Source organism: Streptomyces sp. MI02-7b (genome assembly GCF_033793585.1).
Taxonomy (GTDB): Bacteria; Actinomycetota; Actinomycetes; order Streptomycetales; family Streptomycetaceae; genus Actinacidiphila.
The window spans coordinates 56,410-106,154 of sequence record NZ_JARAWX010000029.1; the positions used below are offsets into that span (position 1 = coordinate 56,410).

41 protein-coding genes, 2 tRNA genes and 2 pseudogenes are annotated in these 49,745 nt (G+C 71.5%); 14 read left to right on the plus strand and 31 right to left on the minus strand.

The genetic code is table 11. The features are described 5' to 3' along the window. Together PV364_RS34435 and PV364_RS34440 are read left to right on the plus strand one after the other, a co-directional pair. On the plus strand, nucleotides 1–2,532 hold a 2,532-nt coding region (locus PV364_RS34435; RefSeq protein WP_319664617.1), incomplete at its 5' end, for an ATP-binding protein. Nucleotides 2,533–2,594: 62 nt separating this feature from the next. Further along, entirely contained in the window at nucleotides 2,595–3,134 is a 540-nt protein-coding gene (locus PV364_RS34440) for a two-component system response regulator (protein ID WP_401976299.1), read from the plus strand. A 23-nt stretch (nucleotides 3,135–3,157) separates the two neighbouring features. On the opposite strand, the gene PV364_RS34445 is transcribed toward PV364_RS34440, so the two are convergent. From PV364_RS34445 to lepA, 3 genes are all read right to left on the minus strand, one after another. Next, on the minus strand, nucleotides 3,158–5,047 hold the full coding sequence (locus PV364_RS34445; RefSeq protein ID WP_319664619.1) for an AMP-dependent synthetase/ligase: 1,890 nt from the start codon (nucleotides 5,045–5,047) through the stop codon (nucleotides 3,158–3,160). 281 nt (nucleotides 5,048–5,328) lie between these two features. After that, entirely contained in the window at nucleotides 5,329–5,589 is a 261-nt protein-coding gene (locus PV364_RS34450) for a hypothetical protein (protein ID WP_319664620.1), read from the minus strand. Between the two features lie 212 nt (nucleotides 5,590–5,801). After that, entirely contained in the window at nucleotides 5,802–7,667 is a 1,866-nt protein-coding gene (gene lepA / locus PV364_RS34455; RefSeq protein WP_319664621.1) for a translation elongation factor 4, read from the minus strand. Nucleotides 7,668–7,914: 247 nt separating this feature from the next. On the opposite strand from lepA, the gene rpsT reads away from it, so the two are divergent. Beyond that, nucleotides 7,915–8,181, plus strand: a complete 267-nt coding sequence (rpsT, locus tag PV364_RS34460; protein ID WP_319664622.1) for a 30S ribosomal protein S20 — start codon at nucleotides 7,915–7,917, stop codon at nucleotides 8,179–8,181. A 209-nt stretch (nucleotides 8,182–8,390) separates the two neighbouring features. Here the strand turns inward: rpsT and holA are convergent, their stop codons facing one another. Next, a complete protein-coding gene (gene holA / locus PV364_RS34465) occupies nucleotides 8,391–9,374 on the minus strand; it encodes a DNA polymerase III subunit delta (protein WP_319664623.1) in 984 nt (327 codons plus the stop codon). Nucleotides 9,375–9,414: 40 nt separating this feature from the next. Between holA and PV364_RS34470 the strand changes: the two genes are divergently transcribed. Then, nucleotides 9,415–9,663 (plus strand): hypothetical protein, encoded by a 249-nt coding sequence (locus tag PV364_RS34470; RefSeq protein ID WP_319664624.1) that lies wholly within the window; start codon nucleotides 9,415–9,417, stop codon nucleotides 9,661–9,663. Nucleotides 9,664–9,709: 46 nt separating this feature from the next. Here PV364_RS34470 and PV364_RS34475 read toward each other — a convergent pair whose 3' ends face one another. Beyond that, on the minus strand, nucleotides 9,710–9,979 hold the full coding sequence (locus PV364_RS34475; protein WP_319664625.1) for a GlsB/YeaQ/YmgE family stress response membrane protein: 270 nt from the start codon (nucleotides 9,977–9,979) through the stop codon (nucleotides 9,710–9,712). Between the two features lie 331 nt (nucleotides 9,980–10,310). Here PV364_RS34475 and PV364_RS34480 point away from each other — a divergent pair, with 331 nt between their 5' ends. Beyond that, on the plus strand, nucleotides 10,311–10,709 hold the full coding sequence (locus PV364_RS34480; RefSeq protein WP_319664626.1) for a RidA family protein: 399 nt from the start codon (nucleotides 10,311–10,313) through the stop codon (nucleotides 10,707–10,709). On the opposite strand, the gene PV364_RS34485 is transcribed toward PV364_RS34480, so the two are convergent. Continuing rightward, nucleotides 10,684–11,496 (minus strand): arylamine N-acetyltransferase, encoded by an 813-nt coding sequence (locus tag PV364_RS34485; RefSeq protein ID WP_319664627.1) that lies wholly within the window; start codon nucleotides 11,494–11,496, stop codon nucleotides 10,684–10,686. The two genes, PV364_RS34480 and PV364_RS34485, sit on opposite strands and share 26 nt — an antisense overlap. A gap of 308 nt (nucleotides 11,497–11,804) precedes the next feature. On the opposite strand from PV364_RS34485, the gene PV364_RS34490 reads away from it, so the two are divergent. After that, nucleotides 11,805–13,226 carry an APC family permease gene (locus PV364_RS34490; protein ID WP_319664628.1) on the plus strand — a complete coding sequence of 474 codons (1,422 nt, stop codon included), beginning with the start codon at nucleotides 11,805–11,807 and terminating at the stop codon, nucleotides 13,224–13,226. Nucleotides 13,227–13,231: 5 nt separating this feature from the next. On the opposite strand, the gene PV364_RS34495 is transcribed toward PV364_RS34490, so the two are convergent. From PV364_RS34495 to PV364_RS34525, 7 genes are all read right to left on the minus strand, one after another. After that, nucleotides 13,232–13,525 (minus strand): hypothetical protein, encoded by a 294-nt coding sequence (locus PV364_RS34495; protein WP_319664629.1) that lies wholly within the window; start codon nucleotides 13,523–13,525, stop codon nucleotides 13,232–13,234. 75 nt (nucleotides 13,526–13,600) lie between these two features. Then, complete coding sequence (locus PV364_RS34500; protein ID WP_319664630.1) at nucleotides 13,601–16,096, minus strand: ComEC/Rec2 family competence protein; 2,496 nt, start codon at nucleotides 16,094–16,096, stop codon at nucleotides 13,601–13,603. Continuing rightward, complete coding sequence (locus PV364_RS34505; RefSeq protein WP_319664632.1) at nucleotides 16,093–17,067, minus strand: ComEA family DNA-binding protein; 975 nt, start codon at nucleotides 17,065–17,067, stop codon at nucleotides 16,093–16,095. Before PV364_RS34505 ends, PV364_RS34500 begins: the two co-directional genes overlap by 4 nt. A 186-nt stretch (nucleotides 17,068–17,253) precedes the next feature. Further along, nucleotides 17,254–18,099 (minus strand): DegV family protein, encoded by an 846-nt coding sequence (locus tag PV364_RS34510; protein ID WP_319664633.1) that lies wholly within the window; start codon nucleotides 18,097–18,099, stop codon nucleotides 17,254–17,256. A 126-nt stretch (nucleotides 18,100–18,225) separates the two neighbouring features. Next, a complete protein-coding gene (locus tag PV364_RS34515) occupies nucleotides 18,226–18,834 on the minus strand; it encodes a hypothetical protein (RefSeq protein ID WP_319664634.1) in 609 nt (202 codons plus the stop codon). A gap of 173 nt (nucleotides 18,835–19,007) precedes the next feature. After that, the gene (leuS, locus tag PV364_RS34520; protein WP_319664636.1) at nucleotides 19,008–21,872 is read right to left on the minus strand and encodes a leucine--tRNA ligase; all 2,865 of its coding nucleotides are present in this window, start codon (nucleotides 21,870–21,872) and stop codon (nucleotides 19,008–19,010) included. Nucleotides 21,873–22,112: 240 nt separating this feature from the next. Beyond that, nucleotides 22,113–24,086, minus strand: coding sequence for a S53 family peptidase (locus PV364_RS34525; protein WP_319664637.1), 1,974 nt, complete (start codon nucleotides 24,084–24,086; stop codon nucleotides 22,113–22,115). A 368-nt stretch (nucleotides 24,087–24,454) separates the two neighbouring features. Between PV364_RS34525 and PV364_RS34530 the strand changes: the two genes are divergently transcribed. Further along, entirely contained in the window at nucleotides 24,455–25,588 is a 1,134-nt protein-coding gene (locus PV364_RS34530) for a cytochrome b/b6 domain-containing protein (RefSeq protein ID WP_319664639.1), read from the plus strand. Continuing rightward, a pseudogene (locus PV364_RS34535) lies at nucleotides 25,585–27,241 on the plus strand (NADH-ubiquinone oxidoreductase-F iron-sulfur binding region domain-containing protein). Before PV364_RS34530 ends, PV364_RS34535 begins: the two are co-directional and overlap by 4 nt. A 23-nt stretch (nucleotides 27,242–27,264) precedes the next feature. On the opposite strand, the gene PV364_RS34540 reads toward PV364_RS34535, so the two are convergent. Continuing rightward, a tRNA-Ala gene (locus PV364_RS34540) sits at nucleotides 27,265–27,337 on the minus strand. Nucleotides 27,338–27,461: 124 nt separating this feature from the next. Here PV364_RS34540 and PV364_RS34545 point away from each other — a divergent pair. After that, nucleotides 27,462–28,691, plus strand: coding sequence for a glycosyltransferase 87 family protein (locus PV364_RS34545; RefSeq protein ID WP_319664640.1), 1,230 nt, complete (start codon nucleotides 27,462–27,464; stop codon nucleotides 28,689–28,691). Here the strand turns inward: PV364_RS34545 and PV364_RS34550 are convergent. Beyond that, a complete protein-coding gene (locus PV364_RS34550) occupies nucleotides 28,688–30,124 on the minus strand; it encodes an MFS transporter (protein WP_319664642.1) in 1,437 nt (478 codons plus the stop codon). The two genes, PV364_RS34545 and PV364_RS34550, sit on opposite strands and share 4 nt — an antisense overlap. A 102-nt stretch (nucleotides 30,125–30,226) precedes the next feature. On the opposite strand from PV364_RS34550, the gene PV364_RS34555 reads away from it, so the two are divergent. Continuing rightward, nucleotides 30,227–31,141: a helix-turn-helix transcriptional regulator gene (locus tag PV364_RS34555; protein WP_415924642.1), complete on the plus strand. Its 915-nt coding sequence runs from the start codon at nucleotides 30,227–30,229 to the stop codon at nucleotides 31,139–31,141. 28 nt (nucleotides 31,142–31,169) lie between these two features. Here PV364_RS34555 and PV364_RS34560 read toward each other — a convergent pair. From PV364_RS34560 to PV364_RS34585, 6 genes are all read right to left on the minus strand, one after another. Then, nucleotides 31,170–31,242, minus strand: a tRNA-Ala gene (locus tag PV364_RS34560). Between the two features lie 95 nt (nucleotides 31,243–31,337). Next, the gene (locus PV364_RS34565; protein WP_319664667.1) at nucleotides 31,338–31,991 is read right to left on the minus strand and encodes a histidine phosphatase family protein; all 654 of its coding nucleotides are present in this window, start codon (nucleotides 31,989–31,991) and stop codon (nucleotides 31,338–31,340) included. Next, the gene (gene rsfS / locus PV364_RS34570; RefSeq protein WP_319664644.1) at nucleotides 31,988–32,425 is read right to left on the minus strand and encodes a ribosome silencing factor; all 438 of its coding nucleotides are present in this window, start codon (nucleotides 32,423–32,425) and stop codon (nucleotides 31,988–31,990) included. Before rsfS ends, PV364_RS34565 begins: the two co-directional genes overlap by 4 nt. 94 nt (nucleotides 32,426–32,519) lie before the next feature. Continuing rightward, a complete protein-coding gene (locus tag PV364_RS34575) occupies nucleotides 32,520–34,313 on the minus strand; it encodes an LCP family protein (RefSeq protein WP_319664645.1) in 1,794 nt (597 codons plus the stop codon). 37 nt (nucleotides 34,314–34,350) lie between these two features. After that, nucleotides 34,351–34,932: a nicotinate-nucleotide adenylyltransferase gene (gene nadD / locus PV364_RS34580; RefSeq protein WP_319664646.1), complete on the minus strand. Its 582-nt coding sequence runs from the start codon at nucleotides 34,930–34,932 to the stop codon at nucleotides 34,351–34,353. A gap of 35 nt (nucleotides 34,933–34,967) precedes the next feature. After that, nucleotides 34,968–35,126 carry a hypothetical protein gene (locus PV364_RS34585; RefSeq protein WP_018556595.1) on the minus strand — a complete coding sequence of 53 codons (159 nt, stop codon included), beginning with the start codon at nucleotides 35,124–35,126 and terminating at the stop codon, nucleotides 34,968–34,970. A 143-nt stretch (nucleotides 35,127–35,269) separates the two neighbouring features. Here PV364_RS34585 and PV364_RS34590 point away from each other — a divergent pair, with 143 nt between their 5' ends. Next, nucleotides 35,270–36,397, plus strand: coding sequence for a M48 family metallopeptidase (locus PV364_RS34590; protein WP_319664647.1), 1,128 nt, complete (start codon nucleotides 35,270–35,272; stop codon nucleotides 36,395–36,397). Here the strand turns inward: PV364_RS34590 and PV364_RS34595 are convergent. The 5 genes from PV364_RS34595 to proB all read right to left on the minus strand — a co-directional run bounded on the left by PV364_RS34595 (nucleotide 36,315) and on the right by proB (nucleotide 41,247). After that, entirely contained in the window at nucleotides 36,315–37,457 is a 1,143-nt protein-coding gene (locus tag PV364_RS34595) for a hypothetical protein (RefSeq protein ID WP_415924643.1), read from the minus strand. The genes PV364_RS34590 and PV364_RS34595 overlap by 83 nt on opposite strands. 65 nt (nucleotides 37,458–37,522) lie before the next feature. Then, entirely contained in the window at nucleotides 37,523–38,011 is a 489-nt protein-coding gene (locus PV364_RS34600; protein ID WP_319664649.1) for a hypothetical protein, read from the minus strand. Nucleotides 38,012–38,096: 85 nt separating this feature from the next. Continuing rightward, a complete protein-coding gene (locus PV364_RS34605) occupies nucleotides 38,097–39,422 on the minus strand; it encodes a glutamate-5-semialdehyde dehydrogenase (protein WP_319664650.1) in 1,326 nt (441 codons plus the stop codon). A 67-nt stretch (nucleotides 39,423–39,489) separates the two neighbouring features. Then, entirely contained in the window at nucleotides 39,490–39,975 is a 486-nt protein-coding gene (locus PV364_RS34610) for a hypothetical protein (protein WP_319664651.1), read from the minus strand. Between the two features lie 165 nt (nucleotides 39,976–40,140). Beyond that, nucleotides 40,141–41,247, minus strand: coding sequence for a glutamate 5-kinase (proB, locus tag PV364_RS34615; RefSeq protein WP_319664668.1), 1,107 nt, complete (start codon nucleotides 41,245–41,247; stop codon nucleotides 40,141–40,143). A gap of 687 nt (nucleotides 41,248–41,934) precedes the next feature. Here proB and PV364_RS34620 point away from each other — a divergent pair. Genes PV364_RS34620 through PV364_RS34630 form a run of 3 tightly spaced genes read left to right on the plus strand, consistent with a single transcriptional unit; the run spans nucleotide 41,935 to nucleotide 45,440 of the window. Then, complete coding sequence (locus PV364_RS34620) at nucleotides 41,935–43,650, plus strand: CDP-glycerol glycerophosphotransferase family protein (RefSeq protein WP_319664652.1); 1,716 nt, start codon at nucleotides 41,935–41,937, stop codon at nucleotides 43,648–43,650. Nucleotides 43,651–43,653: 3 nt separating this feature from the next. Beyond that, complete coding sequence (locus tag PV364_RS34625) at nucleotides 43,654–44,370, plus strand: IspD/TarI family cytidylyltransferase (RefSeq protein ID WP_319664653.1); 717 nt, start codon at nucleotides 43,654–43,656, stop codon at nucleotides 44,368–44,370. Then, on the plus strand, nucleotides 44,367–45,440 hold the full coding sequence (locus PV364_RS34630; protein WP_319664654.1) for an NAD-dependent epimerase/dehydratase family protein: 1,074 nt from the start codon (nucleotides 44,367–44,369) through the stop codon (nucleotides 45,438–45,440). The genes PV364_RS34625 and PV364_RS34630 overlap by 4 nt, the downstream gene beginning before the upstream one ends. A 163-nt stretch (nucleotides 45,441–45,603) precedes the next feature. Here PV364_RS34630 and PV364_RS34635 read toward each other — a convergent pair whose 3' ends face one another. From PV364_RS34635 to PV364_RS34655, 5 genes and pseudogenes are all read right to left on the minus strand, one after another. Beyond that, nucleotides 45,604–46,422 carry an acyltransferase gene (locus PV364_RS34635; protein WP_319664655.1) on the minus strand — a complete coding sequence of 273 codons (819 nt, stop codon included), beginning with the start codon at nucleotides 46,420–46,422 and terminating at the stop codon, nucleotides 45,604–45,606. 465 nt (nucleotides 46,423–46,887) lie between these two features. Then, the gene (gene obgE, locus PV364_RS34640) at nucleotides 46,888–48,321 is read right to left on the minus strand and encodes a GTPase ObgE (RefSeq protein ID WP_319664656.1); all 1,434 of its coding nucleotides are present in this window, start codon (nucleotides 48,319–48,321) and stop codon (nucleotides 46,888–46,890) included. A 123-nt stretch (nucleotides 48,322–48,444) separates the two neighbouring features. After that, entirely contained in the window at nucleotides 48,445–48,699 is a 255-nt protein-coding gene (rpmA, locus tag PV364_RS34645) for a 50S ribosomal protein L27 (protein ID WP_319664657.1), read from the minus strand. A 14-nt stretch (nucleotides 48,700–48,713) separates the two neighbouring features. After that, nucleotides 48,714–49,034 (minus strand): 50S ribosomal protein L21, encoded by a 321-nt coding sequence (gene rplU, locus PV364_RS34650; protein ID WP_319664658.1) that lies wholly within the window; start codon nucleotides 49,032–49,034, stop codon nucleotides 48,714–48,716. 234 nt (nucleotides 49,035–49,268) lie between these two features. Continuing rightward, nucleotides 49,269–49,745, minus strand: a pseudogene (locus PV364_RS34655) (ribonuclease E/G); the annotation flags it as partial.

Here is a 49,745-nt window from a genome sequence, read left to right on the forward strand (position 1 = left end):
GCGTGGAAGGACCTCACCGACAACGTCAACTTCATGGCCGACAACCTCACCAGCCAGGTCCGCAACATCGCCCAGGTCGCCACCGCCGTCGCCCAGGGCGACCTGTCGAAGAAGATCGACGTCGACGCCCGCGGCGAGATCCTGGAGCTCAAGACCACCATCAACACAATGGTGGACACCCTCTCCTCGTTCTCCTCCGAGGTGACCCGGGTGGCCCGGGAGGTCGGCAGCCAGGGCCAGCTGGGCGGTCAGGCCCGCGTCGAGGGCGTGTACGGCACGTGGAAGCGCCTGACGACCAATGTCAACGAGCTCGCCTCCAACCTCACCACGCAGGTCCGCGCCATCGCGGAGGTGGCCTCCGCCGTCGCGCAGGGCGACATGTCCCGCAGTATCGCGGTCGAGGCGCAGGGCGAGGTCGCCGAGCTCAAGAACAACATCAACCTGATGGTGTCCAACCTGCGGGAGACCACCCGCGCCAAGGACTGGCTGGAGTCCAACCTCGCCCGCCTCGCCGGCCTGATGCAGGGGCACCGCGACCTCATGGAGGTCGCCGACCTGATCCTGCGCGAGCTGACGCCGCTGGTGAACGCCCAGTACGGGGCCTTCTTCCTGGCCGAGACCGAGGCCGACGGCTCGGGGTCCACGCGGTTGCGCGCCCCGCGCGGCCTCGCGTTCATCGCGGGCTACGGGTCGGCGCAGGGCGCCACCGTCGACACTCCGGGGATGCCCGGGCACGGGCTGGTGCGGCAGGCGGCGCTGGAGAAGAAGCGCATCCTGGTGGAGGAGGCCCCGCCCGGCTACATCAAGATCAATTCGGGGCTGGGCGAGGCGGCCCCGGCCAGTGTCGTGATCATCCCGATCCTCTTCGAGGACGAACTGCTCGGGGTCATCGAGCTGGCGTCGTTCTCCCGGTTCTCCGACGTCCACCTGGCCTTCTTCGACCAGTTCGTGAGCACCATCGGCGTCGCGATCAACACGATCATCGCCAACTCCCGCACGGAGTCGCTGCTGTCGCAGTCCCAGCGGCTGGCGCAGCAGCTCCAGGAGCGCTCGGACGAGCTCCAGCGGCAGCAGGCGGAGCTGCAGCGCTCCAACGCCGAACTGGAGGAGAAGGCGGCCCTGCTGGCCACCTCCTCGCAGTACAAGTCGGAGTTCCTGGCCAACATGTCGCACGAGCTGCGCACCCCGCTCAACTCGCTGCTCATCCTGGCCCGGCTGCTCGCCGACAACCCCGACGGCCATCTGAACGAGCAGGAGGTGCAGTTCGCCGGCACCATCCACCGTTCCGGCTCGGACCTGCTGCAGCTGATCAACGACATCCTCGACCTGTCGAAGATCGAGGCCGGCCGGATGGACGTGCGCCCCAAGAAACTGCCGCTGATCAAGCTGCTGGACTATGTGCACGCCACGTTCCGCCCGATCACCCTGGACCGCGGGCTGGCCTTCGACGTCACCGTCGGCGAGGACGTGCCGCGCGAGATGTTCTCCGACGAGCAGCGGCTCCAGCAGATCCTGCGCAATCTGCTCTCCAACGCGATCAAGTTCACCTCGCAGGGCCGCGTCGAGCTGCGCGTGGCCCGGTGCGAGGGCAGTGACGACCTGATCGCGTTCGCCGTGCGGGACACCGGCATCGGCATCGCCGGCGAGAAGCTTCCGGTGATCTTCGAGGCCTTCCAGCAGGCCGACGGCACCACCAATCGCAAGTACGGCGGCACCGGCCTCGGCCTGTCCATCAGCCGGGAGATCGCGGGGCTGCTCGGCGGCCGCATCGTCGCCGAGAGCGAGCCCGGCCGCGGCAGCACCTTCACCTTCTACGTGCCGGCCGTGTACGCGGGCCATGCCCCCGGCTCCGGAGAGCCCGAGCCGGAGCACGCCGTCGGCGAAGGGGGCGGCGAGAAGGCTCCGGCGGCGCCCTCTTGGCGCGACGGCGGCCGCCGCCCCCTCGCCGCGCTCGCCACGTACCTCCCCGCGGAGCAGGCCCCGGCCTGGCCCACCTCGACCCGGCTGGAGGAGTGGCGCGACGGTCGCGCGGGCCGTGTGCTGGCCGGCAACCGCGTGCTCATCGTGGACGACGACATCCGCAACGTCTTCGCCCTCACGCATGTGCTGGGCCGGGTCGGCATGCCGGTTCTCTACGCCGAGAACGGCCGGGAGGGCATCGAGACGCTGGAGAAGAACCCCGACGTAGCGCTGGTCCTGATGGACATCATGATGCCCGAGATGGACGGCTACGAGACGATCGCGGCCATCCGCCGCACCCCGCGCTTCGCGGACCTGCCGATCATCGCCCTGACCGCCAAGGTGATGCCCGGCGACCGCGAGCGTTCCATCGCCTGCGGTGCCAACGACTACGTGCCCAAGCCGGTGGACGTCGACCGGCTGCTCAACACCGCCCACCTGCTGCTGGACCCTGAGGCCGCCGAGGGCGCGGCGCGCGGCGACCGCCGCCCGGAGGACACCGGCTCGTACGGCGACCCCGATGACCCGCGCGATCGCGGGGTCCCCGGCGACGCCGGGCGGCCCGGCCGGTGACGCCCGGCGCCGCCGGCACGGTCACCGGCACCGACAGGGCCGGCATTCTCCTGGTCGACGACATGGAGGACAACCTGATGGCCCTGGAGGCCATCCTCGGCTCGCTCAACCGGCCGATGGTCCGGGCCCGTTCCGGGGAGGAGGCGATGAAGGCACTGCTGCGCCAGGAGTTCGCCGTGGTCCTGCTGGACGTCCTCATGCCGGGCATGGACGGCTTCGAGACCGCCGCGAACATCAAGCGCCTCGACCAGACCAAGGAGATCCCGATCATCTTCCTGACCGGGAACGACCTCGACACGACCTTCGCCTTCCGCGGCTACGCCACGGGCGCGGCGGACTACCTGACCAAGCCCTTCGACCCCTGGGTGCTGCGCGCCAAGGTCTCCGTCTTCCTCGAACTCCACCGCACCGCCCGCGAACTGCGCGATCTGCTGACCCTTGACCGGGAGCGGCTGGAGGCCGTCGCGGAACGCCTCACGGCCGTCGAACGGCATCTCGCCGCCGACGGCCGTGCCGACGTGGCCGAACTGGCGCTGCGCGTGGCCGCGCTGGAGCGCGCCGTCCGCGCGGTGGACCCACCGGGCCCGCGCCGGGGCGACTGACCCGGCGCGGGCGGCCGCGGGGCTCAGCCCTCGCGGGTGCCGGAGTACATGTCGTCGATCAGGTCCTTGAACTCCCGCTCCACGACCGGCCGCTTGAGCTTCAGGCTCGGCGTCAGGTCGCCGTGCTCCACGTCGAGGTCGCGGGGCAGCACCCGGAAGGTCTTGATCTGCTGCCAGCGCTGCAGGTCCTCGTTGACGCGCCGCACGTAGCCGTCGATGAGCCGGCGCACCTGGTCCGAGGCGACGACCTCCGCGTACGGCCTGCCCTCCAGGCCGTTCTCCGCGGCCCAGCCGAGGATGGTGGGCTCGTCGAGGGCGATCAGGGCGCTGCAGAAGTTGCGGGCGGCGCCGATCACCAGGACGTTGCTGACGAACGGGCACACGGCCTTGAACTGGCCCTCGACGGCGGCCGGGGCGATGTACTTGCCGTTGGAGTTCTTGATGATGTCCTTTTTGCGGTCGGTGATGGTGAGGAAGCCGTCCGCGGACAGTTCGCCGATGTCACCGGTGTGGAACCAGCCGTCGGGCTCCAGCACCTCGGCGGTCTTCTCCGGCAGCCCGTGGTAGCCCTGCATGATGCCGGGGCTGCGGAGCAGGATCTCGCCGTCCTCGGCGATGCGCACCTCGGTGCCGGGCAGCGGCTTGCCGACGGTGCCGGTGCGGTAGGCCTCGCCCGGGTTGACGAAGCTGGCCGCGCTGGACTCGGTCAGGCCGTAGCCCTCCAGGATGTGGATGCCGGCGCCGGAGAAGAAGTAGCCGATCTCCGGGGCCAGGGCGGCGGAGCCGGAGACGCAGGCGCGCAGCTTGCCGCCGAAGGCCTCGCGGAGCTTGGCGTACACCAGGCGGTCGGCGACGGCGTGCTGCGCGGACAGCGCGAAGGGGGCACTGGGCGTTCCGGTGCGGCGGCGGTTGTCCTGGGTGACCTTGGCGTACTCGCGGGCGACCTCGGCGGCCCACTTGAAGATCTTGTACTTCGCGCCGCCGCCGGCGCGGGCCTTGGCGGCCACACCGTTGTAGACCTTCTCGAAGATCCGGGGGACGGCGGCCATGTAGGTGGGCTGCACCACCGGCAGGTTCTCGATGATCTTGTCCACCCGGCCGTCCACGGCGGTCACGTGGCCGATGGTGATGTGCCCGGCGGTGAGCACCTTGCCGAAGACGTGCGCCAGCGGCAGCCAGAGGTACTGGACGTCCGCCGCTTCCAGTAGGCCGTTGGCCTCGATGGCGCGGGCCATGTACGCCCAGCAGTCGTGCGGCAGGCGGACACCCTTGGGGCGGCCGGTGGTCCCGGAGGTGTAGATGAGGGTCGCCAGTTGGTCCTTGGTGAGCGCGCCCACGGCGTCACGGACCGCCTCGGGGTTCTTCTCCAGGTAGACCGCGCCGCGCTTCTCCAGGTCGGCCAGGGAGAGCACCCACCCGTCGTCGCCGGTGGCGGTGTCGGTTCCCACGCCTTCCGCGTCGATGACCACGACGTGGCTCAGCTCGGGCAGCTCCGCGCGGCGCTCGACGACCTTGGCCAGCTGGGCGGCGTCCTCGGCGATCAGCACGCGGCTGCCGGAGTCGGCCAGGATGAAGGCCGTCTCGTCGGCGTTGGTGCTGGGGTAGACCGTGGTGGTCGCGGCGCCCGCGCACAGCACGCCCAGGTCGGCCAGGATCCACTCCACCCGGGTGGCGGAGGCGATGGCCACCCGCTCCTCGGGGCGTACACCGAGGTCCATCAGACCGGCCGCGATGGCGTAGACCCTGGTCGCGGCCTCCTGCCAGCTGAGTGAACGCCAGGAGTCCGGGCCGCCGCCCGCCGAGAGCACCGGGTAGCGGTACGCCTCGGCGTCGGGCGTGGCCTCGACGCGCTCCAGGAACAGGTTCGCCACCGAGGGCGGCCGGTTCTCGATCAAAGTCTGCGTGTCGGTCACGACAACCTCCGGGGCCCGCCACATTGCTGGGTGACTCGCGAGTAACCCGCGATTGGTGATCAGGGTAGGCAATCCGCGCCCGGTTTGTAAGGGGCCGCGTTCACCGCGTTGCAACCACGAGGGGTGAGACAGGTGACACATACATCTACTCTGCCCACGTGCACGTCCCATGGATCCCGCGTGCCGCAGACGCAAACGGCGGGCTCTCCCGGAATCCGGGGAGCCCGCCTCCCGCCGTCACGCCGGCCACCCTCCGGCGACACCGCGGAGCACAGGGGCGATCAGCCGCCGATGGGCAGGCCGCCGATCATGCCGGTGGTGCCGCCCGACTTGCCGACCCCGCCCAGCAGTTCGCCCGTCTTACCGGTGACCGCCTTCAGGCCGGTCTTGGTGACCTCGTCCTTGGCGTCCAGCAGCTTCATCGGGCCCTTCCCGAGCGGGAGCGAGCCGTCACCGGCGAAGGCGGGGGACGCGGCGGCACCGGCGGCGCCCAGCGCGATCACGGAACCTGCGACGACGGCCGCGGCCTTCGAGTACTTCACGACACATTCCCCTTCCACGGCGACGACTTTCGCCGCCGTCACCATGGGTAACGCCCCCGACCAGCCCCGGAAACCGCACGTGAGCGGCTTTTTCCCCAATCACCCGAATGCCGCACCGCTCATACGAAAGGGCGCCTGTCCGGTCATCGGACAAACGCCCCTCGTACGCGGCGAGTCGGGCGGCCGACCGGCCGTCCCGCCCCCGCCGGCGGTCACTTCTTCTTGGCCGCGCCCTCGTCGCTGGACAGGACCGCGATGAAGGCCTCCTGCGGCACCTCCACGGAACCGACCATCTTCATCCGCTTCTTGCCCTCCTTCTGCTTCTCCAGCAGCTTCCGCTTGCGGGAGATGTCACCGCCGTAGCACTTGGCGAGGACGTCCTTGCGGATGGCGCGGATGGTCTCGCGGGCGATGACGCGGGAGCCGATGGCGGCCTGGATCGGCACCTCGAAGGCCTGCCGCGGGATGAGCTCGCGCAGCTTGGCGACGAGCCGCACGCCGTACGCGTAGGCCGCGTCCTTGTGCGTGATCGCCGAGAAGGCGTCCACCTTGTCGCCGTGCAGCAGGATGTCGACCTTGACCAGGCTGGAGGTCTGCTCGCCGGTGGGCTCGTAGTCGAGCGAGGCGTAGCCGCGGGTCTTGGACTTCAGCTGGTCGAAGAAGTCGAAGACGATCTCGGCGAGCGGCAGGGTGTAGCGGATCTCCACCCGGTCCTCGGAGAGGTAGTCCATGCCCAGCAGCGTGCCGCGCCGGGTCTGGCACAGCTCCATGATCGCGCCGATGAACTCGGTGGGCGCCAGGATCGTGGCGCGCACCACCGGCTCGTACACCTCGCCGATCTTGCCCTCGGGGAACTCGCTGGGGTTGGTGACGATGTGCTCGGCACCGTCCTCCATGACCACGCGGTAGACCACGTTGGGGGCGGTGGCGATCAGGTCGAGGCCGAACTCGCGCTCCAGGCGCTCGCGGATCACGTCCAGGTGGAGCAGGCCGAGGAAGCCGACGCGGAAACCGAAGCCGAGGGCGGCCGAGGTCTCCGGCTCGTAGACCAGGGCGGCGTCGTTGAGCTGGAGCTTGTCCAGCGCGTCGCGCAGTTCCGGGTAGTCCGAGCCGTCCAGCGGGTACAGGCCCGAGAACACCATGGGCTTGGGGTCCTTGTAGCCGCCCAGGGCCTCGGTGGCGCCCTTGGACTGCTGGGTGATCGTGTCACCGACCTTGGACTGGCGGACGTCCTTCACACCGGTGATCAGGTAGCCCACCTCGCCGACGCCGAGGCCGTCGGCCGGCAGCATCTCCGGCGAGTTGGTGCCGATCTCCAGCAACTCGTGGGTGGCGCCGGTGGACATCATCTTGATGCGCTCGCGCTTGCTGAGCTGACCGTCGACGACCCGGACGTAGGTGACGACGCCGCGGTAGGAGTCGTAGACCGAGTCGAAGATCATCGCGCGGGCCGGGGCGTCCGCGACGCCGACCGGGGCCGGGACGGTCTCCACGACCCGGTCGAGCAGCGCCTCGACCCCGAGACCGGTCTTGGCCGAGACCCTCAGCACGTCGGAGGGGTCGCAGCCGATGAGGTTGGCCAGTTCCTCGGAGAACTTCTCGGGCTGCGCGGCCGGCAGGTCGATCTTGTTCAGCACCGGGACGATGGTGAGGTCGTTCTCCATCGCCAGGTAGAGGTTGGCCAGCGTCTGCGCCTCGATGCCCTGGGCGGCGTCGACCAGCAGGATGGTGCCCTCACAGGCCGCGAGCGACCGGGAGACCTCGTAGGTGAAGTCCACGTGCCCCGGGGTGTCGATCATGTTCAGGATGTGGGTCTTCCCCTCATCGGCGCCCGTGGTGGGCGCCCAGGGCAGACGGACCGCCTGGGACTTGATCGTGATGCCGCGCTCGCGCTCGATGTCCATCCGGTCGAGGTATTGGGCGCGCATCTGCCGCTGATCCACCACACCGGTGAGCTGGAGCATCCGGTCGGCAAGGGTCGACTTGCCGTGGTCGATGTGCGCGATGATGCAGAAATTGCGGATCAGCGCCGGGTCGGTACGGCTCGGCTCCGGCACGTTCGAAGGGGTCGCGGGCACGCAGGGTCCTGTCTCTTGAGGCGCCTGTCGCCTCTGGTCGGATCGATACGTATGGCTCCCATAGTCCCATGAGCGGGGCCGGGGACCGTGCCGGGCGGCCCGGAAGCGCCCGCGCGCGGCGCCGGGACCGGGCCCGGGAGCGCCGGTTTGGGCGGCACAGCGGCCGACTGCTAACCTGGGCAGTCGCGCTTCGTGCCCTCTACCCGAGGCGCGAACCCCATCAGATCACACCTGAGAAGGCTCTTTCGTGGCGAACATCAAGTCCCAGATCAAGCGCAACAAGACCAACGAGAAGGCGCGCCTGCGCAACAAGGCCGTCAAGTCCGAGCTCAAGACCGCCATCCGCCGCACCCGTGAGGCCGTGGCCACCGGCGACGTCGAGAAGGCCACCGAGGCCGCGCGCCTCGCCGGCAAGAAGCTCGACAAGGCCGTGAGCAAGGGCGTCATCCACAAGAACCAGGCCGCCAACAAGAAGTCCGCGCTGGCCGTCAAGGTCGCCGCGCTCCAGGCCTGAGCCTTCTCGTCAGTACCCAGCGGTACCCGGCAACACCTCGCCGGTGACGGGCACAGCGGTCCCTCTCACCCGCTCCACCACCGGCAGACATGATCCACCGGCCGCACGCGGCCTGCGTTCGCCACGCGGGTGCGGTCCTCGAAGGGCCTCGTACCTCCCCGGTACGGGGCCCTTCGGCGTGCTCCCGTGAGGGCGGACCACCGCGCAGGTCAGCGGGCGCGGGAGGCGCGCGCGATCGACACGACGGCCTTCTCCAGGGCGTACGCCGGGTCGGCGCCGCCGCCCTTGACCGCCGCGTCGGCCTCCGCGACCGCGCGCAGCGCCGTGGAGACCCCGTCCCCGGACCAGCCGCGCATCTGCTGGCGTACCCGGTCGATCTTCCACGGCGGCATGCCCAGCTCGCGGGCGAGGTCGGCCGGCCGGGCGCCGCGCGGGGCGGAGGCGAGCTTGCCGATGGCCCGTACGCCGGAGGCCAGCGCGAAGGTGATGCCGGGCAGCGGCTGGCCGACGGCGATGGCCCAGCGCAGCCGTTCCAGGGCCTCGGCCGTACGGCCGGTGACCGCCAGGTCCGCGACCTCGAAGCCGGTCGCCTCGGCGCGACCGGTGTAGTAGCGGGCGACGACGGCCACGTCGATCGCGCCCTCCACGTCGGCGGCCAGTTGCGCGCAGGCGCTCGCCAGCTCGCGCAGATCGCTTCCCAGCGCGTCCACGAGAGCCTGGCAGGCCTCGGGGGTCGCCGACCGGCCCAGGGTGCGGAACTCCCCGCGCACGAAGGCCAGCCGGTCCGCCGGCTTGGTCATCTTCGGGCACGCCACCTCGCGCGCCCCCGCCTTGCGGGCCGCGTCCAGCAGGCCCTTGCCCTTGGCACCGCCCGCGTGCAGCAGGACGAGGGTGATCTCCTCCACGGGGGCCGCCAGGTAGGCCTTCACGTCCTTGATCGTGTCCGCGGACAGGTCCTGCGCGTTGCGGACGACCACGACCTTCCGCTCCGCGAACAGCGACGGGCTGGTCAACTCCGCGAGGGTGCCCGGCTGCACCGCTTCGGGAGTGAGATCGCGCACATCGGTGTCGGCGTCGGCCGCCCGCGCGGCGAGCACGACCTCCCGCACGGCGCGGTCGAGAAGCAGGTCCTCCTGCCCCACCGCGATCGTGACGGGGGCGAGCGGACTGTCTGTCGTACTGTTCCTGGGCATCGCCGTCCAGCATCCCACGCGGGTCCGACACAATGTCCCGGTGAATGACGTCAGACATGTCCTCGTACTGCCCGACCGCGACTCCGCGGAGGACGCCGCCGACGAAGCCTCAGAGCGCTTCGACCTCCCTGCCCGCCCCCAGATCGTCCGCGACGCCCTCGCGGGAGAGGACGACGCCGAAGACGCCCAGTGGCTCGTCGTCGTCAACGACGAGGACGGCGAACTGGATCCCGCCGCGCTGAACGCGCTGGCGGAGGAGTTCGAGGGCTGGCTGGAGGAAGAGGACTAGAACCGGGCCCGGGCCTCGGCCCGGAGCGGTGCGCGGCGGCTCCCGTTCAGCGGGAGCGGGAGTCGCCGAACAGGACGCGGTAGACGATCAGCAGCACCAGGGCGCCGCCGATCGCGGCCCCCCAGGTGGGCAGATCGTAGAACTCCTTGGTGATGGGGTGGTGCAGGAACTTCGCCGAGATCCAGCCGCCGACGAGGGCGCCCGCGATCCCGATGAGCGTCGTTCCGACCAGGCCGCCCGGGTCCCTGCCGGGCAGCAGTATCTTGGCGATGGCGCCTGCCAGCAGGCCGAGCACGATCCAGCCGATGATGGTCATGAGGTCAACCTGCCACGGCTCCGGGCCCCTCATGCCTGCTGATACGCACCCATGGGCATCCCGTGACACGGCGGTTGCACTTCTCGGACCGCCCCCGGGTCTGCGCACGGGCGCGGTGGACTCGGCACGGCGCGGCGGCACCGCCGAGATCACGGTTGCCAAACCCCTGAGGCGGCGGTGGTGTTCGCCGTGCCGGCAGGGACCGCTCGCACGGCGCCGACCCGGCGGGCGCGGGCGGGCGGGCGGCGGACGAGCTGGGCGGCGTCCTCGCGGTCCGGCGCACGCCGAAAATCGGGTGACACGTCCCCGGCGCCCGCCGCAGGCTGCCGCAATGACCCGTCACACGATCGTCCCGTCCCTCTTCCCGCCGCCCGGCTACGCGCACGCCGCCGTCGTCGAGACCGGCACCCGCGTCGCCTTCCTGGCCGGCTCCGTCCCCCTCGACGCCGACGGTGAGCTCGTCGGCCCCGGCGACCCCGTGGCCCAGGCCCACCAGGTCGTCGCCAACCTCGACGAGGCCCTCCACGCGATCGGCAGCGGCCTCCCCCACGTCGTCGCCACCACCGTGTACGTGGTCGCCCACGATCCCGCCGACCTCGCCCGGGTCTGGGACGTCGTCCGCACCTGCGGCCTCAGCGAAGGGCCCCACACCTCCACCCTGGTCGGCGTGGCGTGCCTCGGCTACACCGGGCAGTTGGTGGAGATCACGGCGACGGCAGTGGTGCCGTGAGGCCGAGCGGGGCGCGCAGCCGCGGGACACGGTCGAGCGCGAGTCCGAAGCCGTCGCGGTAGGCCTCCAGGACCTCGCTGTCCGTGTCGAGGGGGACTTCGTGGCGGGTGCCGTCGGGCGCGGTCGTGATGAGGGTGCGGCCGGTCAGGGTGAGGCGGCCACCGTCGTCGGTGAGGCGGGAGCAGACCAGGGACGTGGTGAAGTGGGAGCGGGGGGAGGTCTGCTGGTACCAGGAGCCGACCTCGAAGTCGGCGAGCTCGCGGGGGCGCAGGTCGAGACGGTAGACGGGGGTTCCGTCGTGCAGGAGGTCGGGGTCGCCCAGGGGAGCGGGGGTGAAGCGGAAGACGCCGCCGGGGTCGGACTGGTCGGTGTCCGTGGTGAGCGGCAGCGGGTGGTGGGCGTGGCGGCCGAAGCCCACGTCGGCGAGGAGGGTGGCCCCGTCGGCGGTGCGGACACGCAGGGCGAGGTGGTCGTAGGGGATGCCGAGCCCGTCCGGGCTGATGCCGCGGCAGGCCAGGAGGCCGACGTCGTAGCCGAGGGCGGTCAGCAGTGCCGCGAAGGCGCCGTTGAGCTCGTAGCAGTAGCCGCCGCGCCGGGCCCCGACGATCTTGTCGTGGAGGGCGTCGGGAACCAGGGTGACGGGCTCCCCGAGGTGGAGGGAGAGGTTCTCGAACGGGACGGCGACCAGATGGCGCACGTGGAGTTCGCGCAGTGCGTCGGCGTCGGGTCGGGTGGGGCGCGGGGCGCCGATGCGGCGGAGGTAGGCGTCCGCCTGGGATGCGTCCATGGCGTCAGCTTGGCGAGGCACCGTCACGAACGCCAGGGTCCGCGACGCGGGAAGGACCGGGGCCCAACGACAGTCCCGGCGTGGCGATTTCCCACTCCCGGTGCGGATTAGCGCACTCAATCGCCCAGGAGGCAGTGGTTTTACGCTGGACGGACGGCTTCTTGGCTACGGATTTCGTTGTTCAGAGGCTCTTGACGTGGCCTTGACGGCCAGGGTTTCATCCTCGGAACGGAGATGAACATTCCGTTCCGAGTTTCCCTGGACCGGAGGCGGTAGCCCCCTTCAGCCCGACCTGATCGGATGCGCGCATGACCGACATGCTTCACCCGCCGGCGGCCCCGCACTCACCCCTGGCCCCGCCCATCGAGGCGCCGAGGGCACTGAAGCGGTCGATCGGCGTCGTGGGCGGAACGCTGCTGACGCTCTCCTGCCTGACGCCCGCTTCGTCGTTGTTCGTCATCGTGCCGCCGCTCTTCGCCGACCTGGGCACGGGCACCGCGCTGACCATCGTGATCGCGGCCGTGCTGTGCGTCGCGGTGGCGTTCTGCTACTCCGAGCTCGGCACCCTGATCCCCAGCGCGGGCGGCGAGTACGCGATGGTCGGCACGCTGATCGGCCGGCTGGCCGGATGGATCGTGTTCGTGCTGTCCCTGATCGTGGTCATGATCGTGCCGCCGATCATCGCGCTGGGAACGGGTGAGTACCTGGCGCCGCTCGCGCAGATCGACCCCAAGGTCGCGGGCGCCGCGGTGATGCTGCTGGCGACCGTGATGGGCCTGCTGGACCTGCGGGCCAATGCCTGGATCACCGGCATCTTCCTCGTGCTGGAGGTGGTGGCGGCCGGCATGGTGGCCTTCCTGGGCTTCTCGCACCGCGCCCGGCCTGCCTCGGTGCTGGTCCACCCCGTGACCCAGGGCGGGCACGGGCTGGGCACGGCGGTCACGGCCGGGACGATCGTGGCGGGCCTGGCCATCGCACTGTTCGTGCTGCAGGGCTTCAGCACGGCGGTCTACCTGTCGGAGGAGATGGAGAACCCGCGCCGCACCGTCTCGCGCACCGTGCTGTGGACGCTCGGCATCGGCGCCCTGGTGGTGATCGTCCCGACGATCGCCATCACGCTGGGCGCACCCGACATGGACTCCCTGACCGCAGGCGACCTGTCGGCCCTCGTGCAGGGCTGGAGCAATTCCGCGGTCGGCACCTTCATCAGCCTCTGCATCGCACTGGCGATAATCAACGCGGGCATCGTGATGGTGATCCAGAACTCCCGTGTGCTGTACGCGTCGGCGCGCGACCGCGCCTGGCCGACACCGGTCAACAGGGCGTTCGGGACGCTCAGCAAGCGATTCGGGGCGCCGTGGATCGCCACGCTGGCGGTGGGTGTGCCGGGGGCGGTGCTGTGCTTCGTGCCGGTGGAGACGCTGAGCGGGGTGACGGGTGTCGCGGTGGCCGCCATGTACATCGTGGTGGCGCTGGCGGCGCTCGGGGCACGCAGGGGCGACCACAAGCAGCGGTCGGCGTGGCGCATGCCGCTGTGGCCGGCCGTGCCGGTGCTGCTGGTGGCGGTGCTGGCGTACGTGCTGGTCCAGCAGACCGCTCAGGATCTGGTGATCACGGGTGTGATCGTGGCGGCCTCCCTCGCGTACTGGTGGTTCTATCTGCGGCCGCGGCAGAGCACCCGCTGGGTGATCTCCGTGCCGGAGGAGGAACTGGGCCTCGCGAACAGCTGAGACCGCTACACGTCGCCGTCCAGGACGCGCTCCAGGCTGGGTGCCTTGACGTGGGCGCCCGACTGCACCGCTTCGATGCGGCCCTTGACGTCGCCGAAGTCGAAGTGGCCCAGGGTCCAGTAGTCGGACCACTCGGTGAGCGCCTGGAAGTTCATGAAGGTGGCGACCACCCGCTTGCCGGGCTTGCGGAATTCGTCGACCGTCACGCGGGTCGCCCCGAAGGTCATCGTCGACGACACGTGTTCCCAGCCCCGCTCGGCGGCGTAGGCCACGGCGTGGTCGCGGTAGTTGAAGGTCATCCGCTCTCTCTCCTCGTCGTTCCGCCGGCCGCCGCCCGGCCGCGCCGGGAGGACGGGCGGGCGGTTCGGCACCGGTCACGGTGAATGTCCCATGGGTGCGGCACGCAGGTGGCCGGTATCGCCGAGGACGGCGATGGGTCCGTCGGTGTCGGTGCGCAGGACGGTGGTGCCCTGGGCACGGAGGGCGCTGATCGTGCGGGGTGAGGGGTGGCCGTAGGGGTTGTCGCTGCCGCAGCTGATGAGGGCGAGCCGGGGACGGAGGCGGGCCAGGAGGGCGGGGTCCTGGTAGGCCGAGCCGTGATGGGCCACCTTCAGCACATCGATGCGGCCCAGCCCGGGCACGGCGGTGAGCAGCGCGCGCTGGGCGTCGGGTTCGAGGTCGCCGAGCAGGAGCACGGTGAGCCCGGCGGTGCGCACGAGGAGGGTCACGCTGGCGTCGTTGGGATTGGCGTCGTCGGTGACGGGGAGGTCCGAGGGCGCGGAAGGGGGCCACAGGACGCGCCAGTCCAGCGGTCCGAGGCGGCGGTGCTCGCCCGCGACGGCGCGGATCACGGGGACGCGGGCCGCGGCCGCCCGGGCGCGGACGAACGCCGCCTGGTCCGCGGGCGCGTCGAGGACGGTCGTCTCGATGGCGCCGACGGCCCGTTGGCGCAGGACGCCCGGCAGACCGTCGACGTGGTCGGCGTGGAAGTGGGTCAGGACGAGGAGGGGAACGGCCCGGATGCCCAGCGACCGCAGGCAGCGGTCGACCAGCCGGGGTTCGGGTCCGGTGTCGACGACCACCGCGGTGCCCCGCCCGCCGGCGGAGAGCACCAGGGCGTCCCCCTGGCCGACGTCGCAGACGACCATGCGCCAGTCGGGCGGCGGCCATCCCGTCACGGCCCGGGGCAGCGGGACGGGCCGGACGACGGTCAGCACGATCAGCAGCACGGCCGCGGCGCACAGCCAGGGCCGGCGCAGCAGACGGCGGCCCGCGACGACGACGGCCGTCACGACCGCCGCGAGCAGGAGGGCACCCGCCCATGTGCCGGGCCAGTCCACGGTGGCCCCGGGAAGGGCGGCACCGTACCGGGCGACGGCGGCGATCCAGCCGGTGGGCAGGCCCGCCAGCCACGCGAGGGCCTTGGCCGCGGTCATGGCGGGCGGCGCGGCGGCGAGCGCGGCGAAGCCGAGGACAGTGGCGGGACCGACCGCGAGTTCGGCCAGCAGGTTGCACGGCACGGCGACGAGGCTGACGTGGGCGGCGAGCACGGCGAGCAGCGGAGCGCAGACGGCCTGGGCGGCGGCGGATGCCGCCAGTACTTCGGCGAGCCGGGGAGGGACCCGCCGCCGGCACAGGGCCGCGCTCCACCGGGGGGCGAGGGTCAGCAGGGCCCCGGTGGCCAGTACGGAGAGGGCGAAGCCGTACGAGCGGGCGAGCCAGGGGTCGTAGAGGAGCAGCAGCAGGACGGCCGCGCACAGGGCCGGCAGGAGTGAGCGGCGGCGTCCGGTGCCGATGGCCAGCAGCGTGATCAGACCGCACACCGCCGCGCGCAGCACGCTGGGGTCCGGACGGCACACCACGACGAAGGCGATGGTGAGCAGGCCGCCGAGTACCGCCGTGGTGTGCAGCGGGAGCGCCAGTCGCGGGGCCAGGCCCCGGCGTTCGGCGCGCAGCGCGATGCCGGGCGGCCCGATGAGGAGGACCAGGACGAGGGAGAGGTTCGACCCGCTCACGGCGGTGAGATGGGTGAGGTCGGTGGCCTCGAAGGCGTCGTGGAGTTCCGGGCCGATCCGCGTGGTGTCGCCCACCACGAGCCCGGGCAGCAGGGCGCGGGCGTCCGGCGCGAGGTCCTCGGAGGCGGTGCGCAGGCCCGCGCGCAACCCGCCGGCGAAGCGCTGCACGGCCGACGGCGGCCCGACGGCGCGCGGTGGGCCGCGCACGGACAGCACGGCGGCGACGCGGTCGCCCGAGTCGCCCGGCGGCGCCAGCCGGGCCTCCACGACCAGCCGCGTCGAGGGGAGCAACGACCCCCAGGGTGCGACCGGTTGCCGGGCGACGAGCAGGACGGGCGTGCGCACGGCCGTCGTCGTACCGCGCGCGGTGACGCGTACCGCCTCGGCTTCGAGCAGTACGGCGGCGGGGGCGCGGGCCGCGCCGCGCACATGGGGGCGGATCATGCGGGGGTCGGCGGTCAGGGTGATCTCGACGCGGGCGTGGGCGTGCTGGGCCGCCAGGTCGGGCACGGGGCCCCGATGGAGGTCTGCGCCGTGCAGGGCCGCCACTGCCGCGGAGACGGTGCCGCAGAGCAGCGCGGTCCCGACCGCCGTGAACGTTGCCGTGGCCGTGGCCGCCGACAGGCTCCGCGACAGGAACCGGGGTGCCAGGAGCATGCCCGCGCCCACGAGCGCGCCGGCGGCACAGAGCCCGGTCACCACCTGCCCGGGCGCGGTGAGCGCGACGCCCGCGGCGAGCCATGCGGCCAGGGCCGGCACCAGCAACCGCAGGTCCGCCGGGCCCTCTTGACGCGGATGGGACGCGCCCCGGGGCGACGCGGCGTCCGCGTGCACCGCGGGACGGCGGGGGCTCACGGCGTGACCAGGGGCTTGAGGTCGGCGAACCGGCGGTCCCCGATGCCGTTCACGTCCCGGAGCTGGTCGACGCTGGCGAAACCGCCGTGCCGGGCGCGGTACTCGATGATGTGCCGCGCCAGCACCGGGCCGACGCCGGGGAGGGTGTCCAACTGCTCGGCGGTGGCACCGTTCAGGCTCACGGCGGCGGGCGGGGCGGGCGCCGCGCCCGCCGCCGCGGGCGCGGGCAGGCCGGGCGCGGCGGCACGGCCGACGACGATCTGCTCACCGTCGGCCAGCCTTCGGGCGAGGTTCAGGGCGCTGGTGTCCGCGCCGGGCAGGGCTCCCCCGGCCGCCTCCAACGCGTCCGCGACCCGTGCCCCGGTCGGCAGCCGCCGCAGACCCGGGCGCCGCACCTTGCCCGCCACGTCCACGACCAGGGCCGCCTGCGGGCCCGGCCCGGGGCGCGGCGTGCGGGGACCGGTGGACACGGGGGCGGGCACGGCCGCGGGGAGCGTGGAGACGGCCGGGGGCACCGCGACGGTCCGCGGCCTGCCCGTCCAAAAGTGGTGCACCGCGAACCCGATCGCGACGACGAGCACCGCGGCGAGCGCGACCGCGGTCTTCGGCTCCATCCCGCAGCGCAGGGAGAACCACGTGGGCAGCCGCTCGGTCAGGGCGAGCCGCCAGGCCGTGCCGCGCCGTACCGCCACCCCCGGCGGCCCGTGCCGGGCAGCCGCCCCGCGCGGCCGGCCGGCCGTGCCTCCGCCCATGTCAACGCCCCCGCGCACGTCAGCGTCACCGTCACCGTCCGCGTCGGCAGCCGTGTCGCTGTCCGTACCCGGGTCCGCCGCACCACGGCGCGACGCGGGCCCGTTCAGTACGGCGGGCGGGTGCCCGGGCGGCGGGTCGAAGAGTGCGGCGGCGCGGTCGCGGACGGAGTCGGCGTGAACGTGCGGGTGGCGGCGGCTGGTTGCGGTGATCGGTCCCATGTCCGAGACGGTAGGCCTTGCGCCGGCACAGAGATGATCTTGCTTGATTCCTGTGGACAACCAGGCCGTTGTGGACAACTCCGCCACCCGCAGGTGTTACTCGCGTTCACTCATGGCGACTCATGTTCACCCGGGCACCCGGGCACCCGGGTTCACTCGGGTTCACTCGGGTTCACTCGGGTCGTTTCACAACGGCGAGACCACTGCCCCCAGCAGCCCCGGACCCGTGTGGGCCCCGATCACCGCGCCGACCTCGCTGAGGACGAGGGTGCGCAGGGCGGGGACCCGGGTGCGCAGGCGCTCCGCGAGGCCGGAGGCCCGGTCGGCGGCCGCGAGATGGTGCACGGCGATGTCGACGGGCCGCGAGCCCGCGCGCTCGACGACGATCTCCTCCAGGCGGGCGAGCGCCTTGGACGCCGTCCGCACCTTCTCCATGAGCTGGATCCGGCCCTCGTCCAGCTGCAGCAGCGGCTTGACCGCGAGCGCCGAGCCCAGCAGCGCCTGGGCGGCGCCGATGCGCCCGCCCCGCCGCAGGTAGTCCAGGGTGTCGACGTAGAAGTACGCGGAGGTGTCCGACGCGCGCTTCTCCGCCGCGGCGACGATCTCGTCGGAGCTGCCGCCCGACTCCGCGGCCTCGGCGGCGCTGAGGACGGGGAAGCCCAGGGCCATGGCGACCATCGCGGTGTCCACCACCCGCACCGGCACCGGCGCGCTCCCGGCCGCCAGCCGTGCGGCGTCGTACGTCCCGGAGAACTCGGCGGACAGGTGCAGGGAGACGATCTCCGTGGCGCCCGCCTCCGCCGCCGCGCGATAGGCGGCGGCGAACTCCTCGGGGCTGGGCCGGGACGTGGTGACGGGCTTGCGGCGCACCAGGGCGCGGGCCACGGCGGGGGCCGATACCTCGGTACCCTCTTCCAGCGCTTCGTCGCCGATGACCACCGCCAGCGGAACCACGGTGATCCGGTGCCGGGTCAGGGCCTCCTGCGGCAGGTAGGCCGTGGAATCGGTGACGATAGCGACATGGGACGACATGTGCGGGAGGTTACCCGCGCCGAAGGCCCGGCAACAGTACGGCCCCGCTGAGGTGAACGCGGCGGGTGCGGACCCCGGTGGACGGCGCCCCGACCGCCCGGACCCCTCGGCCCGCCCCGCCCGCGCTCACAGCGTCTTCGGCGGACGCTCCGCGGACGAGGACGCCCCGGGGCCCGGCTCGGGCAGGCTCGCCGGCGCCCAGTGCCGCAGGGCACCCGCCTCCAGGTCGATGTCGCGGCCCAGCGCCGCGAGGTCGTCGTCGGCGAAGCGCCGGGCGCGGTCCTGGGCGGCCCAGCGCAGCGAGTCGGCGGAGTGGGTGATGCGGCGGGTGCGCTCCTCCAGTTCGCCCAGGCGCGCGGAGATCCGGGCGCGGTCCGGCTCGCGCTCCAGCAGTTTCAGCTCGGCGTCGAGTTCCGTGGCGTGTCCGCTCAGCCGCCGGAACAGTGCCACGGCCTCGCTGAGCCCGGAGTCGTCCGCGGCCCGGGACTCCAGCGCCTCCCGGGTGCTGGCGACCGAGGTGCGCAGCGCGAGGCGCAGTTCGGCGAGCTTCCCGGCGGGGCCGGGCTGGGTGTAGCGGCGCGCCTTGAGACCGGTCTCCTCCACGACGCGCCGGGCCTCGACGCTCGTACGCTCCACGCCGCGCCGTACCGCCCGGGCCGTCCTGACCGTGGCCACGATGCCGAGCGCGACGAAGGAGGCGAAGATCAGCAGGATCAGGGCGACGGCGACATCCACGGCGGCTCCTCTGCCCGGTCGGCCCGATCTGCTCGATCGGCGTATGCCCACCGTAAACGGCCGGGGGCGGACGAGGGTTCCGGGGAAACCCTCGTCCGCCCCTGAGATCCGAAGTCTCCGGCGACCCGGAGCGGGCCGCCCGCCGCTACCGCCGACGGACCCGGACCGGTGTCTCAGCCCGTGACGATGTTGACCAGCTTCGGCGCCCGGACGATCACCTTGCGCACGGCCGCACTGCCCAGGGCCGCGACGACCGCCGGGTCGGCCAGGGCCTGGGCCTCCAGGTCGGCGTCGGAGATCGCCGGCGGGACCTCCAGGCGGGCCTTGATCTTGCCCTTGACCTGGACGACGCAGGTGACGGTCTCGTCCACCACGTACGCCGGGTCGGCGACCGGCAGGTCCTCGTGCGCCAGGGACTGCTCGTGCCCCAGCCGCCGCCACAGCTCCTCGGCGATGTGCGGGGCCAGCGGCGCGATCAGCAGCACCAGGGGCTCGGCGACCTGGCGCGGCAGGGCGCCGCCCGCCTTGGTCAGGTGGTTGTTCAGCTCGGTGATCTTGGCGATGGCGGTGTTGAAGCGCAGGCCCTCCAGGTCCTGGCGGACGCCGTCGATCGCCTTGTGCAGGGCCCGCAGGGCGTCCTCGTCCGGCTCGGCGTCGGTCACCGTCACCTCGCCCGTCGCCTCGTCGACGATGTTGCGCCACAGCCGCTGCAGCAGCCGGTACTGGCCGACGACGGCGCGGGTGTCCCACGGGCGGGAGACGTCCAGCGGGCCCATCGCCATCTCGTACAGGCGCAGGGTGTCGGCGCCGTACTCGGCGGCGATCTCGTCCGGGGTGACGGCGTTCTTCAGGGACTTGCCCATCTTGCCCAGCTCGCGCTTGACCTGCTCGCCGCCGTACCAGTAGTCGCCGTCGCGCTCCTCGACCTCGGCGGCCGGGACCGGGAAGCCGCGGCTGTCACGGTAGACGTACGCCTGGATCATGCCCTGGTTGAACAGCTTGTGGAACGGTTCCACGGACGAGACGTGGCCCAGGTCGAACAGCACCTTGGACCAGAAGCGCGCGTACAGCAGGTGCAGCACCGCGTGCTCGGCGCCGCCGACGTACAGGTCGACGCCGCCGTGCGGCTGCCCCTCCCGCGGACCCATCCAGTACTGCTCGATCTCGGGGTCGACCAGCTGCCGGTCGTTGTGCGGGTCCAGGTACCGCAGCTCGTACCAGCAGGAACCCGCCCAGTTGGGCATGGTGTTGGTCTCGCGGCGGTAGCGGCGCACGCCCCGGCCGTCGCCCAGGTCCAGGTCGACGTCGACCCATTCCTGGTTCCGGGACAGCGGGGTCTCCGGCACGGTGTCGGCGTCGTCCGGGTCGAAGGTGCGCGGCGAGTAGTCCTCGACCTCGGGCAGCTCCAGCGGCAGCATCGAGTCGGGCAGGGCGTGGGCGACGCCGTCCTCGTCGTAGACGATCGGGAAGGGCTCGCCCCAGTAGCGCTGACGGCTGAACAGCCAGTCGCGCAGGCGGTAGTTGACGGTGCCCTGGCCGATGCCGCGCCGTTCCAGGTGGTCGATGACCGTCCGCTTGGCCTCGGTGACCCCCAGGCCGTTCAGGTCGATCTCCGCGTTGGCGGAGTTGATCGCCGGGCCCTGGCCGGTGAACGCCTCACCCTCCCAGCCCTCCGGGGGCTGGACGGTGCGGACGATGGGCAGGTCGAAGACGGTGGCGAACTCCCAGTCGCGCTCGTCCTGGCCGGGGACGGCCATGATCGCGCCGGTGCCGTAGCCCATCAGGACGTAGTCGGCGACGAAGACCGGGATGCGGGCGCCGGTCAGCGGGTTCACCGCGTGGGCGCCGCTGAAGACGCCGGTCTTGTTCTTGCCCTCGGTCTGCCGCTCGACGTCCGACTTGGACTGGGCCTGCCTGCGGTACTCCGCGACGGCCTTCGCCGGGGTGTCCGCGCCGCCGGTCCAGGCGTCCTTCGTGCCCTCCGGCCACGCGGCCGGCACCAGGGTGTCGACCAGCGGGTGCTCGGGGGCCAGCACCATGTAGGTGGCGCCGAACAGGGTGTCGGGCCGGGTGGTGAAGACGGTGATCGGGGTGGCCGCCCGGCCATCGTGGCCCTCGACCGCGAAGTCGACCTTGGCGCCCTCGGAGCGGCCGATCCAGTTGCGCTGCTGCAGCTTGATCGCCTCGGGCCAGTCCAGCGCGTCCAGGTCGGCCAGCAGGCGGTCCGCGTACGCGGTGATGCGCATCATCCACTGGCGCAGTTTGGCCTTGAAGACGGGGAAGTTGCCGCGCTCGGAGCGGCCGTCGGCGGTGACCTCCTCGTTGGCCAGCACGGTGCCCAGGCCGGGGCACCAGTTGACCGGCGACTCCGACGCGTAGGCCAGGCGGTACCCGCCCAGGACGGCGTCGCGCTCGGCGGGGCTCAGCTCGGCCCACGGGCGCTTGTCGGGCGTCTCCCGCACGCCCTTCTCGAACTGCTCGATCAGCTCGGCGATCGGGCGGGCGCGGTCGGCCTCGTCGTCGTACCAGGAGTTGAAGATCTGCAGGAAGATCCACTGGGTCCAGCGGTAGTAGTCCGGGTCGATCGTCGCGAACGACCGGCGCTTGTCGTGGCCCAGGCCCAGCCTGCGCAGCTGCGACCGCATGTTGTTCATGGCGGCCTCGGTGGTGACCCGGGGGTGCTCGCCGGTCGCCACGGCGTGCTGCTCGGCGGGCAGGCCGAAGGCGTCGAAGCCCAGGGTGTGCAGGACGTTGTGGCCGGTCATGCGCTGGAAGCGGGCGAAGACGTCGGTGGCGATGTAACCCAGCGGGTGGCCGACATGCAGTCCCGCGCCCGAGGGGTACGGGAACATGTCCATGATGAACTTCTTGGGCTTGGCCAGCTCGCCGTCCCCGGCCAGGTCACCGGTGGGGTTGGGCGCGGCGAAGGTCTGGTTCTCGTCCCAGAAGTCCTGCCAGCGGCTCTCGATGTCGGCGGCCAGCGCGGCCGTGTAGCGGTGGGGCGCGGCGGCCTCTGCGGCAGGGGTGGTCTCGCTCATCGTCCTTCGTACTCCATCGCTGTCATGACGGCCTGCGGCCCGGCCGTACGGGGTGTCTGCCTGCGGAAACGAAAAAGCCCCTCGCACAGGAGGGGCGCCGCACTGACATCGATCCTGGTCAGCGCGGCTTGCTAAGCAGAAGGCGTACGGCATGCATGAGGTCAGGTTACCGCAGAGGCGGAAGGGCCCGCACCGAGGTTCCCCCCGGTGCGGGCCCTTACGTGCCGCTTCGCGCCGTGCTCAGTGGCGGCGGCCCGGCTTGTACGAGTCGACGTAGCCGCGCGCCGGGGTGCCGACGCCGGTCACGTCGTCGTAGCCGACGACGGCGGACAGCGAGCTGTCCTTGCCGAGGCTGCGGAGCGAGGTGAGCAGGCCGTCCGACGCGTCGAAGCCGTTGGCGAAGTCCACGCGGACCACCGCGAGGTCCTTGCCGCGGCCCAGCGGGTGGTCGGTGACGTCGTGGTACGCCCCGGTGCCGTAGCGGTCGTAGATCAGCGGGTTGGCGAAGCCGATCGGCACACCGTGCCGGGCCTGCTGCGCCAGCGCCTGGACGCCCGCGATCACCGGCGCGGCGAGCGAGGTGCCGCCGATCCGGTACTCGCTGTACTGGAGCGACCCGTCGGGGAACGTCTGGGTCTGGCCGACCAGGAAGCCGGTGTTCGGGTCGGCGACGGCCGAGATGTCCGGCTCGACGCGCTGCTTGACCGTGCCGCCGTTGGCCAGGGCGAGCGAGTTGGGAACGACGCCGCGCTGGTAGAAGGGCTGCGCGTAGAGCTTGCTGGTGCCGCCGCCCGCGCCGGAGGTGTAGGCGCCGGGGAAGCCGGTCCAGCTGGAGCCGTCGGTGGCCAGCGTCGCCTTCAGCGTGCCCCAGCCGGTCTCCCACTGGTACTTGTCGCCCTTGCCGACGGCGAGCGCGGTGCCGCCGACGGAAGTGACCCAGGGGGAGTTGGACGGGACGTCGACCTGCTTGGCGCCGGTCCCCAGGGGATTGGCGACGTTGTCGCCCGCGTCACCGGAGGAGAAGTAGAAGCCGATGCCCTCGACCGCGCCGATCTGGAAGATCTGGTCGTACGCGGCGGCGATGTCCGGGGTCTCGTTGGACTCGAGGTCGCCCCAGGAGTTGGAGACGATGTCGGCGAGCCGGTGGTCGACGATCTTGCCGAGCGCGTCGAGCAGGTCGTCGTCCGTGCAGGAGGAGGCACCGACGTAGGTGATGTCGGCCGCCGGGGCGAGGGCGTGCACCGCCTCGACGTCCAGGGTCTCCTCGCCGTACCAGTTGGAGGCGTCGCACTCGTCCGGGCCGGTGAAGCGGTAGTCGGCCGGCAGGACCTGGGAGAACTGGCCGCGCTTGTAGGACGCGTCGCCGTTGCGCGCCGCGTACTTCTTGGCGTCGGCGGCGATCGTCGGCGAGGCGAACGCGTCGGTGATGGCGACGGTGACGCCCTTGCCGGTGTACGAGCCCGCTCCGTAGGCGGCGCGCAGCTGCTTGCCCGTGTAGCCCTTGACGGCGTACGGGGCGTGCGTGCCGTAGGCGACCGGCAGGTGCTTGTTGGTGTTCGACCCGTAGTACGTGGAGAAGGGACCGGAGTTCTTGAAGACGCCGGCGGGCGGCGGGAGCGTGTCCTGGTGCTGGGCGCGCCGCGGGGAGTTGTCCAGGCCGGTGACCGTGAGCACCGTGCCGCTGAGGGCGGCGGGGACCGAGGCGGTGCCGACCGGGGCGCGGTAGGTCTTCGAACCCTTGCTGAAGTTGTGCAGCTGGGTACCGAAGGCCTTCTCGGCGGCGGAGACGTCGCCGCTGACCGTCAGATAGTGCTCAGTGACGCCGGTGACCTTCAGGCCGGAGGACTCCAGCCACGCGGTGGTCTCGGAGACCTGCTGCCCGGTCGCGCCGAAGCGGGCCTTGGCCTGGGCGGCCGACAGGAAGCTGCCGTACGAGGCAGACGCCGGGTCGGACACCGCCTGGGCGTAGGCGGCGAGGCCCTTGGCGTCACGGCCGGCCAGGTACACCCGGAGGGTGACCTTGTTCGCGTCAGAAGTGGCGCCCTTGTCGGACTTGGTCGTCGCCCAGACCGGCTTGCTGCCGGCGAGGGTGTGACGCCCGTGCGAGGCGTCGGCCTGGGCCGTGGGTATGCCCATCGCCAGCGCACCGGCGACCAGCGGCAGCGCCGCTGCCAGGGCCAGGCCGGCCCGCTTTCTGGAGCGGGTGGAGCTCATGTAACCCCCTGCTGTGTGAAGTTCTGACGGACAGCGGCGTGTCTGCATCGGCCACGCACGTGAACCGCCTCGCCACTCTCGCGGTGAACGGCTCATGCCAGGGACATGTGTTCGCCAAGAAGGGCCCAAGGAAGCGTCACGAAAGGGCAATTGGAGGGGCGTAAAGGTCCGGAACGAGGACATATGGAACCGGAGACCGGACACGGTCGGCACGAGCCGGAAGAAACCGGACAAGTCCGCCTGCGGGCGGCCGAACATCCTTACCGAACGGCGGCCGAACAAACCGACGTTAGCAGTTCGTAATGATCCGCATCCCGGGTTGTCGAAAGACGATCGAAGTGGGTACCCGACCGGGTTAGCGTCAGCGCATGCGCACCAACCGTCAGTCCTCCGACAGTCGCCGGAACCCCCCGCTCCCGGCGAGCGCCACACTGTCCGGGGCTCTCCGCACCGCACAGTCGCCGCGTGTCTGGGCGACCGCCGGTACCGCCGCCGCTCTGCTCGTCCTGGCCTTCACCGCGGGCCCGGCCCTGCGGGCCTTCCTGGACTTCGGCGCCGGTGTCCTCACCCTCGTCTCGCTCAGCTGCACCGTCATCTGGGGCCTGGTGTCCACCGACACCGTCTTCCTCGGCCCGCGCGAACGGCTGGTCACCCAGGGCATCCACCGCGCCCTGGGGGTCGCCGCCATCGGCTTCCTGATCCTGCACGTGACGACGAAGGTGGTCGAGGTCCGCGTCACCACCGCCGGCGCCTTCCTCCCCCTCGGCGTCACCGGCCGCGACGGGCTCATATCGCTGGGCGTGCTGGCCGCCTACCTGATGATCCTCGCCGCCGCCACGGGCGCGATGCGCAGCATCTTCGCCGCCAGACGCCACCCCGTGCGCTGGCGCATCCTGCACGGCATGGCGTACGCCTCGTGGTGCGCCGCCCTCGTCCACGGGCTGGAGTCCGGCCGGGCCGCCAAGCCCTGGGTGATCATCTGCTACATGGTCTGCCTGGTCGGCGTCGCCATCGCCCTGGTGGTCCGGCTGCGCAAGGTCCGCGGCGAGTCCGTCTTCCCCGAGACCCGGGAACGTTCCGCGTCCTTCCGCAACCTGGCCCGCGGCGCCGGTTCCGGCGGCCGGCGGCGTGCCGTCCGCGAGGAGGGCGGCCCGGCCCTGGCCAGCGCGTACACCGACCCGCTGCCGCCGCTGCCCGGCTTCCCGGCCGCCGGCCAGTACACGCCCACCCCTCCCCCGGCCCCCGGCCTCGCCTTCGGCACGGACCCCGCGGGCGCCACCATGCAGCTGCCGCAGGTTCCCGCGGACCCGCAGTCCCCGTATTCTCAGCAGCCCCAACAGCCGTACCAGCAACAGCCCCAGCCCGGCGCCTGGGACGGCACCCCTCCTTGGGGGACCGAAGTGCCCGGCGGCGTCCAGGACACCGATCCGCTGGGAGCCGACCGGCTCCAGCCGATCTCCTGGCAGCAGTCGACGCCCGGACCTTATGAAGGACAGCGATGAACCTGCCCGCCATGCCGGACCGCTCACCCGCCCTTCGTACGGGGGCGGGTGATGTGCTGCCCGACGTCCGTACGGTCGGGCTGCCCCGAATAACCGCGGGGTTCGACGAGGTGGAACGACTGGACCGGGTCACCCATCTGAACGTGCACGGTTCCATGCCGACCATGACCGAGGGCGAACTCCTGGACCTCGCCGAGCTGATGGGCCTGCGCGGCCGCGGCGGCGCCGGTTTCCCCTTCTACAAGAAGCTCAAGGCCGTCGGAGAGGCCGCGCGCCGGCGCGGCAGCCCGACGGCGATCGTCGTCAACGGCTGCGAGGGCGAGCCCGCCTGCCGCAAGGACGCGGTCATCCTGCGCCGGGCACCGCACCTGATGCTGGACGGCGCCCTGCTGTGCGCCGAGATCCTGGGCGCGCGCGAGCTGGTGATCAGCGTCACCCGCGACACCAACGAGCAGTCCGTGCGCGACGCTCTGGCCGAGCGCGGTCTCGGCGCCAAGCGCGGCCGCCAGCTGAGGGCCCGCATCGTGCGCATGCCGGAGCGCTTCGTGTCCGGCGAGTCCTCCGGCATCATCTCGGCGGCCAACGGCGGTCTGCCGCTGCCGCCCGGCAAGAAGGTGAGCGCGAGCGAATCGGGCATCGCCGGGATGCCGACGCTCTTCTCCAACACCGAGACCTTCACCCAACTCGCCGTCGGCGCCCGCATGGGACCCATCCGCTTCGGCTCCGCGGGCGCGCCCGGGGAGCCCGGCACCGCCATGCTCACCGTGTCGGGCTCGGTGCCCCGGCAGACGGTCGTGGAGACCCCGACCGGCGTGCCCATGTCGTACATCCTGCAGATGTGCGGCGGGAACCCGGGGCAGGGCGTGCTCGTGGGCGGCTACCACGGCAACTGGATCGACCCCAACATCGCGTCGATGGTGACCATCGCCCGCGAGTCGCTGGAGGCCCACAAGGCCACGCTCGGCGCGGGCGCGCTGCTGCCGCTGGACCCGGGGCTGTGCCCGCTCGGCGAGTCGCTGCGGGTCGCGCAGTGGCTGGCCGCCGAGACCGCCGGGCAGTGCGGGCCGTGCCGCCTCGGCCTGCCCCGGATGGCCGGACTGCTGCAGGACGTGCTCAACGGCGGCGGACAGGCCGCCCTGGAGCAGCTCCGGCAGACCGCGGTGGCGGTCAAGGGGCGCGGGGTCTGCAAGCACCCCGACGGCTCCATGCGCTTTGTGATGTCCACCATCAACGCCTTCACCGACGACCTCGCGGCCCACGTCCTCGGCGGCGGCTGCGGCCGTCCCACGGTCGGCGTGCTCCCCCTGCTGAAGTCCGAGCCCTCGCCGCTGCTCGGCGGCCCCGCGAGCGGCAACACGGCCGCGGCCGCGGGCAACAAGCGGCTGGTCGTCGACTGGACGCTGTGCAAGGGCCACGGGCTGTGCGCCGGCGTACTGCCCGAGATCGTCCGGCTGGACCGCGACGGCTACCCCGACATCGCCGGGACGCCCGTCCCGCCGCACCTGGACGCCGCCGCCCAGCGCGCGGTGGCCCGCTGCCCCGCGCTGGCCCTGCGGATGGAGGAGGGCGGGCGCCGCTGAACGTCCGCCCGGCCCGGCGGTGGCGGCCACCGGGCCGGGGCGGTCCGGTCACGCGGAAGGGCCCGATACCTGAGGTACCGGGCCCTTCGCGTGAAGTGGAGCTACGGGGATTCGAACCCCGGACCTCTTGCATGCCATGCAAGCGCTCTACCAACTGAGCTATAGCCCCGCGTTGCCGTTCCTCCGGGTCCCCCCGGCGACTCGGCATACATTACACGGCCGCGGGGGCGGTTCGCCAAATCCATTCCGGTACTGTCGGCTGACCCCGACCCCCAGGACTGGAGACGGCCCCCGTGACCGCCACGCAGCGCATCGTCGACGCCACGGCGGAACGGACGCACCGCCTCCGCCGCCCCACCGTCGTGGCGGCCGTGGTGTGCCTCGTCTCGTTCACGGCGTTCTGTCTGGCGCAGCACGCCGCCCATGTCTCGATGATCGACCTCACGGTCTACCGGGCCGAGGGATGGACGGTGCGGCAGGGCGGCGACCTGTACGCGATGCGCGTCACCCACGCTCAGCTGCCCAACACCTACCCGCCCTTCGCCGCCCTCCTCTTCACGGCGCTCACCCTCCTGCCGGCCGGTGCCGCGCGGATCGCCGCCACCCTGCTCAACCTCGGGCTGCTCGTCGCGCTCGCCTCCCTCTCGCTGCGGCTGGCCGGGCCGCCCCGACGGCTGCCCCCCGCGGCGGCGGCCCTCGCCCTCGCCGCGGTCGCGGTGTGGTCCGAGCCGGTGTGGACGACGCTGCGGTACGGGCAGATCAACCTGCTGCTCGCCGTGCTGGTGCTGTGGGACCTCACCCTGCGGCCCGGTTCCCGGGCGGCGGGCGTCGGGATCGGCATCGCCGCCGGGATCAAGCTCACACCCGCGCTCTTCGTGGTGCTCCTCGCCGCCGGCGGGCTCGTGCTGGCCTGGCGGCGCCGGGAGCGGTGGAACGACCACCTGCGGCGCGCCTGCGTCGCCGCGGGCGTCCTCGCCGCGACGGCCGGCCTCTCCGCGGTGGTCCTGCCGCACGACTCCCGGCGCTTCTGGACGGGGGTGATCTTCTCCGCGGACCGGGCCGGGCACGGCGAGGACACCGCCAACCAGTCCCTGCGCGGGGTGCTCGCGCGGGCCCTGCACACCGGTGATCCGGGGACGTGGTGGCTCGTGACGGCCGCTCTGGTGGCGTGCGCCGGGCTCGCCGTCGCCGTCGCCGCGCTCGCCTCCGGCGCATGGGCCTGGGCGGTGGTCTCCTGCGCGGTGACCGCGCTCCTGGTCAGCCCCGTCTCGTGGTCCCACCACTGGGTGTGGGCCGTGCCGCTCGTCGTACTGCTCGACCGGGTCTCGCGGGCCGCCGCCGTCGCGGCAGGGCTCGTCTTCTGCTCGTACGGGCTGTGGCTCATCCCCCACGGGGACGGCGTCGCCCGGCCCGAACTCCACCAGTCCGCCTGGCAGATGGCCCTGTCGGCCGTCTACCCGGCGGTGGGCGTCGCCTTCTTGTGCGTCGCGGCGGCTGTCGCCGTACGGCGGCTCAGGGCCTAGCCACGACGCCGCGACGACAGCCCCGCCAGCGCGCCGAGGGCGGCCGTCAGGGCGAGCCCCCAGGAGGTGAGGGCGATGGCGTGGGCGGAGGAGCCCGAGGAAGCCAGGCGGTTGAGGAAGAGCGTGCCCAAGGCGGCGACGCCGATCAGCTGGCCGAGCTGCGTGACGGTGGCGAGCAGCCCGCTGGCGTCGGCGGCGTCCTGCGGCGCCACCCTGCCGAGCGCGAGCGTGAGCGTGGGGCTGAACGACGCGCCCAGCCCGAGGCCCACGCCGAACTGGACGACGAGGAAGGGCAGCTCGTGCTGCTGCCCGTCGCGCAGCAGCAACCCCATGGCGGCGAACGAGACCGCGGCCACCACCAGTCCGAGCGGGGCGAGCAGTGCGTGCGTACGCGCCGGCAGGCGGCGCCAGTTGAGCCCGACGCCACCGAAGGCGACGGCCGCGGCGGTGAAGGTCAGCCCGGTGCGCAGCGCGCTGAGGCCGAGACCGCTCTGCAGGTGCAGCGCGATGGAGAACAGGAAGCCGGCGTTCAGCGCCATGGCGACGGCGATCACGACCACGGAGCGGCGCATGCCGGGAGCGCGCAGCACCCGCGCGGACACCAGCGGCGCCCCGCCGCGACGGGTCAGCCGGGCCTCCAGGACCGCGAAGACGCAGAGCAGCACGGCGCTGAGGCCGAGGCAGATCCAGCCCCACAGGGGCCAGCCCTCCTCCTGCCCGAGGACGAGCGGGACGGTGAAGAGCGTCACGGCGGCCCCCAGCGTGACCAGGCCGGGCAGGTCCAGGCCGCGGCGGCGCTCCGCCGCCCCGTCGGGGTCGCGCGGGACGACCCGCGGCGCGAGGACGAGCAGGCCGATCCCGATGGGCACGTTGACCAGGAACACCGGACGCCAGCCGGTGCCGAACAGGTCGGCACTGACGAGGAGGCCGCCGAGGGACTGCCCCGCGGCCGCGCCGGTGGCCAGCACGGCGGAGTAGACACCGAGGGCGCGCACCCGCCGCTCACCGGTGAAGTTGCGCTGGATGAGGCTGAGCACCTGGGGGATCATCAGGGCCGACCCGGCGCCCTGGACGAGCCGGAAGCCGGTCAGCTCCCCGGCGGACTGCGCGAGGCCGCAGGCCAGCGAGGCCGCGGTGAACAGCCCGAGACCGGCGACGAAGGTCCTGCGGTGGCCCCACAGGTCGCCGATACGAGCACCGGTGATGAGCAGGACGGCGTAGGAGATCGTGTAGCCCGCCACGACGAGCTGGAGGGCGGCGCCCGAGGCGTGCAGGTCGGTGCGGATGGTGGGCGCGGCCACGTTGACGATGAAGACGTCGAGCAGGGCCATGAACTGGCCGGTCAGTACGGTGCCGAGCAGCCGGCCGGCCGGTGCGCGGCCGCCCGTCCCGGCACGGGACACGGGCGGGGCGGAGACAGTGGGGTTCGCCATGGCACGAGCCTGCGGCCGGCCGCGTACTGGTGCCGAGAGCCCCTGGATGCTGGTACTGACAGCACCTGGCACCCGGTCCGGTCCCGGTGCACGATGGGTCACATGTCCGCCGTGTCCGCTCCGCGACGCATCGAACTCGCCGCCTTCCTGCGCAGCCGGCGCGCCCGGATCACCCCGCAGGACGTGGGCATGCCCCCGGGCCTGCGGCGCCGCACGCCGGGACTGCGGCGCGAGGAGGTCGCACAGCTCGCCGGGGTGGGGGTGACCTGGTACACGTGGCTGGAGCAGGGCCGCCCGATCAACGCGAGCGTGCAGGTGCTGGACGCGGTGGCGCGCACGCTGCGGCTGGACGTCACCGAGCGGCAGCACCTGTACCGGCTGGCGGGGGTGCCGTTCGTCCGCGAACAGGCCGCCGAGGCGGAGGCGGTGGGCCAGGAGGTGCAGGACATCATCGACGCCCTGGACCCGCTCGCCGCGGTCGTCTACAACGCCCGCTACGACGTGCTGGCCTGCAACGCCGCCTACCGGTACACCTTTCCGTCGGTGCGGCTGGACTCCCCCGCCGACCGCAATGTGCTGCGGCGGCTGTTCACCGGCCCGGCGTGCTGCTCGGCGTTCATCGACCGGAGCGAAGAACTGCCGCGCATGGTCGCGCAGTTGCGCGGCGCCTACGGCCGGCACGTGGGCGAGCCCGTCTGGGAGTCGTTCATCGAGCAGATGGTGCGCTGGAGCGCGGAGTTCGCGCGGATGTGGGCGAGCGGGGACGTGGCGCCACCGGGGCAGCGGATCAAGACGATCCAGCACGCGTCGGTGGGCATCGTCCGGCTCGCCTCGACCTCGCTCGCGGTGGACGCGGCGCCGGAGCACCGGATCGTGGTCTACACCCCGGTCGACGAGGAGAGCCGGGTGCGGATGGCACGGCTCCGCGAGCTGCCTGACCCGCTGGTCGGCTGCCCCGAGCACGCGCGCCCGCTGTCGCAGCTCGCCGGCGAACGCGAAGAATCCCGCCTCCCCTGAACCAGGGGGACGGGATCCGGTGTCGCTGTGGAGCTACGGGGATTCGAACCCCGGACCTCTTGCATGCCATGCAAGCGCTCTACCAACTGAGCTATAGCCCCGCTGTCCTCAGGCTTTCCGCCCGGCGAACGAGAAGAAGCTTAGCCGGTCAGGGCCGGATTTCCGAAATCGGCCCCGGCGGCCCCGTCACCGCGGTTCAGTCGTCGTCGCCGAGCACCGGCTCGGGCAGCGTGCCCGCGTTGTGCTCCAGCAGACGCCAGCCGCGGGCACCCTCGCCCAGCACCGACCAGCACGTGTTGGACAGGCCGCCGAGCGCCTCCCAGCTGCGCGGGTCGAGGCCGAGCAGCCGTCCTATCGTCGTGCGGATCGCGCCGCCATGGCTGACCACGACGAGGATGCCGCCGTCCGGCAGTTTGTCGGCGGCCGCGAGCACCACGGGAGCGGCCCGGTCGGCGACCTCGGTCTCCAGTTCGCCGCCACCGCGCCGCACGGGCTCGCCGCGCTTCCACGCCGCGTACTCCTCGGGGTGACGTGCGGTGATCTCCTCGTGGGTCAGGCCCTGCCAGACACCCGCGTAGGTCTCCCGCAGGCCCTGGTCGTACGTGATGTCCAGGCCCGTCACCGCCGCCAGCTCGGCGGCCGTGTCCGCGGCCCGCTGCAGGTCCGAGGCGATGATCCGGTCCGGCTCCAGGGCCGCCAGCAGGCGCGCCGCCCGTTTGGCCTGGCCGACGCCGGTGTCGGTCAGCGGGATGTCCGTGGTGCCCTGGAAGCGGCCTTCCAGGTTCCAGGCGGTCTGGCCGTGCCGCCAGAAGACGATGCGCCGGCCGCGGCCGCGGGTGTGTCCGTTCAGCTCAGCTCTCCGTCCTCGTCGGCCACCGACATGGCGCGGGCGTGCTCCTCGGCCTTGCCGCGGGTCGCCACGGCGTCCTTGGGCAGCTCCAGCTCGGGGCAGTCCTTCCACAGCCGCTCCAGAGCGTAGAAGACGCGCTCCTCGGAGTGCTGGACGTGCACCACGATGTCCACGTAGTCGAGCAGCACCCACCGGCCCTCGCGCTCACCCTCGCGGCGCACGGGCTTGGCGCCCAGCTCCTTGGCGAGCCGCTCCTCGACCTCGTCGACGATGGCCTTCACCTGGCGGTCGTTCGGCGCGGAGGCGAGCAGGAACGCGTCGGTGATGGCGAGAACGTCGCTGACGTCGTAGGCGATGATGTCGTGCGCGAGCTTGTCGGCTGCCGCCTGGGCGGCGGTCTGAATGAGCTCGATGGAGCGGTCCGTGGCGGTCACAGGTGCGGCTTTCCGGTCGGGGACGTCGTACCCCCAAGGGTCTCACGGACCGCGGACAGTCCCCGACCGGTTATCCGGCCGGGGACCGGACGGCTCAGGGCTTGGGCGGCGGGGTGTAGTCCTGGCCGAGCACGACCGTGATGTCCGCGTTCGCCGGAACGGTGCCCTTGGTGACGGCCTTGGCGGGCAGGTTCAGGGTCTTCGCCAGCTCCTGCGCGTTCGTCTTCTGGTCGGCGGCGCCGTACACGACCTGGGAGGTCGCCCGGGTGGCGGTGGTGGTGCCGGAGACGTAGGTGTAACCGCCGCCGACGATCTGCACCTGCGCCTCGCCCGCGTTGGCGGACAGGCCCGAGCCGTTCTTCAGGCCGACCCGCGGGATGCCGTCGGACGCGGTGTTGGTCACCGTGCCGCCGAGGACGTCCTTGACGATTCCGTCGGTGTCCTTCTCGCTGACCGTCCCGTCGGCCTGCACCGGGAGGGTGTCGGTCCGGTACGCCCCGGTCTTGGCCTCCTCCGACAGCGCCGCGAGGCTGCTGCCCAGGTCCTTGGCGGTCAGCGGGGGCTCGATGACCTGGTTGAGGCCCTCGACGGTCTTGGTCGCCAGGTCCGGGTCGCTGTACATCTTCTTCAGCACGCCCTGGACGACCTGCCCGAACCGGGCGAGCTGCTTGTCCTGCGCCTCGCCGGGCCCGCGGTAGGTGGCGTACGCGACGGCCGCCTGTCCGCCCAGCTCCTGCTGCTTGCCGGGCTTGACGAGGACCTTGCCGCCCTTCTTCTTGTCGGCCTTCACCGTGGCGTCGGTGTCGACGAGGATGCCGCCGAGGGACTCGACAAGGTTGTCCAGGTAGGGGGTGTCCAGCCGCCAGGTACCGCTGATCTTGGTCCCGAGCAGGGTCTCCAGGGCCTCGCGGGTGGGGGCGGAGCCGCCGTCGACCACCGACTTGCCGAGTGTGGTGCTGCCTCCGTCGTCGCTGCTCACGGCGAGCGAGTTGGGCAGCAGCACCGTGGTGCCCTTCTTCGTGGTCGAGTTGCTGACCAGCAAGGCGGTGGAGGTCTCGTTGCCGTCCACCGGACGCAGGTGCAGCACGAGCACGTCGCGCTTCTGGCCGCCCGCGGCCTGCTGCGTGGTGCCCGAGTCGCCGCCGAGCCCCGGGATCTTCCCGGCCTTCCACAGGTAGCCGACACCGCCGACCGCGGCCAGCGCCACGACGACGACCAGGGCGACGACGCGGTTGCGGCCGCGGCGCTTGGCCTCCTCGCGCCGCTCGGTGCGGGATTCGGTGAACTTCAGCCAGTCGATGACCTCTTCGGACTCCTCGGTCTCCTCGTCGATGAAGGAGAACTGCCCCGTGGAGTAGTCCCCGTTGCCCGAGGGGCCGGAGGGCCCTGAGGGGCCGGAGGGTCCCGCGGGCCCCCGACCGGACGGACCGGACGGCGCGGGGGCCTGTACGCGAGCCTGCGCCTGGGGGGCCTGCGGCTCGGGCTCGCGGTAGACGGGCTGCGGCTGCGTGTGCTGCTGCTGCTGGTACGGCGGCTGGGGCTGCGGCTGCTGCTGGGGCTGCTGCGGCTCGTAGTACGGCTCCTGGTACTGCGGCTGCTGCGGGATCCAGCCCTGGTACTGCTGCGTCTGCTGCGTCTGCTGCGCCTGGGACGGGGCCTGCCGCTGGTCGTAGCCGTAGTCCTGCTGCTGCCCGTAGCCCTGGCCCTGGTACTGCTGCGGCTGCTGCGGGGCACGGCCCGGCGCCTGGGCGTAGGGGTCGTAGCCCTGGTCCTGCTGCTGGTATCCGTAATCGCCCTGCTGCTGTGCGTAAGGGTCCTGGGGGTAGGGGTCCGGTCCCTCCTGCTCGGGTGTTCCCTCGGCGTAGTGCCATCGGGGGTAGTCGTTCACTGGGGACCCCTCCAGTTGCCGCTGAGCCGCTGATCGATTACCGGTAGAGCCTGCGTTTGTCGATGTAGCGCACAACACCGTCGGGCACCAGGTACCAGACGGGCTCCCCCTTGGCGACCCGGTGCCGGCAGTCGGTGGAGGAGATCGCGAGGGCGGGCACCTCCACCAGGGAGACGCCGCCCGCGGGGAGACCCGGGTCGGACAGGACGTGCCCGGGCCTCGTGACGCCGATGAAATGCGCCAGGGAGAAGAGTTCCTCGGCCTCGCGCCAGGAGAAGATCTGCGCCAGCGCGTCGGCTCCCGTGATGAAGAACAGCTCCGCCTCGGGATGGTCGGACCGCAGGTCGCGAAGTGTGTCGATGGTGTAGGTGCGGCCGCCGCGCTCGATGTCGCTGCGGCTGACCGAGAACTGCGGATTCGACGCGGTGGCGATCACCGTCATGATGTAGCGGTCCTCGGCGGCCGACACCTTCTGGTCGCTCTTCTGCCAGGGCTGGCCGGTCGGCACGAAGACGACCTCGTCCAGCTGAAAAAGGTGTGCCACCTCGCTGGCCGCAACGAGGTGACCGTGGTGGATGGGATCAAACGTCCCACCCATCACACCGATTCGCTTCTTCATGCGGACAGACCCTACCCGCATCCCCGTCTGCGGCCTCAGCGGTCGCGGTTGAAACGGGTGGTGATGAAGAGCAGGAGCAGCAGCGCGAACAGGGCGCCGCCACCGGTGAGGTACGGGCTCAGGCTCTCGTGGTTGCCCCCGCCCTCACCCTCGGCGAGCGTGGTCAGGACGGCGGCGGTCGCGTAAGAGGTCATTCGCAGTTTCCCTTGGTGACGGTGCGTACTCTCGGCGGGCTTTGGGACTTGGGGGACATGGTACGGGCGGTGCGGACGGAACTTCGCGGTGGCTCCGCGCGTCCTCCCTGTGTATGGACGGCCGACCAGGGGAACGGGGAGACATGTCCGGTCCGATTGATCCGAACGGCGTGCAGGGCGGCACGGGGGGCGACGGCGACCGTCTGCCGGGGCGGAACCGGCGCCGGTTCCCGGGAATCTCCTCCCGGGCGTACGAGCACCCGGCCGACCGCTCGGCCCTGGTGGCGCTGCGCAAGCTCAGCGGCTTCGACACCGTCTTCAAGGCGCTCAGCGGGCTGCTCCCGGAGCGCTCGCTGCGACTGCTGTTCCTGTCGGACTCGGTCCGGGTCGGCGACGAGCAGTTCACCCACCTGAACGACATGCTGCGGGACGCCTGCTCCATCCTGGACCTGGAGACCGTCCCGGCCATGTACGTCACGCAGGACCCCCAGCCGAACGCGATGTGCATCGGGCTCGACGCGCCGATCATCGTCGTCACCACCGGCCTGGTGGAACTGCTGGACGAGGAGGAGATGCGGGCCGTGGTGGGCCACGAGGTGGGCCACGCGCTGTCCGGGCACTCCGTGTACCGCACCATCCTGCTCTTCCTCACCACCCTGGCCCTGCGGGTCGCCTGGATCCCGCTGGGCAACATCGCGATCATGGCGATCATCACGGCGCTGCGCGAGTGGTTCCGCAAGTCCGAGCTGTCCGCCGACCGCGCCGGTCTGCTCGTCGGCCAGGACCTCCAGGCGTCGATGCGCGGTCTGATGAAGATCGCCGGCGGCAACCACCTGCACGAGATGAACGTGGACGCGTTCTTGAAGCAGGCCGAGGAGTACGAGGAGTCCGGCGACCTGCGCGACTCCGTGCTCAAGATCCTCAACGTGCTGCCGCGCAGCCACCCCTTCACCACGGTGCGCGCCGCGGAGCTGAAGAAGTGGGCCGCGTCCCGCGACTACCAGCGCCTCATGGACGGCCACTACCCGCGGCGCAGCGAGGACAAGGACACCTCGGTGTACGACTCCTTCAAGGAGTCGGCGAACCATTACGCCGACACGGTGAAGACCAGCAAGGACCCGCTGATGAAGCTGCTGACCGACCTCGGTTCGGGCGCCGGCGACATCGGCGGCAAACTGCGGGACCGGTTCACCGGCGGAGCGGCACAGGGCTCCCAGGGGCCGCAGAACTCTCCGAAGGACGCGCCGCCGGACTCCCCTGCCGCGCAGTGACGCCCGGCCCGGCGAGCGACCCGGGGGCCAGCGCACCGCACACCGAGGTGATCTGGTGGCGGTGGTCGTACGGGTCGACGCCGGCCTGCGCCGCGGCCTTCTCCCCGGCCAGCAGCGGCTCGAAGCGCTCCGCCGGTCCGGACCCGCAGGACAGCGGTCCGGCCTCCACGTCGGCCTGGAGCAGCTCCACGTGCTGGTCGCGCAGGTCCTGGCGGTCGAAGCGGATGCGCAGCGCGCGCCGCACGGTGAACAGCGAGGGCTCGCCGTTCCCGACGGCCGCGCGCACGGCGTAGACCATGGTGTGGTCCGTCAGGACCTCCAGGGCGTCGTCGGCGGTCTCCATGACGGCCATGGTCCCGGCGACCCGCACCTGCTCGTCGGCCAGGGCGATGCGGGCCGGGTCCAGACGCACCAGCCAGCCCGTGGCGGCGTGCCGCCCGTCGTCGGCCGGGGCCGTCAGGCTGCGGTCGAACTGCACCCGCTGCCCGGGGTCCAGCATCTCCCGGACCGTCCTCACCTCGCCGCCGGTCAGGGCCGCGGGGTCGACGGCCGAGGCCCACAGGTACTCCTTGGCCAGGGTCAGCGCCTGCGTGACCTGGCTCTCGCCGAAGTGCGGGGTGCTGAAGGGGGCCGGAAGGGTGAATCCCTCGCTGCCGGTCCGGTAACCGGCGGCCGCGCTGCCGGCGAAGGGGCGTGCGCGGTCCGCGGCGGGGACCGCGCCGGCCGGGGCGAGCGGGACCAGGGTGATCCGCAGCGGCTGGGCGACGGGCTCGGGAGCCTGCTCGTAGGGGTTGCGGATGCCGAGGTAGATGGCGGTGCCGAAGGCGACGGCGATCAGGACCACCAGGACCAGGGCCTGGCGCGTGGCCCCGCCCCGGGCCCAGAAGCGCCGGGTGCGGACCGCGCGGGTGGAACCGTCGAGGCGCTCGCGGGCCGAGTACTCCTGGATCCGGGCAGCGCGGACGAACGATTCGTCGAACACGACGGATCGGTACTCGTCGTCGCCGCTTCCCGGGGAGCCCTCGGGAATTCCCTCAGGTGGGTCACCAGGCCCGGTCATACAACAAGCGTAGGTCTGTCCGGGCTCTTTAAAACGTCCTGGTACGAGACAACTTCTCTCGGCCCTCAGGGCGTTGGGCTGACCACCAAGGGCGGCATCGAGGGCGCCCCGATACGGCCCGTCGGGGCAGGCGGGACGGCCGGCTGGCGGCTGCCTCCCCCGGCGCCCCGGTAGACGGCGGCGAACGTCAGCGCGACCACGCCGATGCCCATGACGACGGCCAGCAGCCAGGCCACCATGCGGTGCCAGCGGCCGTGTCCGCGGTAGGGGCGGCGCTGGGCGTAGAGCTCGTCGTACTCGTCGTCCTCCGCGGTGCGGTCCGTGCTCTCCTCGTACGGGGCGGAGCCGTCCTGGACGCCGAGGAGGCGGGCCCGGGAGGCCTCGGCCTCGGCCTGCGCGGTGGCGGCGGCGAGCATGCGCTCGTGGGCGCTGGGTTCGTGGAAGGCGGCCGCACGTATGAAGGCCTCGTCGAACACCACGGACGCGAATTCGTCATCCGCGCCACCGTGGTCCTCGCCGTCCGGGAACGGCTTGCCCCCCAGGTCGTCCGGCACCCGTCCAGAATAGGGCCGATGACGCGGATTGGGCAGGGCGCCGGGGAAAGTCCGCCCCGAAGTGGGTACGTCCCCCGGCCGGCCCTCAGCCCCGGGTCTGGCCGTCGCCGGTGATGACGTACTTGGTCGAGGTCAGCTCCGGCAGGCCCATGGGGCCCCGGGCGTGCAGCTTCTGCGTGGAGATGCCGATCTCCGCGCCGAAGCCGAACTGCCCGCCGTCGGTGAAGCGCGTGGAGGCGTTCACGGCGACCGCGGCGGAATCCACCAACTGGGTGAACCTGCGGGCGGCGGGCTGCGATCCGGTGACGATCGCCTCGGTGTGCCCGGACGACCACAGCCGGATGTGCGCCACCGCGGCGTCCAGGGAGTCCACGACGGCCGCGGCGATGTCGTGGCTCAGGTACTCGGTCTCCCAGTCCTCCACGGTGGCCGGGACGACGGTCGCCCTGGTGCCGGACTTCCCGGCGATGTCCCGGACACGCTCGTCGGCGTGCACGGTGACCCCGGCCGCGGCCAGCGCGTCCAGGGCGCGCGGCAGGAACTCGCCCGCGATGTCCTGGTGCACCAGGAGGGTCTCGGCGGAGTTGCAGACGCTGGGCCGCTGCGCCTTGGAGTTGACCAGGATGCGCACCGCCATGTCGAGGTCGGCCTGCGCGTCCACGTACACGTGGCAGTTGCCGGTGCCGGTCTCGATGACCGGGACCGTGGACTCCTCGACCACGGAGCGGATCAGTGAGGCGCCGCCGCGCGGGATGAGCACGTCGACCATGCCGCGGGCGCGCATCAGCTCGCGCACCGACTCCCGGCTCTCGCCCGGCACCAGCTGGATCGCGTCGGCCGGCAGCCCGGCCCCGCCGATCGCGTCGCGCAACACGGTGACCAGGGCGGTGTTGGAGTGGTACGCCGAGGAGGAACCGCGCAGCAGCACCGCGTTGCCGGACTTCAGGCACAGGGCGGCGGCGTCCACGGTGACGTTCGGACGGGCCTCGTAGATGATGCCGACGACGCCCAGCGGCACCCGGACCTGCCGCAGGTCGAGCCCGTTGGCCAGCGTGGAGCCGCGGACGACCTCGCCCACCGGGTCGGGCAGCCCGACCACGTCCCGCACGTCCGAGGAGATGGCGCGGACGCGCTCGGGGGTGAGGGTGAGCCGGTCGACGATGCCCTCGGCGGTGCCCGCGGCGCGGGCGCGTTCGACGTCGAGGGTGTTGGCCTCGACGATCTCCTTGGTGCGCACCAGGAGGGCGTCGGCGATCGCCAGCAACGCGTCGTCCTTGGCCGCGCGCGGCAGCGGCGCGAGGTCGGCGGCGGCGGACCGGGCGCGGTAGGCGGCCTGCAGGACCGGGGACGCCGGCCACGGCGAGGGCAGGGAGGCGGCGAGGTCGTCGTTGCGGTGGCTGCGGCTGCTCATAGCCGTCAGCGTACGGCGTGGGCACCCCCCTGGGGGGTGTCTTTCCAGCCGGTGAGACCCGGACGGTTCAGTACGGGTGCACGCCGACGGGCGCGGCGGGCGGCGGCCCGTAGCCCTCGGCGATGCGCTGGTGGTAGGTGTCGCGGTCGACGACCTCCAGGCCGACCGTCTCCCAGGGCGGCAGCTTCGCGGACGCCCGGTGCTCGCCCCACAGCCGCAGGGCCATGGCGGCGGCGTCGTGCAGGTCGCGGGCCTCCTCCCAGTACCGGATCTCGGCGTGGTCGGCCGCGTACCGGCTGGTCAGCAGGAAGGGGTGGTCGTTCGCCAGCTGCTCCAGGCCGCGCCGCACCTCCGCCAGCGGGGCCTCGGGGCCGGAGACGCTGAGCGTGACGTGCCACAGCCGGGACACGGGGCGCTCCTGCGGCGTCGACGGTGAGGGGACCTGCTGCGACGGCGCGTGGGTTCGCGGTACGCCCTCGTCGGCCGCCACGCTCACCAGTGTCCGCTCCGCCGTCCCGCGGGACGACGATGCCCCTGGGCGCCCTCGTCTCACCGGCGGCCTCCCTGTCGTCACCTGTCGTCCCTGTGGGTTCAGTGGGTCTCAGTGGGTCTCAGTGGTCCTGGCGGTCCCCGTCGAGTTCCTTCTCCGCAATCAAAGTTGAGCAGTCGGCGGGCGGCCGCGGGGCCGTTTTCACGAAGTAACCACGAAGGGGGCTGCCTACGGGTGCAGGAGTACGAGGTCGTCCCGGTGCACGACCTCCCGCTCGTAGGCGGGACCGAGCTCGCGGGCCAGCTCGCGGGTGGAGCGGCCGAGCAGCCGGGGCAGTTCCCTGGCGTCGAAGTTCACCAGTCCGCGCGCCACGGCACGCCCCGAGGCGTCGCGCAGCTCGACCGGGTCGCCGGCCGAGAACTCGCCCTCGACGGCCGCGATACCGGCCGGCAGCAGCGAGGTGCGGCGCTTGACGACGGCCTGGACGGCGCCGTCGTCGAGGATGAGCGCGCCGAGCGGGGTGGAGGCGTGGGCGAGCCACAGCAGGCGGTCGGCGGAGCGCTTGCCGGTGGGGTGGAAGAGGGTCCCGGTCGGCCGCCCGGCGAGGGCGTCGGCGGCCTGCGAGGCGGAGGTGAGCACGACGGGCATCCCGGCCCCGGCGGCGATCCGCGCGGCCTCGACCTTGGTCACCATGCCGCCGGTGCCGACGCCGGCCTTGCCGGCGCTGCCGATGGACACGCCGTCCAGGTCCCGCGGGCCGTGCACCTCGGCGATGCGGGAGGTGCCGGGGGTGCTCGGGTCGCCGTCGTAGAGCCCCTCGACGTCGGAGAGCAGCACCAGCAGGTCGGCCCGGACGAGGTGGGCGACCAGGGCCGCCAGGCGGTCGTTGTCGCCGAAGCGGATCTCGTCCGTGGCCACCGTGTCGTTCTCGTTGACGACGGGCACCGCGCCCATGGCGAGCAGCTGGTCCAGGGTGCGGTACGCGTTGCGGTAGTGCGCCCGGCGGCTCATGTCGTCGGAGGTGAGCAGCACCTGCCCGACGCGGACCCCGTAGCGGGCGAAGGAGGCGGTGTACCGGGCGACCAGCAGGCCCTGGCCCACGCTGGCGGCGGCCTGCTGCCGGGCGAGGTCCCGCGGGCGCCGGTCCAGGCCCAGGGGCGCCAGCCCGGCGGCGATGGCGCCGGAGGAGACCAGCACGATCTCCTTCTCCGCGCTGCCGAGACTCTTGGCGAGGACGTCGACGAGGGCGTCGACCCGGTCGGCGTCCAGTCCGCCCTCGGCGGTGGTCAGCGACGAGGAACCCACCTTGACGACGATCCTGCGGGCCTCGCGCACGGCCTGGCTTGCCCCTGCCACTTCGCTGCCCGTCTCCTCGCGCCGGTCGGGTTGCACACTCGCGTCCACGTGCCGAATCTACGGGAAGTCGGCGTGCCCACCGCGCATGCGTCCAGCACACGGACTGCTCTCGTCCGCTCGGTACCTCCCGCGCTCCACCGGACTCCCCGCAGCGCTGCCGGAGCCCAATGTCGCGCCGTGCCCGCGGAGTTGCTCCGCGGGGCCCGGCGGCGACTGCCGGGAGGCCGGAGGGGGCCCGGCGTCCTGCGCCGGTGGCACGAGCCGGAGGGGGCGCCACCGGGCGAGGACCCGCAATCGCTCCCGCGTCCATGGCGCTCCGCTCGCCATTCGCCCCGGCACTCCGGTGATGACACCCGCCGCCGGCTCCACGGCCCGCGCCCGCCCCGGCGAAACCGGGTTTATCGCTACAGCCGGGCTGTCGGAGTACTATTCGGGCATTAGCCTGTGGAACGCAGCCGCTTCAAGCGGCGCCGGAGAGTCAGAAAGCCCCGCGAGGCCTTCGACGGTGTTGCTCAACCCCTCGCTCCGGGGCCGGTGGCGCTCGTCACGACTTAGGGGAGCCCTGAGTCAGTAGGCTATGCTCCCATGGTCGCCCTACCCGGCGCACGCATGCCTCACGGCCGTCGCGCGGGTCTCATGATTGCGCGACGGTTCACGGACGGAAGGATGACGATGGCACGTTGCTTGATAGCGGCGATTTCGTGGGAGCGCATACACCTTTCTCTCACCGCGGTCGTCTCTGGCTTCACTGGAGATCCTAGTGCTCTCCGTTTCCTGATTGTGGACGGTGAGCGAGAGTTCCCGGTGAATTCTCGGCAAACAGGCGCCGAACAGCATCGCCTGGAGATCAACGTCACCAACTTCCAGGACCGCCGCCAGGTACCCAACGGCACCTGGCGGATCGTTCCCGTGATCGGTGAGGAACGACTGCCGGCCGCCGGCTTCGACCTCAAGGCCACGGATCGCCTTGACGTGGACTCCCGCACCTTCCTCTACGACCGCAACCGCTCCGCGTACGTGATCGCGTTCGGGCTCTCGGACGACGACGAGAACCCCGAGTTCCTGATGCGGACGTACCAGCTGTTCCGCAGCGCCGGGCCGAGCGCCAACAAGGACGCCCCGAAGGCACCGCTTCGCAAGCGACTCGGGCTGCGGGTCCTGCCGCGCGCCCGGCGCCGCAAGCTCGCCAATCAGGTCTATTCCCTCTCGCGCCGCCTGAACCCCCCGCGTGGCAACCGGATCCTGTTCGCCTCCGAAATGCGCACCGGCCTCGGCGGCAACCTGGCGCGCGTTCACGACCGGATGATCGAGCGGGGCCTGGACAAGAAGTACTCGTTCCGCCACTCCTTCCGGGTTCCCAGCACCGCGAACAAGTGGAGCACGCTGCGCCTGATCTACCTGCTCGCGACGTCGGACACCGTCCTGATGGACGACTACTTCGGGCTCCTCGCGCAGCTGGGCATTTCCCCGAAGACCAAAATCATCCAGCTCTGGCACGCCGGAAGCGGGTTCAAGTCGGTCGGCTACAGCCGGTTCGGACGTTATGGCTCCCCGAAGCTGACCAACGCCCACCGCAAGTACACCTACGTGATCACCGGATCCAAGCACCTTGTGCCGGTGTACGCCGAAGCATTCGGCATCGAGGAATCGGCGGTCGTGCCGACCGGGCTGCCGCGAATAGACACGTTCCTCGACAAGGACCACTCCCGCAAGGTCGTCGAGGATTTCTTCGTCGCCAACCCGAAGCTCAAGGGCAAGAAGATCGTGCTGTTCGCGCCGACCTTCCGCGGGAAGAGCATCGGCGACGCTCATTATGATTACGACCGCATCGACTTCGCGAAGCTGCACGAGGTCTGCGGGGACAAATTCGTCGTGCTCTTCCGCATGCACCACTTCATTCCGGGCTCCGTACCGATTCCCGCGGAATACTCCGACCGGCTGCTGGACTTCGCGTCGTTCCCGGACACCAATGACCTGCTGCAGGTCACCGACGTGCTCGTCACCGACTACTCGTCCATCATCTACGAGTACACGCTGCTCGACAGGCCGATCCTGTTCTACGCGTACGACAAGGACACCTATTCGGTGATCCGCGGATTCCACCGCGACTACGACTCCGTCGCGCCCGGCAAGATCTGCGTGACCTTCGACGATCTGCTCAAGGCCCTGCAGGACGAGGACTACGACCTCTCGAAGGTCGAGCAGTTCCGGCAGGAGAACTTCGACTACGTCGACACCAACTCGGCGGACCGGGTGATCGACTGGCTGGTGATCGGCGATCGCGCCACCGGGGACGAGGGCGGGGACCACCGGTGGCTCGATCTGACCCCGGACGACACGGCAGTGGGCGACCAGCCACTCAGTGACCAATCGGAGGCATGAGCTGTGAACGTTGCGTTGCTTTTCGCCGGCGGCATCGGGTCGAGGATGAACTCCCGTGCCCTCCCCAAGCAGTTCCTGGAGATCCACGGCAAGCCGATCATCATCCACACCCTCGAGCACTTCGAGGCGCACCCCGACATCGACGCCATCGCCATCGCCATCCTTCCCGAGTACCGCCCGCACATGATGAAGCTGCTCAAGCGGTACGAGATCGAGAAGGTCCGGTGGGTCATCGACGGCGGCAAGACCGGTCAGGAGTCACGCCACAGCGCTCTCAAGGCGGTCGCCGCGGACTGCCCCGAGGACACCGTGGTGCTGATTCACGACGGTGTGCGGCCGCTGATCGACGCGAAGCTGATCACCGCCAACATCGAGACCGTCAAGGAGCACGGCTCCGCCATCACCTGCACGAAGTTCAACGAGACCGTGGTATCGAGCGAGAACGAGCACATCGACGATGTGATCCCGCGCGACCACATCTACGCCGCGCAGGCCCCGCAGAGCTTCCGGCTCGGCCAGATCCTCGGGCTGTACGACCGGGCGGTCGCCGAGGGCGAGCACGACACCATCGACTCGTGCTCCCTCATGCACCGGTACGGTCAGAAGCTCTACCGGGTGGTCGGCCCCCGCTCGAACATAAAGATCACGACGGCCGAGGACTTCTACCTCTGCCGGACCTTCTTCGAGATCATCGAGAACCAGCAGATCGTAGGTACGTGACTCCAGTGACCACCGTCTCCAGTTCGGTCGTGGCGCACGACCTCGACGAGATCCTCGACCGCGACCTGCCGTGGAACGAGCTGTCCGGCTGCACCGTGCTCGTCACCGGCGCGAGCGGCATGCTGCCCTCCTACGCCGTCTACACCCTGCTCGCGCTGAACGACAGGCTCGGGCTGGGCATCACCGTGCACGGTCTGGTGCGGAACGAGGAGAAGGCCAGGCGCCTGCTCGCGGACGTGCTCGACCGCCCCGACTTCCACCTCGTCGTCCAGGACGTGTCGACCCCGCTCGAACTGTCCGGCCCCGTCGACTACGTGATCCACGGGGCGAGCGCCGCACGGCCCGCCCTGCACGGCAGCCAGCCGGTCGCGACGATCCAGGCCAACCTCCTGGGCGCCTTCCATCTGCTCGACCTGTGCGTGGCGAAGGCCAGCCGCGGTTTCGTGCTGATGTCCTCTGCCGAGGTGTACGGAGCCCAGCCTCCGGAGACCGAGCTCATCGACGAGCAGAGTTACGGCGGTTTCGACATCCTCAACCCGCGCGCCTGCTACGCCGAGGGCAAGCGCGCCGCGGAGACGATCTGCGCGAGCTACCAGGCTCAGCACGGCATCGACTGCCGTGTCGTCAGGTTCGGGCACATCTACGGGCCCGGGATGGGGCTCGACGACGGGCGGGTGCAGGCCGACTTCGCGGCGAACGTGGTGGCCGGCAAGGACATCGTGCTCAACAGCGACGGTTCGGGCGTGCGCACCTACACGTACGTGGCCGACGCCATCGCCGGGATGTTCTACGCGCTGCTCCGCGGTGACCAGACGGCCTACAACGTCGCGGATCCGGCCGGGCTGGTCTCCATCCGGCGCCTGGCGGAACTGTTCACCGAGGTCCGGCCGGACCGTGGACTCCAGTTGCGGTTCAGCAACGAGTCCGACGCGCGGTCCTACAGCCTGACCAAGAAGCAGGGACTGGACAGCGCGCGGCTGGCGGCCCTCGGCTGGAGCCCGGTGGTCGACCTGCCGGTCGGGCTGGACCGCATGGTGACGCATCTGGAGTCGACGGTCGGGACGCTCTAGCGAACTCCGCACCCACCGGGCTGGGAACGAGAACCGCCCGGCAGCAGATCGCCTCGGCACGAACCTTCGTTCGTGCCGAGGCGATCTGCTGCCGGGCCGATGTCATGCGGCATCCGGAAACCCGGTGCCGGTCGGCCGCCGCGACCGGCGGCCGACGGTCGCGTCAGACCTTTCGCGACGGGAGCAGTTTGCGGGCCAGTCGCCGTACCGGTGCCGGCAGACGTCGGGCCAATCGCCGCTGCGGCGCCTCGGTCCGCGGCCGCACCACCGGCTTCTCCGGGACCGCCGTCTCATCGGTGAGGTTCCAGTACTTCGGGGATTTCTCGCCCTTGCGCGGATACTGCTCGTTCGGGCGGCGCGGCACGACCTCGGGACGCTCCCAGGCGATGTCCTTCCGCACCACGCGCGCCGGTGCCCCGACCGCGATGCAGTTGTTCGGAATGGACGAGGTGACGATGCTGCGGAAGCCGATCACCGAGCCGTTGCCGATGGTGACACCGCCCATCACGACCGCGTGCTTCGCGATCCAGACGTGTTCGCCCACGACAATCGACTGGGACGGGTTCATGCGCTTCTCGGTGCGCACGTCGAAAATCGGGTGGGTGTCGTCGCCGCGCACCTCGATGTTCTTCGCGAACATCACGTCGTCACCGATCGACACCGACACGCCTTCGACCGCGGAGATGAAGGTGCGGCCGGCGCAGCCCACGTTCTCGCCGATCCAGATCCGGGACTCGTGTCCGCAGCGCAACTCGAAGCGGAGACCCGCGCGCTTCTTGGTGGTCGAACCTATTTCGATCCGCCCGTTGTCTCCCGAGAAGGTGACGAGCAGGTCCCTGATGTCGGCGTCGGCGCTGATGACAAGTGTGTTGTTCGATCCCTTGAACCGGATATCGATCTTGTCTTCGCGTATCTCGCCGTCGTAGACGATCTCATTTCCCTGATCGTCCTTGTAACGCTCGAGCTTGTGCAGTTGCAGCATCGTATCTGAGGGTATGCGCTCGACCGGGTCAGGGTCGGACCAGCCCCTCACACCTCCGTTCCGGCCTGCGTGTTTCCGCTTAAGCTATCAGATGACTCTATCTCTGAGCAGTCGCCTGAACGACCTGGTTTCCGATCACGACATCGGCTCCGGGATCGAAAGCATTTAGCGCCATATGGCTCGGGTCCAACGTGGTCCAAGCGTTTTGTCCACGGGAGTTGGTGAAGCGGGTCCCGGTGAAGGATCTCGAAAAGAGTGAGAACTTCTGACGCAGTATGGATTGCGGCATTGCGCGACCCGACGGAAAGTCCCTTGTACCCCGTCACGGCAAAACGATGCACCCTGATCCGGGATCCGTGCCCTCGATCGGCCTGTCCGCGTACTCGGCGACTCCGCAAAGTTCTCCGCCGAGTACGCGGACCGCTGTCAGCGCGGTCAGCGCTGTCAGCCGGCTCTGGAACGGCTCTAGAACGGCTCGAAGCCGTGGTACTCGCGCTCCGCCTCGTCCCGTTCCGCATTGCGGTCGTGGCGCCGCTGCGCGGCCGGCCGCGGTGCGTCGAAGCGGTGGTCCTCGCCGCGGCGGCCGAGCATCTCGGCCCCGGCGGCCATGGTGGGCTCCCAGTCGAAGACGACCGCGTCCTCGGTGCTGCCGATGACGACCTCGTCGCCCTGGCGGGCACCGGCCTTGACGAGCTGCTCCTCGACCCCGAGGCGGGCGAGCCGGTCGGCGAGGTAGCCGACGGCCTCGTCGTTGGAGAAGTCGGTCTGGCGCACCCAGCGTTCGGGCTTCTCGCCCAGGACCCGGTAGAAGCCGTCCTCGGCGACGACGGTGAAGCCGGCGTCGTCCACGGCCTTGGGCCGGATGACGACGCGGGTGGCCTCCTCGACCGGCTTGGCCGCCCGTGCCTCGGCGACGATGCCGGCAAGGGCGTACGACAGCTCCCGCAGGCCCTTGTGGGCGACGGCGGAGACCTCGAAGACCTGGTAGCCGCGGGACTCCAGCTCGGGGCGGACCATGTCGGCCAGGTCCTGACCGTCGGGGACGTCCACCTTGTTGAGCACGACGACCCGCGGCCGGTCGCCCAGACCGCCGTATGCCTTGAGCTCCTCCTCGATCGTGTCGAGGTCGGAGACCGGGTCGCGCTCGGACTCCAGCGTGGCGGTGTCCAGGACGTGGACGAGGACGCTGCAGCGCTCGACGTGCCGCAGGAACTCCAGCCCCAGGCCGCGGCCCTGGCTCGCACCGGGGATCAGGCCGGGGACGTCCGCGATGGTGTAGACGGTGGATCCGGCCGTGACCACGCCCAGGTTGGGCACGAGGGTGGTGAACGGGTAGTCCGCGATCTTCGGCTTGGCGGCCGACAGGACGGAGATGAGCGAGGACTTGCCCGCGCTCGGGTAGCCGACCAGCGCCACGTCGGCGACGGTCTTGAGCTCCAGGACGATGTCCTGGTTCCTGCCCGGCTCGCCCAGCAGCGCGAAGCCGGGCGCCTTGCGGCGGGCGGAGGCCAGCGCCGCGTTGCCGAGGCCGCCGCGGCCGCCCTGGCCGGCGACGAAGGTGGTGCCGTGGCCGACGAGGTCGGCGAGCACATTGCCCTGCTTGTCCAGGACGACGGTACCGTTCGGCACCGGCAGGATCAGGTCCGTGCCGTCCTTGCCGGAGCGGTTGCCGCCCTCGCCGGGCTTGCCGTTGGTCGCCTTGCGATGGGGGCTGTGGTGGTAGTCGATGAGCGTGGTGACCGCCTGGTCGACGACCAGCATCACGTCACCGCCCCGCCCGCCGTTGCCACCGTCGGGGCCGCCCAGCGGTTTGAATTTCTCCCGGTGCACGGAGGCGCAGCCATGGCCCCCGTTACCCGCGGCGACGTGCAGCTCGACGCGGTCCACGAAGGTTGTCATGCCGTCTTCCTCCTCAACGTGCTGTTATGTGCTGATACCAGTGGTGCAACGCGCCGAGGGCGGACCTGCTTCCCGCCCGGGAAGCAGCGTCCGCCCTCGGTGATGTCGTACGCGTGCGATCGCTCAGGCGACCGGGACGACGTTCACGACCTTGCGACCACGGCTGGTGCCGAACTCGACCGCACCGGCGGCGAGGGCGAACAGCGTGTCGTCCTTGCCACGGCCGACGCCCGCGCCGGGGTGGAAGTGCGTGCCGCGCTGGCGGATGATGATCTCACCGGCGTTCACGACCTGGCCGCCGAAGCGCTTGACGCCGAGCCGCTGGGCATTGGAGTCGCGACCGTTCCGAGTGGACGATGCGCCCTTCTTGTGTGCCATCTCTCTTCAGTCCCTTACTTCGCAGCGGCGGGGATGCCGGTGATCTTCAGCGCCGTGTACTGCTGGCGGTGACCCTGACGACGGCGGTAGCCGGTCTTGTTCTTGTACCGCAGGATGTCGATCTTCTGGCCCTTGTGGTGGTCCACGATCTCGGCCTGGACCTTGATCCCGGCCAGAACCCACGGGTCGCTGGTGACGGCCTCGCCGTCGACCACGAGCAGGGTCGAGAGCTCGACCGCGTCGCCCACCTTGCCCGTGGAAATCTTGTCAACCTCAACGATGTCGCCGACGGCCACCTTGTGCTGGCGGCCACCGCTGCGCACGATTGCGTACACGCGGAACTCACTCTCTCGCTCGGATCGTCACTCCTGACGCCAGCCGTCCCTGCGGAGCGTGGGGGGCCTCTCCCGGCCGGAGCCGGGAGGGAGGTGCTCAGGAATGGGCGCTAAAACGCCGAAGGTCAAGGTTACGGGGCGCCCCCGATGGGGTCAAACCGGGATGCGCATCGCGGGGGACGCGCCGCGGGCCGCCCCCCCGGTGGGGGACGGCCCGCGTGCGGTGACCCTGGGTCAGGACGCCTCGGTGGGCGCCTCGGCCGTGGCCTTGGCGGCGGTCTTCTTCGCCGCCGTCTTCTTGGCCGCGGTCTTCTTCGCGACCGTCTTCTTCGCGGCGGCCTTCTTGGCCGGGGCCTTCTTGGCCGCGGTCTTGCGCGGGGCCCGCTTCTTGGGCTCCGCCTCGGCCGCGTCCTCCGCCGGTTCCGCGGTCGCGTCCGCCGGCTGCGCGTCGGTGGCCGGGATGACCACCACAGCGGCCTCGGCGTCGGCGCTGGGCGGCCCGGAGGGGGCGGACACCTTGCGCGTGGCACGGCGGCGCGGCGCGGGCGGCGCGACCTCGGCGGTCTCCGCGACGGGCTCCGGCTCGGCGGCGGGGGCCTGCTCGGCGACCGGCTCGGCGGCGGCCGGGACGACCACCGTCTCCGCCTCGCCGGCCGGGGCGCTGGGCGCACTGACCTTGCGGGTCGCCCGGCGCCGGGTACGGGCCGGGGG

Bases quoted from the DNA above. Each gene is read 5' to 3' on its own strand.
- PV364_RS34440 (WP_401976299.1), top strand. From the start codon at position 2,595: ATGGAGGACAACCTGATGGCCCTGGAGGCCATCCTCGGCTCGCTCAAC.
- holA (WP_319664623.1), bottom strand. From the start codon at position 9,374: ATGCCCAGGAACAGTACGACAGACAGTCCGCTCGCCCCCGTCACGATC.
- PV364_RS34475 (WP_319664625.1), bottom strand. From the start codon at position 9,979: ATGACCATCATCGGCTGGATCGTGCTCGGCCTGCTGGCAGGCGCCATC.
- PV364_RS34480 (WP_319664626.1), top strand. From the start codon at position 10,311: ATGACCCGTCACACGATCGTCCCGTCCCTCTTCCCGCCGCCCGGCTAC.
- PV364_RS34485 (WP_319664627.1), bottom strand. From the start codon at position 11,496: ATGGACGCATCCCAGGCGGACGCCTACCTCCGCCGCATCGGCGCCCCG.
- PV364_RS34490 (WP_319664628.1), top strand. From the start codon at position 11,805: ATGACCGACATGCTTCACCCGCCGGCGGCCCCGCACTCACCCCTGGCC.
- PV364_RS34495 (WP_319664629.1), bottom strand. From the start codon at position 13,525: ATGACCTTCAACTACCGCGACCACGCCGTGGCCTACGCCGCCGAGCGG.
- PV364_RS34505 (WP_319664632.1), bottom strand. From the start codon at position 17,067: ATGGGACCGATCACCGCAACCAGCCGCCGCCACCCGCACGTTCACGCC.
- PV364_RS34510 (WP_319664633.1), bottom strand. From the start codon at position 18,099: ATGTCGTCCCATGTCGCTATCGTCACCGATTCCACGGCCTACCTGCCG.
- leuS (WP_319664636.1), bottom strand. From the start codon at position 21,872: ATGAGCGAGACCACCCCTGCCGCAGAGGCCGCCGCGCCCCACCGCTAC.
- PV364_RS34525 (WP_319664637.1), bottom strand. From the start codon at position 24,086: ATGAGCTCCACCCGCTCCAGAAAGCGGGCCGGCCTGGCCCTGGCAGCG.
- PV364_RS34530 (WP_319664639.1), top strand. From the start codon at position 24,455: ATGCGCACCAACCGTCAGTCCTCCGACAGTCGCCGGAACCCCCCGCTC.
- PV364_RS34550 (WP_319664642.1), bottom strand. From the start codon at position 30,124: ATGGCGAACCCCACTGTCTCCGCCCCGCCCGTGTCCCGTGCCGGGACG.
- PV364_RS34555 (WP_415924642.1), top strand. From the start codon at position 30,227: ATGTCCGCCGTGTCCGCTCCGCGACGCATCGAACTCGCCGCCTTCCTG.
- nadD (WP_319664646.1), bottom strand. From the start codon at position 34,932: ATGAAGAAGCGAATCGGTGTGATGGGTGGGACGTTTGATCCCATCCAC.
- PV364_RS34585 (WP_018556595.1), bottom strand. From the start codon at position 35,126: ATGACCTCTTACGCGACCGCCGCCGTCCTGACCACGCTCGCCGAGGGT.
- PV364_RS34590 (WP_319664647.1), top strand. From the start codon at position 35,270: ATGTCCGGTCCGATTGATCCGAACGGCGTGCAGGGCGGCACGGGGGGC.
- PV364_RS34595 (WP_415924643.1), bottom strand. From the start codon at position 37,457: ATGACCGGGCCTGGTGACCCACCTGAGGGAATTCCCGAGGGCTCCCCG.
- PV364_RS34605 (WP_319664650.1), bottom strand. From the start codon at position 39,422: ATGAGCAGCCGCAGCCACCGCAACGACGACCTCGCCGCCTCCCTGCCC.
- PV364_RS34620 (WP_319664652.1), top strand. From the start codon at position 41,935: ATGACGATGGCACGTTGCTTGATAGCGGCGATTTCGTGGGAGCGCATA.
- PV364_RS34635 (WP_319664655.1), bottom strand. From the start codon at position 46,422: ATGCTGCAACTGCACAAGCTCGAGCGTTACAAGGACGATCAGGGAAAT.
- obgE (WP_319664656.1), bottom strand. From the start codon at position 48,321: ATGACAACCTTCGTGGACCGCGTCGAGCTGCACGTCGCCGCGGGTAAC.
- rpmA (WP_319664657.1), bottom strand. From the start codon at position 48,699: ATGGCACACAAGAAGGGCGCATCGTCCACTCGGAACGGTCGCGACTCC.